Below are 54,189 nucleotides of genomic sequence, written 5' to 3' on the forward strand. Positions count from 1 at the left end.
CAAGGTGGGATCGCCGCAGTACTACGTCTGGCTGTTCGCCCCCGTCGCCCTGGGCCTGATGCTCGATCGTCGGCGTTGGTACTCCTTCGCAGCCATGACGCTGGTGATCGCCGGGCTCACGCAGTGGATGTACCCGATGCTCTACGACGGTCTGATGGCGACGCATCCGAACCCGTTCCCGGTGGTCGTGCTCGAGCTGCGCAATCTTCTCGCCCTCGTGCTGCTGGTCTGGGCGATCGTGCGCGTCGTGAAGGCTCCGACCGGTCGCGTGCGTCCGCCCGCGGGCCTGCGCGAGATCGTGACGGGCCGACGCCCTGTCCCGCCGCGGGTTCCCGCGGGGCGCTGACCTCGCGGGCGTGTCTCGCACACCCCGGTAGACGGGACGTTCCCGCGCCGCCGCGAGATCTCGGCGCGCGGCGGACCGGGTGTTCGCCGTCCGCCATGGGTTCAGGAGATCGCGGAGCGCGGGATCGTGCCCCCATGCTGCTGGCGAGACACGGATACCGACCGCGCTCGGCGCGGCGACGCGCGACACGTAGTCTCGGAACATGCTCATCGCTTTCTCGGTCGCTCCCTCCGGCATCGGTTCCGCCGCGGCGGAGAACCCCGACGGGTCGGTCCATGACGCGGTCGCGGCGGCGGTCGCCGTCGTGCGCGCATCGGGCTTGCCGCACCGGACCACCTCGATGTTCACCGAGATCGAGGGGGAGTGGGACGAGGTGTTCGCCGTCGTCAAGGCGGCGACGGATGCCGTTCTGCCCTACGGATCGCGTGTGTCGCTGGTGCTCAAAGCCGACATCCGTCCGGGCCGCACGGGCGAGATGGACGGCAAAGTCGACCGGCTGGAACAGGCGCTGGAGCGCCGGACCGACTGAGCCCCGTTCAACCTCCGCCTCACGCCGTACGAGGGCGCTTCGCCTGTCGGTTTTCGACGATCGGTCGAGCGGCCCTCCGCCGACGACGTGACCGGCACCGCATCGTCACGTGGCGGGCGGTTCGGTCCAGGCGCGCTTCGCTATGGCCGTGACGTCGGCGTCGATGCGGGCCATATCGCCGCGCAGCCGACTCTCGACGCTCTCCATATCGCCGCGCAGCCGACTCTCGACGCTCTCCATCTGCGCGGTGAGGCGCGCTTCGACGCTGTCGATCTTGGCGTTGAGTCCGGCTTCGACGCTTTCGATCCTGGCGTTGAGCGCCGTTCCGAGGCTATCGATGCGGTACCCCGTCGCCTGGAGCTCCGACATCGTCTCGAAGCGCAGCGCGTCTATCCGCGACTCCAGGCGGTCGGTGTTGGCCGTGATGACCTTCGAGAGCGAGCTCATGATGAGGTTCGTGCTGAACGTCATGCCGCCGAGCACGGCGGCGGCGAAGGTGCCGATCAGCACCCAGACCTGTGGTTCCGTCATCTCCGGCATCCCTTCATTGTGTGACGAGGAGTTCGAGAGTGCCACGCTCGGAGCGGGTGAAATCCGCCGATGTATCGGATCGGGGGAGAAGTCGTCGAGGTTGGTGGTGGGGAGGAACCGCGACACTCGGACGACGCCGACGTCTCCGGGCTGAGCGACGTCGAAACGATTCGGCCTCGACGGGCGTCCCCGCTACGATCGATGTGTGACCTCTTCGACGACCTCGAGAGGTGCGGCGATGCGGGCGCTCCTTTCTCTCGCCATCGGCAGTTTCGGCATCGGCATGACCGAGTTCGTGGTGATGGGCCTGCTGCCCAACATCGCCCGTGAACTCGTTCCGGGAGTCTGGGCCGCGTCTCCCGACGACGCCATCGCCCAGGCGGGCTGGCTCATCTCGCTCTACGCTCTCGGCGTCGTCGTGGGGGCGCCCACGATCGCCGGCTCCGTGGCGCGTTTCCCGCGCCACCGCGTGATGATCGTGCTGGCCGCCGCGCTGGCGTTCTTCACCCTCTTGACGGTCATCGCTCCGACGTTCGAGCTCGTCGCGGCATCCCGCTTCCTCGCCGGGCTCCCGCACGGTGCGTACTTCGGCATCGGTGCGCTCGTCGCCGCCGATGCCCTCGGACCCGGCAACCGCGCGAAGGGCGTCGCGTTCGTGCTCACGGGTCTGACCATCGCCAACGTCGTGGGCGTGCCGCTCGGCACCCTGCTCGGGCAGCAGGTCGGCTGGCGTGCGGCGTTCGCCGTCGTGACCGGCATCTTCGTGCTCGCCACGATCTGCATCGCCCTGTTCGTGGCGAAGCACCCCGGCTCGCCCGGTCGACGGTTGCGCGACGAGCTGCGGGTGTTCCGCATCGCGCAGGTGTGGTTCGCGCTGGGGATCGGCGCCATCGGGTTCGGGGGCTTGTTCGCGATGTACAGCTACATCGCGCCCATGGTCACCGACATCGCCGGGCAGCCGGAATGGGCCGTCTCCGTCGTGCTCGTGATCATGGGCGTCGGAATGACGGTCGGCAACGTCGTGGGCGGCACCCTGGCCGACAAGAACCTGCGTTTCTGGCTGTACGTCGGGCTCATCGCGCTCGCGGCGGCATCGGTCGGCGCCGCCGCGACTTCGGGGTGGATCGTGAGCCTCGTGCTGTTCGCCTTCCTCGTCGCGTTCTGCGGCGCGGCGCTGAGTCCGGCGATCCAGACCCGTCTGATGGACGTCGCCGAAGACAACCAGTCGATCGCCGCGGCGCTGAATCACTCCGCGCTGAACATCGGCAACAGTCTCGGTGCGTTCCTCGGCGGCGTGGGAATCGCGGTGGGACTCGGGCTCGCAGCTCCCGCCTGGGTCGGCGCGGTGCTGGCCCTCGGCGGACTCGTCGTGGCCATCGTGTCGTATCGCAGCGAGTACCGCACCGGTCGGCACCCCGCGCACCGGATGCCGGCGGCCGAGGCCGCGCAGACCGCGATCACCGGCTCGATCCCCACGCAGGGCTGACCGTCCGGTTCGGGGCGCCGGCTCACGCACCGTCGTGAGTCCGTGCCGCTCCGCCCGTCCGGCATGCGCCGCTCGTCGCGAGAGGGATGGGAGGGATGCCGCGGCGCCCGGCATCCCGATCCGTCAGGCCGCGAACAGTCGGCGAAGATGCGCGGCGACGGCGGCGGTCTCGATGAGGAAGCCGTCGTGCCCGAAGTCGCTGGCGAGGACGACCGCCTCGTCGCCGTCGAGAGTCTGCGGGATGCCGCGCGCGATGCGGTGCTGCCCGTCGATCGGGAAGAGCCGGTCGCTGTCGATGCCGAGCACGAGCGTGGTGGCCGTGACGCGGGCGAGCGCGTCGTCGACGCCCTCCCGATCGCGGCCGACGTCGTGCGAGTTCATCGCCTCGACGAGGGTGAGGTAGCTGTTGGCGTCGAAGCGACGGGTGAACTTGTTGCCGTGGAAGTCGAGGTAGCTCTCGACGGCGAACCGCCCGCCGCGGCCCAGGGGGCTCACGCCCGACTGCCAGGACCGCTGGAACCGCTGATTCAGCTCGGTGGGACTGCGGTAGTTGAGCAGCGCCATGCGGCGCGCGAGGGCGAGGCCGCGGTGCGGACCGTCGCCGTCACCGGCGTCGTAGTACTCGCCTCCCGCGAAGCGCGGGTCGACGCGAACGGTGTCGAGCTGCACCGAGTTCAGCGCGATCTGATCGGCGGTCGTGATCGGCGGAGCCGAGAGGGTCGCCGCTCGCGCGACGCGGTCGGGCAGCCCCACGGCCCACTCCAGAGCGTGCATTCCGCCCATCGATCCACCGACGACGGCGTACCACTGCGCGACACCGAGCGCATCGGCCAGCAGCGCCTGCGCCGCGACCTGGTCGCGAATCGTGAGGTACGGGAAACGCGATGCCCACTCGTACCCGTCGGGGGCGATGCTCGCCGGTCCGGTCGAGCCCTGGCATCCGCCGAGCATGTTGGGGGCGACCACGAACCAGCGATCGGTGTCGATGGCTGCCCCCGGACCCACGAGGTCGCTCCACCATCCGGCCGTCGGGTGCCCCGGACCCGCAGCACCGCGCACGTGGCTGTCGCCGGTGAGGGCGTGCAGGATCAGCACCGCATTGTCGCGGGCGGGCGAGAGCTCGCCCCACGTCTCGTACGCGAGACGCACGTGCGGAAGGGACTCGCCGTTCTCGGTCGCGAACGAGCCGAAGGATGCGAACCGCCGGTCGCCCACGGGGTCGCCGTCGCGCCAGGCGCCGGTCGCGGGTGGGCGGCCGAGGAGGGAGCGGGCGTCGGCCTCCGTCACCGGGGCCGAGGGCACCGTGTCTTCGGAGATCTGCCAGTCCATGGCATCCATTCTCCCGGGTGCGGCGGGGGCGCTTCGGACTGTTACGCCGATGTCCAGCCCCCAGGGGCCGATGGGTCGGGCGATCAGAATCGCGGCATGGCGAACTTCCTCCTCATCGCGGCCTCGAGCGACATCGGCGGGGCGACGGCGACACGACTGCGCGACGCGGGGCATCGCGTCATCACCACGGCCCGCGACTCCTCCGTCATCGAGCCGGATTTCACCCTGGATGCCACCGACTTCGACGCCGTGGACCGCGTGGTTGGCGAGGCGGGAGAGCTCGACGGCATCGCGGTGTTCGCGGGCTCGATGCTGCTGAAGCCCGCGCACCTGACCTCGCGCGAGCAGTACGACGGTCTGATCGCTGCGTCGCTGACCACGGCGTTCGCCGCGGTGCGGGCGGCGGGATCGCACATGCGCGGCGGCGGTTCGGTGGTGCTGGTGTCGTCGGCGGCGGCGCTGGCGGGCCTGCCGAACCACGATGGCATCGCCGCGGCGAAGGCCGGTGTGATCGGATTGACGCTGTCGGCCGCGGCGAGCTATGCGGCGCACGGTCTGCGTGTGAACGCGGTGGCGCCCGGTCTCGTGCAGACACGGCTGACCGAGAAGCTGACGTCGACGGACATGTCGCGCAAGGTGTCGGAGGCGATGCATCCGCTCGGCCGGCTCGGAGAGCCCGACGATGTGGCGCGGGCGGTGGAGTTCCTGCTCGCGCCCGAGAATGCCTGGATGACCGGGCAGGTGATCGGCGTCGACGGCGGATTGGGGAGCCTCCGGCCGCGACAGAAGGTGTGACGCGCACGGAACGGGGGCGCACCCCGGGCGGCGGCGCGGGCATGCCTGTGGGGAGGGCGATCAGCGGGGGGAGGATGCTGCAGTGCTGTTCGGTCCTCCCGCGTGAGGATCTCCTCCCGTCCCTGGTCTGCGGCGCGCGGGGCATGCCCGTGGGCACGTCCGCGGGGGAGGACTTTCGCGGAGGGGAGGATGCTGCGGTGCTGTTCGGTCCTCCCGTGTGAAGATCTCCTCCGGTACCAGGTCGGCGCCGGGCACGCCCGGGGGATATGGCCGCGGGGGAGGACTTTCAGGGGAGGGGAGGATGCTGCAGCGCTATTCGGTCCTCCCGCGTGAGGACTTCCTCCCGTCCGCGCGCATGCCTCGCCATGCGAGACGCCCCGATCCGGAAGAACCGGACCGGGGCGTCGCATGTGCGGCTGATCAGACGCGTGAGGCCTCCGACAGACGGCGCGCGGCGGCGAGGGCCTGGTCGAGGTCGGCCTTGAGGTCGTCGATGTTCTCGAGGCCCACCGACAGGCGCACGAGACCCGGGGTCACGCCGGCGGTCAGCTGCTGCTCCGGCGTGAGCTGCGAGTGCGTGGTGGATGCCGGGTGGATGACGAGCGAGCGCACGTCACCGATGTTGGCGAGGTGGCTGAACAGGCTGAGTGCGTTGACGAACTCCCGACCCGCCTCGACACCGCCCTTGAGCTCGAACGACAGCACCGCGCCGACGCCCTTGGGCGCGTAGTTGTTGGCGGCGGCGTACCAGGGCGAGGTCGGCAGACCCGAGTAGTTGACGCTGGCGACGTCGGGGTGCGACTCGAGCCACTCCGCGATCTCCTGCGCGTTCTGCACGTGGCGCTCGATGCGCAGCGAGAGGGTCTCGATGCCCTGGATGAGCTGCCAGGCGCTCTGCGGCGCGATCGAGGCGCCCAGGTCGCGGAGCAGCTGCACGCGGGCCTTGATGATGTAGGCGAGACCGTCGCCGACCGCCTGCGTGTAGACGGCGCCGTGGTACGAGGGGTCGGGCGTGGTCAGGCCCGGGAAGCGGTCGGAGTGCTCCGACCACGGGAAGCGGCCGCCGTCGACGATGACACCGCCGATGGTGGTGCCGTGGCCGCCGAGGAACTTCGTCGCCGAGTGCACGATGATGTCGGCGCCGTGCTCGAAGGGACGGATCAGGTAGGGGGTCGCGATCGTGTTGTCGACGATGAGCGGCACGCCCGCCTCGTGGGCCACGTCGGCGACCGAGCGGATGTCGAGGACGTTGATCTTGGGGTTGCCGATGGTCTCGGCGAAGAACAGCTTGGTGTTCGGACGGACCGCCGCACGCCACTCCGCGGGGTCGTCCTGGTTCTCGACGAAGGTCGTCTCGATGCCGAGCTTGGCCAGGGTGTACTTGAAGAGGTTGTACGTGCCGCCGTAGATCGAGCTCGACGACACGATGTGGTCGCCCGCCTGCGCGATATTCAGCACCGCGAACGTCTCGGCCGCCTGGCCGCTGGCGACGAGGAGGGCGCCGGTGCCGCCCTCGAGGCCCGCGACGCGCTGCTCGACGACGTCTTGCGTGGGGTTCTGGATGCGCGTGTAGATGTTGCCGAACTCGGCCAGCGCGAACAGGTTCGCGGCGTGGTCGGCGTTGTCGAACACGTACGAGGTGGTCTGGTAGATCGGTGTGGCACGAGCCTTGGTCACCGGGTCGGGCTGCGCACCCGTGTGGATCTGCTTGGTCTCGAAACGCCAGTTCTCGGGTGCCGACATGGCTGCTCCTCAGGTCGTGTGGCCGGGCGGTCGCCGTGGCCTGTTGCGAGCGTAGACACCCCCTCTGACAGCGACAAGGGCCGCGGACACGGGCCGTAATACCTCAGGAGGGCTCGGCGGGGCCGTCGCGCACCGCGGCCCGACCGATGTCGGGGGTGCGCAGTACCGTGGATGCCATGACGCGACGCGCAGTGGTGACCGGGGCCAGTTCGGGTATCGGAGAGGCGACGGCGCGCGCGCTGCGCGCCCGCGGGTGGGACGTGGTGGGCGTCGCCCGACGCGCTGACCGCCTCGCCGCGCTGGAGGCGGAGACGGGCGTGGTCGCCCACGCCGCCGACCTGACCGACGGCGACGCCGTCGCCGCCCTCGCCGGCTGGCTCGACGAGACGGGCGGCGTCGACGCGCTCGTGCACGTCGCGGGTGGTGCGCGCGGCAGCGACCGCGTCGAGGCCGGCGACCCCGAAGACTGGCGCTGGATGTTCGAGGCCAATGTGCTCTCGGGTCAGCGGCTGGTGGCATCCCTCCTTCCGGGACTGCGTCGAGCGGCGGATGCCGCGGGACACGCCGATCTGTTGTTCGTCACCTCGACCGCCGCGCAGACGGCGTATCCCGGCGGCGGCGGCTACAACGCGGCCAAGGCGGGCGAGGCCATGCTCGTGCACGCGCTCCGGCAGGAGCTGAACGGTGAGCCCCTGCGGGTGATCGAGATCGCCCCGGGCATGGTGCGCACCGAGGAGTTCACGCTCAACCGACTGGGCGGAGATCAGGATGCCGCCGACAAGCTCTACGAGGGCGTCGAGGCGCCGCTCGTCGCCGACGACGTGGCCGATGTCATCGCCTACGCGCTCGACGCCCCCGGGCACGTCAACCTCGACCTCGTGACGATGCGCCCGGTGGCGCAGTCGGCGCAGCACCTGCTGGCCCGGGGTCCGTTGACGACGCGCTGAATCGCACGGCGGGGGCGGCGGGCGCCGACCCGGTGTGTCGCTCACGGCAGAGGCAGTGGCGGTCATCGGGCCGGCGTGGCGCGCCCAACCGGGGTGCCGCGGTCGCCGGGTCGCCGCGACGCGCACGCACCCGGCGGCGGCGATCGCCGGGTGCTCGTGACGCGCGCCGCGGCGGCTGGGCGCCGAGCTCGCTCTGCCGCCGCGACGCGCACGCATCCGGCGGGGGCGATCGCCGGGTGCTCGTGACCCGCATCGCGGCGGCGGCGTGCCGCGTTCGGGACCGGCACGAAGGCATCCGCCGGACCGCCTAGGGTGAGAGCAGTCGACGAGAGGATCCGGTGTGACGGACGAGCGCGAACGGTTGAGCTGGGACGATTTCGGAGTCGCCACCCGCGACATCTCGCGCGCGATCCTCGCCGACGGGTTCCACCCCGAGGTGGTCGTGGCCATCGCCCGCGGCGGACTGCTGCCGGGCGGGGCCATCGCCTACGGCCTCGGCGTCAAGAACTGCGGCGCGCTGAACGTCGAGTTCTACACAGGTGTCGGCACCGTGCTCGACGCGCCGGAGGTCCTGCCGCCCGCGCTCGATCTGTCGTACCTCGAGGGTCGCCGCGTGCTGCTCGTCGACGATGTCGCCGACAGCGGTCGCACGCTCGACCTGGCCGTGAAGCTGCTCGACCGGCACGGTGCCGAGGCTCGATCCGCGGTGATCTACACGAAGCCGACCACCGTCGTGACGCCCGACTACTCGTGGAAAGACACCACGCTCTGGATCGAGTTCCCGTGGTCGCACCTGGGGTCGGTCGCCGAAGAAGACGCGGCGTGACGGCGAAGTCGCTCGCCGAGCTCGCGGATGCCGGGCTCATCGACCCCACGTGGGTGACGCCGCTGGCGCCCGTCGCCGACGACATCGCCGCGATCGGCGAGCGTCTGCGGCAGGAGGGGAAGCCGTACCTGCCGGCCGGCGACCTGGTGTTGCGCGCGTTCCGCACACCACTCGATGCGGTGCGCGTGCTGATCGTCGGACAGGATCCGTATCCGACCCCCGGTCACCCGATCGGGCTGTCGTTCGCGGTCGATCCGCACGTGCGGCCCGTGCCGCGCAGTCTCGCGAACATCTACCGCGAGCTGTCCGACGATCTCGGGATCCCGCCCACGGCACACGGCGACCTGTCCGCCTGGGCCGCCCAGGGCGTCATGCTGTTGAACAGGGTGCTCACGGTCGCCCCGGGGGCGCCGGCATCCCACCGCGGCTGGGGCTGGGAACGCGTCACCGAGCACGCCATCCGGTGCCTCGTGGCCCGCGATGCGCCGCTGGTGGCCGTGCTCTGGGGACGGGACGCCATGAACCTCGCTGCGTTGCTGGGCGAGACGGCGATCGTCTCGTCGCCGCATCCGTCACCGCTTTCGGCGAGCCGCGGCTTCTTCGGGTCGAAGCCGTTCTCGCGCGTCAACGCCCTGCTCGCGCAGCAGGGTGCGGATGCCGTGGACTGGCGCCTCCCGGCCTGATCCCGCGCGATCCGGCCACGTGTCGACCGCACCGACATACGCCGGAAACCGCCACGCCCGTAGGCTGGCGATGTGCTGGAAGAGGAGTACGAGAAGAGTCGGCGGCGGCTGCCCGCGCATCTGCGTCGCACGCCTGAGCCGGAGCGGCCGTTCTCGTACGACATCCGCCCGGCCACCGCAGCGGACATCCCCGATATTCGGGAGATCTACAACTACTACGTCCGCAACTCGGTCGTGACGTTCGACGAGAAGGCGTGGACGCTCGCCAAATGGCGCGACAAATTCGCCACGCTCGAGAAGCTCAAGCTGCCGTTCCTCGTGGCGCAGTCCCCGAGCGGGCAGATCCTGGGGTACGCCCTCGTGCAGCCGTGGCAGTCGAAGTCGGCGTACCGCTACACCGTCGAGAACTCCATCTACCTCGGCCAGGCCGCCGCGGGGAAAGGCCTCGGGCGCGCGCTGCTCGAGGCCCTCATCGAGGCGTGCCAGGAACTGGGGATCCGCGAGATGGTCGCCGCCATCAGCGACAAGGGCGCCGACGCCTCCATCGCCCTGCACGAGAAGCTCGGCTTCACCGAGGTCGGGCGCATGGGGCGTGTCGGTTTCAAGTTCGGCCGCTGGCTCGGCGTGGTGTACCTGCAGAAGAGCATCCCGTCGAAGAAGAAGCGGCGGAAGCTCTTCGGCTGACGCCCGACGCAAGAAAGAACCCGTCGGTCTCGGGCCGGGCGGTCGCCTCGTGCGTTCACGGCCGGACGGCCGCCCGCGTAGCTCGGCGTGCCGGACTCCGGAGTCCTCCGACCTGGAACGGCGGATACGCGTCTCGCGGGGGATGCCGCCGCGCCGTTCTCCGGAGGCCGGCACGCCGCGCCACGTGCGTCCGTCTCGGCGCCGCCGCCGGGATCACGTCTGCGACGGGCGCCGGTCTCGGCGCGACGTGCGCGAGTGTCAGCGCGCGGCGCGCGCCGGGGGAGCCGCCTGGCGGACCTCGTCGACGAGCGTGCGCCACGGCCCTTGCACCTGCCCGTCGCCCAACCGCGCCTGGTGCACGGGTGCGCCGCCGTGGTGCACCTCGATGCGCCACTGGTAGCGGTCGGCCCCGCTGGGCGGCGCGGACGCGGCATCCCACGGGCAGCTCTCGACGAGTTCCCGCCAGCGCGGGGCATGGTCGGCGTCGGCCTCGGCCCGCCACTGCTTCGACAAGCCGGCGATGCCGCCGGAACGGACCACGATGATGGTGAGACGCTCGGCGCTCTCGGCGTCAGGCTGCGGCATCCTCCACGACGCCGACTCCGGCCCACGCGGCGCGGACGGCGGCGACCTCCTCCGACTCCTCACCGTACTCCGCCGCGGCGGCCGTCAGGGTAGCGGCGGCGAACGCCGTGAAGTCGGCGGTGGGGGAGAGAGTGCCGGCGGTGAGCGTGCGATACCAGACGAGCCCCGCGCGTTCCCACGCCCTTCCGCCGAGCGCGGTGGCGACGAGGTAGAAGGCGCGGTTGGGGATGCCCGAGTTGATGTGGACGCCGCCGTTGTCGTCGTCGGTCTCGACGTAATCGCGCATGTGACCCGGCTGCGGGTCTTTGCCCAGAACGTCGTCGTCGTAGGCCGTACCGGGCGCCTTCATCGACCGGAGGGCCTCGCCCTGCACGTCGGGGGCGAAGATGCCCTCGCCGATGAGCCACGTCGCCTCATCGGCCGTCTGGCCGAGATGGTGCTGCTCGGCGAGCGCCCCGAAGACGTCGGACAGCGACTCGTTGAGCGCGCCGGACTGGCCCTGATACTCCAGGCCGCCGGCGGCCTCGGTCACGCCGTGCCCGAGTTCGTGCGCGATGACGCTCAGCGACCGTGTGAACCCGACGAAGACCTCGCCGTCACCGTCTCCGAACACCATGCGCTCGCCGTTCCAGAACGCGTTGTCGTAGTCGTCGCCGAAGTGCACCGTCGCCAGCAGGGAACCGCCCGCCGCGTCGATACCGTCGCGGGCGAAGGCGTCCCAGAAGAAGTCGTAGGTCGCGCCGAGGCCGTCGTACGCCTCGTCGACCGCGGCGTCGCCGCTGGGGGCGTCGTCTTCGCTGCGCACGCGACGCCCGGGCAGGTTCTCGGTGTTACCGGCGTCGGAGATGATGCGGTCGGGAGCGGGCACCGCCTCGGCCACCAGGGCGTCGCCGTCGATCGACAGCCGGAGGCGGGTGCGCGTCGGGCGCGGCATGGCGAGGGTCTTGCGTGCGGCGGCGGCCGCCCGCGCGAGGCGGGGGTCGTCGGTCTGGGCGAGACGGTCGAGCAGGAACGGGGGAACGATGCCGGCGATCATGCGCCCGAGGCTAGCGCGCACCTCCGACATCGCGGCATCCCTTGCCCTCGTCCTGGGGGCGGATTCCCACCCGGACGGCCGGGGGAGGAGCGGTGCGTCACGCCGGCAGCGTCGGAATGGATGCCAGCAGCTTCCGCGTGTAGGCGGCCTGCGGCTGCAGCAGCACCTTCTCGGTGGGGCCCTGCTCCACGACGCGACCGTCTTTCATCACGACCACCTGATCGCACACGTTCTGCACGACGCCGATGTCGTGCGAGACGAGCACGAGCGTCAGATCCTCTTCGGCGCGCAGGCGTGCCACCAGCCGCAGGATCTGGGCGCGGACGGTCACGTCGAGCGCCGACAGCGGCTCGTCGCCGACGAGGATACGCGGGCGGTGCACGATGGCCCGGGCCAGTGCGATGCGCTGACGCTGACCGCCGGAGAACTCGTGCGGGAACCGCTCCGCCATGTCGGCCGTGAGCCCGACCTGCTCCAGCACCTCCCGCACACGCGCCCGCCGATCGCCCGCGATGTCGAGCGCCCACAGCGGCTCGCCCACGATGCGCCCGATGTTCATGCGGGGATCGAGCGAGGCGTACGGGTCTTGGAACACGATGCCCGTCGCGCGGCGGAGCCAGTGCAGCGAGCGGGCCGATCCGCGAGCGTCCACGGTGCGCCCGGCGACCTCGACCGTTCCCGCGGTGGGGGTGTCGAGCCCGAGCAGCAGGCGGACGAGCGTCGACTTGCCCGAACCGGACTCGCCGATCACGCCGACCGCGGAGCCCGCCAGCACCGACAGATCGACGTCGGCGAGACCGGGCGTGCGCTCAGCGCGTCCGAACGCGCGGGCGCGGGGAGCGGGATAGTCGCGGGTGAGCCCGCGAGCGCGGATGAGCGTCTCGGTCACGGCGTCTGCTTCCCCTCGTCCGCCCGGGCAGGGGAGGAGCTGTCGTCCCGTACGTGACCCGTCGCATCGCGGCCCACGCCCGAGGCCGCGGCATCCGGAGACCGTTCGGGATGCCACAGGGTCGCCGTCGCGTCGCGGAGGAGGGCGCGCGTGACCGGCGACGTCGGCGCACGCAGCAGCTCTGCGACGTCGCCGTGCTCGACCACGCGGCCGTGTTCGAGCACGACCGCGTGGGTGGCCACCTGCGCCAGCACCGCGAGATCGTGCGTGATGAAGACGAGCGACATTCCGGCATCCTGAACGAGGGTGCGGAGCAGCTCGAGAACGCCGGCCTGGATGGTCACGTCGAGCGCGGTGGTCGGCTCGTCGGCGATGAGCAGGCGCGGCCGGCACGCGAGGGCCATCGCGATGGCGACGCGTTGACGCTGTCCCCCGGAGAGCTGGTGTGGATAGCGCGAGACGATGCGCTCGGGCTCGGGCAGAGCGACGCGCTCGGCCTCGACGACGGCTCGCCGGAGGGCCTCGCGCCGCGAGACGCGCTCGTGGATGCGCACCGACTCGCCGATCTGCCGCCCCACGGTGCGGATGGGGTTGAGGGCGGTGCGCGGCTCCTGGAACACCATGCCGATGTCGTCGCCGCGCAGGGCCGCCAGCTCGCGGTCGGGGAGTCCGAGGATCTCGCGGCCGTTCCAGCGGACGCTGCCGGTGGCTCTCGCGCCGTCGGGCAGGAGGCCGAGGATCGCGAGCGCGGTGAGCGACTTGCCCGAGCCGGACTCGCCGATCAGGCCCACGCGCGCGCCGTCGGGCACGTCGAACGAGATGCCGTCGACGACGGGTCGACCGCCGATGTCGATGCGCAGATCGCTGACCTCGAGGCTCACGCGACCACCCCCGGAACGTGCGTGCGGGCGGAGGGAGCCCGCTCCGCCAGTGTGGGATCGGCAGCCTCGCGCAGCGCGTCGCCCAGCAGGTTCAGCCCCAGCACGGTGAGCGTGATGGCCAGACCCGGCCACACCACCGTGAGCGGGTGGACCGCGATGTAGGCCTGCAGGTCGCTCAGCAGCACGCCCCACGAGGGCTGGGTCACCGGGGCGCCGAAGCCGAGATACGACAGTCCGGCCTCGGCGAGCACCGCCACGGCCATGCCCCACGACAGCTGCACGATGAACACCGGCGCGACGTTGGGGAGGAGGTGCCGGGTCAGGTTCTGCCCGGTGGTGAGGCCGCTCGCCCGACCGGCGAGGACGTAGTCGCTGTGCAGGACGCGACGCAGCTCGGGACGTGTGACGCGGGCGATGTTCACCCCGAAGCCGATGCCGACCGCCCAGATCACCACCGCCAGCGAGCCGCCCCACACCGCCGTGATCATCATGGCGATGATGAGCACCGGGAAGGCGATCAGGATGTCGACCAGCACGGCGATGCTCTCGCGGAGCCAACGGGCCGTGAGCGAGCCGAGCGCGGCCAGCGCGATGCCGAGCACCGAGGCGACGACCCCGGCTCCGATGGCGACGACGACCGTCGTACGGGCCCCCGCCATCAGCAGGCTGGCGATGTCACGGCCGCTGTTGTCGGTGCCCAGCACGTGCGGCCACGACGGGTCGCTCCAGCGTGCGCGCGCGTCGACGGCCCCCGGGTCGAAGGGGGTCCAGAACAGCGAGACGACCGCCGTGATCACGACGAGAGCGACGATCAGGATGCCGAACCGCCCGGTGCCCAGACTCCAGAGGCGTTTCACCGTGGTCATGCGGCCTCCCGCTGCCGGGGGTCGACGAGTCGGTGCACGAGGTCGACGAGGAAGCCCACGACGAGCACGAACCCGGTGAGGGCGAGCAGCTCTCCCTGCACCTTGGGCAGGTCGCGGGAGGCCACGTCGCCCACGAGCATCCGCCCGATGCCGGGGAGGGTGAACAACTGCTCGATGATGACGGCCCCCACGATCACACCGGCGATCTGCAGTCCCAGCACGGTGATGACCGACAGGCCCACGTTCGGCAGGCCGTGGCTCAGCAGCGCCCTCGTGCGGGTGAGGCCTTTCGCAGCGGCCGTCCGCACGTAGTCCTGCCCCATCGCCTGCAGCGTCGCGCTGCGCACGAACCGCAGCAGCATCGCACCTTCGACCACGCCGATGGTGAGCGCGGGCAGCACGAGAGCCCGCAGCGCTGCCGCCGGATCGTTCCACCCGGCGCGGGGGAACCCCTGAGGGGGGAGCCAGCCCAGCCACACCGAGAACACGACGACGAGCATCAGACCCGCCCACACGACCGGGACCGCCGCGAGCGCCTGTGCGACGACGCTCACGGCGGTGCCGGCGGCACGTCGACGACCGAGCGCCGACAGCACCCCGAACGGGATGCCGACGACCAGCGCGACCGTGAGCGACAGGGCTGCGAGCGGCACGGTCACGCGCGCCTTGTCGGCCAGCTCGGAGACGACCGACGTCCCCGTCACGAGCGAGGTTCCCAGGTCGCCGCGCAGCAGCCCGCCGATCCACTCGGCGTACTGGGTCCACAGGGGTGCGTCGAGACCGAGGCTCGCGCGCACGGCGGCGACCTGTTGCGGCGTCGCCTCGGCACCCGCGATGAGCTGCGCCACGTCGCCCGGGAGGACGCGCAGCGAGAGGAAGATCAGCACGCTGGCCACGGCCAGGCCCAGAAGGAGCAGGCCCAGCCGTGTCAGCGTGTAGCGGATCACTCCGCCGCGACCGTCACACCCGCCAGCGGCAGGCGCACGTTGAGCGAGTTCTTCGGGAAGTTCGCGACGTTCGTGCCCACCGCCGTGAGCGGGGTCGACAGGAAGAGCCAGTCGGCGGCATCCTGATCGCTCACGATGCGGGCGGCCTCGGCGAGCAGGTCGGAGGACTGCTGCTCATCGGTCGTGGCGAGCGCCTGGGTGTAGAGGGACTGCACCTCGGGGTTGTCGTAACCGAAGTAGTACGACGGGTTCGCCCAGTTGCCGAAGTCCCGCGCCTCCACGTGGCGTACGAAGCTCAGGTCGTAGTCCTTGTTCGTGTACACGTCCTGCAGCCAGGCGGTGAAGTCGACCTGCTCGACCTGGAGCGTCACCCCGATGTCGGCGAACGACGACACCAGGAAGGTCGCGATCGTCCCGGGGTAGACGTTGGGGATCGTGAGCGTCAGGCCGAGGTTCTGAACGCCCGCCTCGGCCAGGAGCTCGCGCGAGCGGTCGGGATCGAAGGCGATCGTGCCCGAGAGGTCCTCGTAGCCCGGGTCGAGCGGCGGGATCGGACCGTACAGGGCCTCGCCGTAGCCCAGCGTCTCGACCAGGGCGTCGTGGTCGATGGCCAGGCGCAGAGCCTCGCGCACGCGCTGGTCGTTGAGGGGTGCCCGCTGGTTGTTGAACGCGAGGGTGCCCTTGTCGGTCGTGAGGCCCGACTCGATGGTGAAGGTGCCGATGCCCTCGACCTGGCTCTGCAGCTCGGGGTCGATCTCGAGGGCCACGTCGACGTCGCCGTTGACGGCCGCGTTCACCGCGGCGCTGTTGTCGGGGATGTAGTCGAGCACGACCTCGGCGACACCCGCCTTCTCGCCCCAGTACCCGTCGTAGCGGGCGAGGGTGAGGCTCTGGCCGGTGTTCCAGCTGTCGACGCGGAACGGGCCGGTGCCGTTCGCGGCGGTCTGCAGGTTGGTGGTGTCACCGCTGTTGAAGACGAGCCCGGCGCGCCCGGTCAGGGTGAAGAGGAAGTCGATGTTCGGCTGCGCGAGCGTCAGCACGATCGTCGACGCGTCGGGAGAGGCGATCGAGGTCACGTCGGCGAGGTCGGCGCTGTCGGCGATGGTGGCATCGTCTTTGGCGGTCTGCAGCGAGGTGACGACGTCATCGGCGGTCAGTTCGCTGCCGTCATGGAAGGTGACGCCGTCGCGCAGGGTGAAGGTGTACGTCAGCCCGTCGGACGAGACGTTCCATTCGGTGGCCAGGGCCGGGACGATCGCGTTGTTCTGGTCGGCGTCGCGGGTGACGAGACCCTGGTAGACGTTGTCGATCAGCGCCTGCTCGAGGGCGGCGCCGGCGGTGCGGCGGATGTCGAGGTTGGACGGCTCCAGCGACAGACGCACGGTGAGGGTGGCATCCGGGTTCGCTTCGCCCGTCGGGTTCGGGGCGGTGTTCGGGCCGGTGCACGAGGTGAGCAGCAGGGCTCCGATGAGAAGCGCACTCGTGGCGAGGGCGGTGCGGCGCAGCATTGCGGGGTTGTCCTTTCGCAGGCCGAAGGCATCCGGGTGTGCTGTGGATGCCGTGCAGGGGTGGCAACAGCCTACTTTCACCCGTATTCCCTCCATGCCGTCTGTGACGGTCCGCGACGATCTGTGACGCGGGGAGGAGGGGTGCGGTCAGTTCGGGGTCACGGATCCGCCGCCCGGCAGCGCGCTGCGGATGAGCGCAGCGAGCCCGGCCGGATCCTCTTCCTGGGCGTTGTGGCCCGTGGCGATCGTGCGCACCGCGGCGGTGGGGAGGCGCTGGGCGAACTCCTCGGCATCCGAGGGCGTGACGAATCCGCGCTCCCCGCGTACGAGGGTGACGGGGCAGGTGATCTGCGCGATGTCGTCCCACCCCGTGCTCGCGAGCACCGCGCGCACGGCGTCGGGGGTCGAGGGGTCGCCGCCGGCGTTCGCCGCGGCCGCGGCGAGGTGGGCGAAGTGGTGTTTCCACTCCACGCGGCCGTCGGCGCGCACGCGGGAGTTCAGGAAGACGCCGCGGGTCGCCGCGTCGCGGGAGCCGCCGAGGCCGAACGCCAGAGCGCGGTCGACGAGCTCGTCGCGAGAGGCCCAGTCGGTGGGGCCGGCGAAGAAGGCGCGGATCTCGGCGGGTCCGGCGCTCGGGTCGACACCGGGGGTGATGTCGAGGACGACCAGTCGGGCCACGAGGTCGGCACGGGATGCCGCGACCGCCGCCGCCGTCAGTCCGCCGAGCGAATGGCCCACCAGGGTCTGCGGGCCGTCGGTCCAGGTCTGGAGGGCGGTGACGACGTCGGGGGCGAGAACCCGCGCCACGTACGCGGCATCGTCGCGCCACGACGAATCCCCGTGGCCGGCGAGATCGAGCGCGAGGGCCGGTTCGCCGAGGTGCAGTAGCGTGGTGTCCCACGTGTGGGCGTTGAGCCCCGCGCCGTGCAGCAGCGTCACGCGCGGCGGCGCGTCGCCCCATCGCAGCCCGCTCAGCGAGCGACCGTCGGCAAGAGTCAGCCGTACGCGCGTCACCGGCGGCACGGGTCGCCCGAGGGCTGCGGCCTGGGCAGGCAGGAAAGAGAACTCGTCGAGCTCGGGCATGCCTCCAGCCTGTCACCGCGCTGCGCCGGTCGTCGGCGACGTGCCGTGGATCGCCGGGGACGGGCGGAAGACCACGAAGACATGACGCAGGACGCTCCACGACGCGGCGGGTTCGCACGCGGGCGTCACGGCGCGGCCGACCCGTGTTTCTGACGCAGTGGGGTCGGGCGCCACGGCCTCGCCGACATCGCCCGAGCTTCCCGCGCCCCGCGGGCGACGCGGCCATAGGCTTTCCCCATGGGCGAAGAGAAGCGCGTGCACCTGTCGAAGAAGGCCCCCGAGGCGTACGCGGCCCTGCGGTCGTTCTCGACCACGGTGGGCCGTCTGGCCGCCGACGCGGGCATCGACGCGCGCCTGCGCGAGATCGTGCAGATCCACGCGTCGCAGCTGAACGGCTGCGCCTACTGCGTCCGCGTCCACGTCGACGCCGCGGTCAAGGCCGGTCTCGACGCCGATGTCATCGCGCAGATCGCCACGTGGCGCGAATCGGGCGTCTTCGACGAACGCGAGCGCGCGGCGCTCGAACTCACCGAGTCGTTCACCTTCATCCACGAGGACGGCATTCCCGACGAGGTCTACGACCAGGCGGGCGGCATCCTCAGCGAACAGGAGTACGTCGCCCTCAGCTGGGTGCTTGTGGCCATCAACGCCTTCAACCGCGTGGCCATCGCCGGTCGCTACCCCGTGCCGCCGCGCGCGGGCGCGGCGGCGGAGATCGCTCCGGATGCCGCACCCCCGGCGACCACGACGCCCCGGTCGCCACACGATCACGGCGGGCGGGACGCGTGACGGCGTCGCTCGTCTCGGGCGCGACGAACTTCCGCGACGTCGGCGGCCTCGCCGCAGGTTCGGCCCGCACGCGCGACGGTGTGCTGTTCCGATCCGGCAACCTCGTCGCCGTCGACGACGCGGGGATGCAGACGCTGCGGGATCTCGGGATCCGCCGCGTCATCGACCTGCGCGACGCCGATGAGGTGGCGCATGCGCCGAGCAGACTCGACGATCTGCCGGTCGAGGTGCAGCACGAGCCGCTCTTCCTCGGCTCCGTCGCGTCGTTCTTCGCGCGCGATGTCGGTCTCGATGAGCTGTACGCCGCGATCGTCGACGACTCGGCGGATCGGGTGGTGGCGGTCGTGCGCGGCATCCTGGCCGCGCAGCCCGTGCTCGTGCACTGCACCGTCGGCAAGGACCGCACCGGCGTGACGGTCGCGATCGCGCTCGCCGCGGCGGGGGTGGACCGCGAGGCGGTCATCGCGGATTACGCTCGCACCGAGGGTCTGCTCTCGCCCGAACGCAACGCCGCCGTGCTGCGGGCCATCCGGTCGCTGCACCCCGCGGCCGTCCACGCCGAGGCGCTCGCGACGCGTTCGCCGGCCCCCGTCATGCGCGCTTTGCTGGAGCGCCTCGACAGCGAGTACGGATCTCCGGCCGACTACCTGCGGGCGCACGGCCTGCGCGACGCCGAGATCGAGCGCCTGCGGGAGGTGCTCGTCGGCTGACGACGCGCTCGTCGGGATCCCGCCGCGCCGTGCGGGGTCGACGCCGAGCGTGCGACCGGTCTCGGCGGTGAGGCGGGCGCCTTCGCGCGGGACAGCCCGCGTCGTGTCCTCGACGTCGAGATACAGGGCGCGAACTCAGGTTAGGCAACCCTTTGCCGGAGGTATAGTGGATGCCATCATGGCCACCTCCTCCGAGCACAACGACGCCGCCTGCCGCGCGTCGCGGCACACGCGCGTGCAGCACCTCGTGACCGCCGACGAGACCTCGCTCGTCGAGCTGGAGACGTTGCTGGCGACACTGCCGATCTGCTCGACGGGGCGCGTGTTCATCGAGGTGCCCGACGAGTCGTGGATCGGCACCGTCGCGGCGCCGGCTCGCATGACCCTGACATGGCTCGACCGTTCGCGTCGCGCGGGAGCACCGGGCACGGGTCGCTCGTGCGCCGCCGGTCAGGCGCTCGCGCGGGCGGTCTCGGGCTGGGCCGGTGAGATGCTCTGCGCCGACGACGACGCCACGCGCGTGGTGCTGCTCGGCGGTTATCTCGGTACGGCCGAGATCGTCGATGAGCTGACGACGCGTCACGGTGTCGACGCGCAGGCCATCCACACGCCCGAGCGCTTCGGGCTCGCCACCGCGCGCTGACCCGGCCCGGCGGGCGGTCTCCGGTCTGGGCCGCAGCGCGTCGACGCTCCGCCGCACGCTGCCGGGGTTTCGCGCGTTCTCGGCGGCACCGCCTCCCACGCGCTGTCGCGGCTCACATCCCGCGCGGGACGTAGTTCCCCTCGATCAATCCCGCCTCGATCTCGAAGCGGTTGCGCAACGGGTCACGGCCCGCAAGTGCATAGAGCACGGGCATGAGGAAGCCGTATCGGCGCCACTGCCGCTGGTGGACGGCCTCGTGCCCGAGGACGGCGTCGGTGGGGCGGTCGTCGCCGGTCAAGAAGCATCCGCCGACGCACACCCCGCCGCGCGGGAACGCCCACGCGGGCAGTCCGCGGAAGACCCACAGGCCCTGCCGCTTCTCGATGCGCCCGGTGCTCCAGAGGGCGCCCCAGGTCCAGCCCAGGGCACATCCGTACCAGTAGCCGACACGGCTGACGGGGGAGTCGAGCAGCACCGCGGGGATGAAGCGGTCGATCCTGCGGCCGCGTGCCACGGCGCGATCCGCGCGTTCCCGCCATCCCGCCGGTGGGCGGGGGATCGGGCTCACGCGAGCGCTCCGATGAGTCGCAGGATGGTGCCCAGGTCGTCGACCGCGGCGTCCGGCGACGAGGGCGAGAACTCCGTCAGTGTCGCGCCGGCGAGCGGGAGACGTTCGCGAAGACGACGAATGGATGCCACCACGTCGGCCGTGCGGGCGCCGAACGGCTCGGGCAGTGCGACACCGATGATCTCCGCCGGGTCGAGCACGTCGAGATCGACGTGCACGTACACGCGGGAGGCTCCGGTCGCGGTGACGGCGTCCGCCAGCACGTCGGGATCCTCGAGGTCTGCGGGCGAGATGACGCGCACACCGTGTTCGTCGATGAAGCGTCGTTCCTCGGCATCCAGTGCTCGCGCGCCCGCCAGGACGATCCGAGACGGCGGGATGCCGGGTTCGAGGCGGTGGAGCGCTTCGCCCTCGCCCGTGATGGCCCGCAGCACCATGCCGTGGAACGCACCGCTGGGGGAGGAGGAAGGGGTGTTGAGGTCGGCGTGCGCGTCGATCCACACGACGGCCAGATCGTCCGCGGCCACCGCGGACACGGAGCCGAGTGCGACGCCGCAGTCCCCGCCCACCACGATCGCGGGTTCGGTGGCGGCGCGGACCGCGTCTTCGATGCGAGCGCGCATGCGCACCAGTGCACTGAGCCGTTGCACGCTCGTTCCCTGGGCGTCACCGGCCTCGGTGGGAACCTCGAGGACGGTGGTCGATGCGCGCGGCAGGTCGCCCGCGATCGCCTCGGCGCCGTCGATGAGCTGCATGGCGCGGGACGAGGATGAGCCCTGCCACTGCGGGGCGACGATGAATCGGGTCATGGATGCTCCTCGCCGGAAGACGTGAGTGCACCGCCCGGCGGAGCGGGCGGTGCACTCACGAGGGGTGTCAGACCTGGTCGGGGCTGGGCGCGTCGATGGCCGCGCGCTGCGGGCCGCCGACCTTCAGGGCGGCCAGGCGCGCTTCGACCTCGGTCAGCTCGCCCACGTCTTCGAGCGCGTTGAACTGCGCGTCGATGCTCGAGGCCGCGAGCTCCTGCTTGCCCGCGGCGATGGCCTCTTCACGGCGGATCTTGTCTTCGAAGCGGCCGAGCTCGCTCGTCGGGTCGAGCACGTCGATCGACTTCACGGCGTCGTGCACCTTGTTCTGAGCCTCGGCGACCTTGGCACGGGCGGTGAGCTCGTTGCGCTTGGCCTTGAGCTGCTCGAGCTTGGTCTTCATGCCGTTCAAGCCGTCTTTGAGCTTGTCGACGACCTCGGTCTGCGCAGCGATCGTCGGAGCGGAGGCCTTGGCCTCGCCCTCTGCCGTGATCTGACGCTGCAGAGCGATCTTGGCCAGGTTGTCGAACTTGTCGGCCTCGGCGACGTTGCCGCCGGCGCGCAGCTCATCGCCCTTGCGGCTGGCGGCGAGGGCCTTGTTGCCCCATTCGGCCGCGGCCTGCACGTCTTCCTGGTGGTCGCGCTCGAGCAGGCGGAGGTTGCCGATGGTCTCGGCGATCGCGGATTCGGCGTCGGCGATGGAGTTGGAGTAGTCGCGGACGAGCTGGTCGAGCATCTTCTGCGGGTCCTCGGCCTGGTCGAGGAGCGCGTTGACGTTCGCGCGGACGAGGGTCTGGATGCGACCGAAGATGGACTGCTTGGCCATGCGGGGTGTTCCTTCCTGAGGGCGACGATGTCGAGTCTGGTGTCGGATGCTACGAATTGTCTGTGATGGGGCGGTGTGCCCGCGCGGGGTGGACTAGCGGCGTCTGCCCCCGCCTCCGCCGGCGCGGCTCCTGCCGCCGCCGGAGAAGCCCCCGCCTCCGCCGGAGCGGCTGCGCCCGCCGCTGCTGAGGCCGCCGAAGCCGCCGCCGCTTCGCGACCGCCCCCCGCCGAAGGCGCCGCCCCCCAGCCCGCCGAGGCCGCCGCCGAGACCCCCGAGCCCGCCGCCGCCGAACCCGCCTCGCCGGCGACCGCCGCCGAGCAGCGCGTCGACCGCGATACCGCCGAGGATGGCGCCCATCATGCCGCCGCCCCCGCCGCCACCCGTCAGCCCTCCGAGGCCACCGGTGCCACCGAACGCGCCGACGTCGTTCTGTGCCAGCGAGGCGGCGTCGTTCGCCAGCTGCGCGGCGCGCTGCGCCGTGGCGAGGGCGGTGACCGGGTCGCTGGCGCGCAGCTGCTGCGCCTGCACGAGCGCGGCCCCTGCTTCGGCGAGACGCGTACGCGCGGTCGGACCGACCGCACCGCGTCGAGCCGAGATGAAGTCTTCTGTCGCGGAGACCTGCGCGCGGGCCTGCGCCAGAACGGCGTCGAGCTGGCTCTCGGCCCGCTGCCGCCGTTCTGCGGCGTCGCGTGCTGCGCCGAGGACCTCGTCGATCGTGGCGTTCGCCTGTTGCAGCACCTCGACGGCGCGCAGCGGGCTGGTGCGGCCGGCACCGAGCGCGCCGCGCACGGTGTCGAGCTGGGTGCGTGCCGATGTCGCGGCGGCCGCGACGCGTCCGTCGGGATCGGTGAGCCGCGACGCGGCGACCAGATCTCCCTCGATCTCGGCGACGAGCGCGGCGGCGCGCTGCTCGGCGTCGGCGAGATCGGAGCCCCGCGTCGTGATCGCGCGCTCGAGCGTCTCGGCCTGCGCGACGGCGGCCTGAGCCGCGCGGATCGCCACGGCCGCCTCGCCGGCGCGGCCCGCGGCGAGAGCGGCGTCGGCCGCTTCCTCCTGCGCGCGGGCGAGTTCGAGACGAGCGCGGGCCTGGTGCGGGTTGTCGGCCACGGGGGCGAGGGCGTCGTCGGTGAAACGCTCGTGCAGGCGGGCGAGGTCGCTCTCCGCGGCGGCCAGCGTCGCGGCGGCTGCGGCGTGACGCTCCCGTGCCGCGGCGAGAGCCGCGGGGGCGTCGGCTTCGAGAGCGCGGAGTTCGTCGAAGGCGGCCGCCTTGGCATCCAGCGCTTCGTCGGCGCTCGTGCACAGGCGGATGATCTCGGCGTAGCCCGCACGCTGCTGCTCCGGCGTCTCGGGCACGTCGTCGTCGAGCTGCTGCTGGATGGTGAAGGCCCGATCGAGGTCGGCCTTCGCCCGCGTGAGCACGTCGGCGAAGGGAGCCGCGGCGTCATCGCCGAACTGGGCGCGGGCGAAGCCGAGCTCCTGTTCGCTCGTCTTGATGGCGTCGTCGGTGGACACCAGCGCGGATCCCGCCCGGCGCGCAAGATCGTCGATCGCCTCCGCCGGCGCACCCTGGGCCGCCGGCCGGCGCCGCCGCAGCCAGAACCAGATCAGCACGCCGGCGATGGCGAGCAGCAGGACGCCGACGAGGATCGCGGGACCGATCGCGGGGCCGGCGGGTGCGGCGGGCGTGGGAGGGGGAGCGGGCTTGCCGCCACCGGCCTGCGCGTAGGCGGCTCGGATGCCGTCGGCCGCCGAGATCGCGGCGCCGGCATCGTCACCGGCCTCGAGAGCGGGCTCGATCCGCGTCTGCTCGATGTCGCCGAGCTGCGCGGCCGAGAGGATGCCGTCGTCGACATCGCCGGACAGGTAATACGCGAAGGTGTTCCCGCTGATCGCGACGGCGAGGACGTACTGGTCGGCCCCGAGCTCGTTCTTGTTCGCGGTCTCGTTCGCCCAGTCCGCGGCGCCGGGGGGATCGGTGAACTCCGAGACGTACACGGCCCACATGTCGAGCCCGGTCTGCTCGCGGAGCGCGACGAGTCGACTCTGCACGGCCGCTTCTTCGGCGTCGGTGAGGGCGTCCACGCTGTCGAGCACATAGCTCGACCCCAGGCTGGGCGGCGGAACGGCGACGGCGTTGAGCGGTGCCGCCAGCACGCCGACGGCCCCGAGCAGCAGCGCGGCGATCACTCGTGCCGCCCTGGGCTTTCGCATGCGTTCCCCTTCGGTCGCTGGACCTCCCACCCTATAAACGACCTCCGACACCCGGGTAGGTCCGGCGCGTCCGCTGTCAGCGCACGGCTCGGCCGCCTAGGCTCGGGCGTTCGGAGGTACAGATGGACGACCGCTACGGCACCGATGTGCTCGCCCGAGGCTGGCGCGACGCCGGACGTGTGAAGCCCGCCCAGGTCGCGGCATCCGCCGATCTGGTCGTCGAGGTCGCCGGCGACGGATTCGTCGGCGCGGTGACCCGCATCGACGGCATGAACGTCGAACTGGAGGACCGCTTCGGCAGACGCCGGCTGTTCCCCCTCGGCGGCGGGTTCCTCGTCGACGGCAAGCCGGTCGTGCTGACCGCCCCGGCAGCCGCCCCGAAGGGCCGCACCCGCACGGCATCCGGATCCTTCGCCGTCGCCGACCAGCGCGCCCGCACCGCGCGTGCGAGCCGCATCTTCGTCGAGGGCAAGCACGACGCCGAGCTCGTGGAGAAGGTGTGGGGCGCCGACCTCCGCGCCGAGGGCGTGGTCGTCGAGTTCCTCGAGGGGGTCGACCTGCTCGAGCAGACCCTGGATGCCGAGCCCCCCACCGCCGAGCGTCGGTACGGGGTGCTCGTGGACCACCTCGTGCCGAACTCGAAGGAGTCGCGCATCGCCGAGAAGATCGCCCGCGGCCGTCACGGCGCCCACGTGCGCATCGTCGGGCATCCGTTCGTCGATGTCTGGCAGTGCGTCACCCCCCGCGCCCTCGGCATCGCCGCGTGGCCCGAGGTGCCCCGCGGTATCGAGTGGAAGGTCGGCGTCTGCCGGGCACTCGGCTGGCCCGCGGAGGAGCAGGCCGACACGGCGCGCGCGTGGCAGCACATCCTGTCGCGCGTCACCACGTTCCGCGACCTCGAACCGGCCCTGCTCGGCCGCGTCGAGGAGCTCATCGATTTCGTGACCGTCCCGTGAGCGGCCGCAAGCGCGCCCTCTCGCGTGAGTCGCCGGAATCTGTCGCTTCCGCGACCGGAAAGCGACAAAATCTGGCGAGTCACGCGGCGGATAACCTGGATGCCATGGATGCCGCGCCCGTCTTCCGCGACAAGCCGGTGTCGTTCGTGCGCCGCAGCGGCCGCATGTCCGAGGCGCAGGACCGCGCCTGGGCCGAGCTCTCGCCGTTCTACCTGCTGCCCGTCGAGCGCGCCGCGGCCGCGACCAGCGTCCGGGCCGGGACCGCCGTCGACCCCGCCGCGGTCTACGGCCGCACGGCCCGACTCGTCGTCGAGATCGGCTCGGGTCAGGGGCATCAGATCGTCTCCGCCGCGGCGGCCGACCCCGACACCGACTTCCTCGCGGTCGAAGTGTTCACGGCCGGCCTCGCGCGCACCATGCTCGACGCCGATCGTGAGGGCGTGAAGAACCTGCGCCTGGTCGAGGCCAACGCCCCCGAGGCGCTCGAGCACCTGCTGCCGGCGGCATCCGTCGACGAGCTGTGGGTGTTCTTCCCCGACCCCTGGCACAAGAACAAGCACACCAAGCGGCGCCTCGTCGCCCCTGACTTCGCCCGCATCGCGGCCCAGGCGCTGCGCCCCGGCGGCACCCTTCGCCTCGCGACCGACTGGCAGGACTACGCCGACCAGATGCGCGACGTGCTCGATTCGGCCCCCGACTTCGAGCGGGCGTTCGCGGGGGAGTGGGCCGAGCGCTTCGACGGTCGCGTGCTCACCGCCTTCGAGCGCAAGGGGCTGCGCGTGGGGCGCGACATCCGCGATCTGACCTATACGCGGGTCTCGCCGTGACCGCGCACACCGCGGTGCCGGTCCGCGAGCGTTCCACGTGGACGCCGAAGCTCGTCCCGGCGCTGTTGGTGTGCCTCGCCGCCCCGGTGCTGTTCGTCGTTCAGATCGTGTGGCTGGGTTGGATCCTGCTCGCGCTCGCCGTGGCATCCGGGGTCCTCGTCGACCGCCGCGCCGGCGTGGCCCTCGCCCGGAGCGAGGAGCCGAGCATCACCCGCGACATCTCGCTCGTCGCGATCGGGCAGTTCATCGTCAGCCTCATCCCGCTGCACGCCGAGCTCGACAACGCGGCTTTCGTGCGCTTCACCCTCGCTCTCGGCGGCGCGGTCGTCGTGCCCTACGTCATCTCGCGCTTCGTCTACCGCGACCGCGCGATCTCGTTCCCCTGGCGAGGGGGCGGCCGGTGGACGCGGTGGCAGTGGGCGTGGCTCGGCGGCGTGATCGTGCTCGGTTACCTGATCCTGCCGTTCTACTTCATCACCTCCGGCGTCTACCAGAACTGGCCCGAGGTGACCACGCCCGACCTCATCGCCCGCCTGTTCGTCGGTGTCGGCGCCGTGGGCATCTGGGATGAGCTGTTCTTCATCTGCACGGTCTTCGTGCTGCTGCGCCGGCACTTCCCCGACCTCACCGCGAACCTCTTGCAGGCGATCGTGTTCGTGTCGTTCCTGTGGGAACTCGGCTACCAGGCGTGGGGCCCGCTTCTCACCGTCCCCTTCGCCATCGTGCAGGGGTTCCTCTTCCTCAAGACCCGGTCGCTCTGGTACGTCGTCACGGTGCACCTGCTCTTCGACGCCGTGGTCTTCGGCGTGCTCGTGCACGCGCACAATCCCGGTGCGGCATTCATCTTCTTGATCTGATCCCGGATGCCGTTGCGCGGCGTCTCGCTCCCGCCCTCGACGCTCGGGTGCTCCGCGGCGTCCGCGATCAACGCTCATCCTCGCGAGACACGCTGCGCGACGCCGTGTCTCGGACGAATCGGCGTTCATCGCGGGAGCGGGAGCGGGAGCGGAAGCGGGGGCGGGGCGCGCCCGATCGGATTGCACGGGCGGTGCCCAGGCGGGCTCGCTATCGTGGACACCGGACGCCCGCCGCGTCCCCGGACGAGGGATCAGTACCCGGACTGCGACAAGACTGGCCAAGGAGCAGTGTCATGTCGTGGATCGTCCTCATCCTGTCCGGCGTCCTCGAGGCCGTGTGGGCCACGGCCCTCGGCCGGTCGGAGGGTTTGTCCAAGCTCTGGCCCAGCGTGATCTTCGGGGTGGCGCTGGTGGCATCCATGGGCGGGCTCGCCTTCGCGATGCGCGAGATCCCGACCGGTACCGCTTACGCCGTCTGGGTCGGAATCGGGGCGGCGCTGACCGTGGTGGTGGCGATGATCAGCGGCACGGAGGCGATCTCGGTGGTGAAAGTGCTGCTGGTTCTCGGCCTCGTGGGCTGCGTCATCGGCCTGAAGCTCGTCGGAGACAGCCACTGATCAGGGTGTTTTCCTGAAAGTCAACGGTGTGGAGCGCTCATCTTCATCCGGTAGCATCTGGCTTCCTGCACTTATCCGGGCCCGACACCGTCGTCACTCGCCCACATCTTCCCTTGTGAAAGGTTCCGAGTGAGCGCACCGCCGAGCGAGCTTGCCTCCCCGACACGTCCGTCGCGCGTCGTCACGCGACCGAGTCGCCTCGACCGGTTGCGCGGCTCGCGCGTCGGTCGCGCCCTCCGCCAGTACGGTCACGACGTCTTCCGCGCACCCGAGGGCATCGTCCCGATCGAGCGCGGCGCGTTCACGCGCGTGCTGCTGCTGTGGGCCATCGCCCGCGTCGTCAACTTCGGCATGCTGTGGGGGTACTACTCCATCGCGAAGGCGGCACGGTGGGGCTTCGGACCCGACAGCGAGCGCCTCGGCACCTTCTTCGACTACCTGACCGGGTGGGATGCAGACCGTTACGGCCAGATCGCGGCCGACGGCTACCCCATGTCGCTGCCGATGAACGTCTCCGGCGACATCCTGCCCAACAACTGGGCGTTCCTGCCGGTCTTTCCCGCTCTGGTCCGCGGCATCTCGGGTGTGACCGGCCTCGGATGGCAGCCGGTCGCGGTGCTGTTGAGTCTGGGTGCGAGCCTCGGAGCCACCTGGTTGCTGTTCGTGCTCATGCGCACGGTGACGAAGCCGCAGCCCGCGTGGTGGGCGGTGGTCTTCTTCTCCTTCGCGCCGATGTCGTTCCTCTTCGTGATCGGCTACAGCGAGGGTCTGTTCATGCTGCTGATGTTCGCCGGCATGCTGCTGGCGGTCAAACGTCGTTACCTGTGGATCCTGCCGATCGGTGTGATCACGGCGTACACGCGTCCCGGTGTCCTCGCGCTCGGACTCGCCCTCGGCATCGTCTTCCTCGTGCGCTTCTTCCGTCGCAAGGTGGATCCGTTCCCGATGAAGGAATGGGCGCCGCTCATGGCATCCGGTCTCGCCATCGCCGTGACCGGACTGTCGTGGAACCACATCGCGCAGTACGTCACGGGTACGCACAACGCTTACATCCGCACGGAGCTGGGCTGGTGGCTCGACTACGTCGGCAATGACGAGTTCACGCCGTTCACCCCCTGGTTCCGCCAAGCCTCCACGCACCTCGGCGTCGTGGGCGTCATCCTCGTGATCGCGCTGATCGTGGGCTTTCTCGCCCTGATGTGGTCGCGCCCGGTGCGCAAGCTCGGCCTCATGGTCGTCGCCTACGGCTTCAGCTACGGCGTCTACATCCTCGCCGTCTTCCTGCCGCAGCAGAGCACGTTCCGCCTGCTCATGCCCATGGCACCCCTGCTCGGCGACGAGCGCTGGTCGTCGACGCCGCGTCGGCGGACGGCGATCCTCGTCGGATGCCTCGTGCTCCAGGCCGTGGCGATCCTGCTGCTGTGGACGCGCGGCAACCCGTGATCGCTCATCGATGAACGAGAGGGCGGAGCCGAACGGCTCCGCCCTCTCGTCGTCTCCGGGTCGGTCAGTCGGGACGGCCACCGGGGTCGATGGCGTCGATGGTGTCCTGCTCGACCGGGTTGTCGGCATCCATCTCGGCCGATCCGACGGCGTCGTCGTCGTCCTGCGCGAAGGCGCCCGCCGCATCACCCGATCCACTTGCGTCGTCTGACACGTCGGCGGCCGACGCGGGAGCCGGCTGCGTTTCGGGGGAGAGGGGGATCGTGGGTTCGGCCGGCGTCGGCGCCGTGGGCTCGGTGGGCTGCGGGACCGTCGGTTCCGCGGGTGCGGGGGCGCCGGGGTCGGAGGGCGTCTGGGGGAACGGTGTCGGGGTGCTCATGGCTCCGACTCTGCGCGAAGCGGCCAGGGCGCGCGAGCCCCTTCCCGATCCGTCCCCGACGGTGTAGCCGCGGGTGGATAAGCTCGGGGGAAGGACGGACGACCACCCCGGGGGATGACGTGTCGACGGCACACGATGTGACGCGGCGGGAAGCCATCGCGCAATACCGCTTGATCGGAGAACCGCCCGAGCCCGACCTGCAGGGGCTCGTCGAATTGGCGGCCACGGTGTGTCGGGTGCCGACCGCGGTGATCAACATCATCGACGACCGGATGCAGCATCAGGTCGCGGCCGTCGGCGTGCAGGCCGCGTCCTGTGCGCGCGATGACTCCATGTGCGCCGCGGTGATCTCCGACCCGCGGCGTGTCGTCGTTCCCGATGCGCGGCAGGACATCCGATTCGCGCAGAACCCTTTCGTCACGGGCGAGATCGCGAACACCCGCTTCTATGCGTCGAGCCCCCTGGTGACACCCGCGGGCGTCGCCATCGGTACCCTCTGCGTCTTCGATTCGGAGGTGGGAGAGCTCTCGCCCGAGGCTGCTCACGGCCTCGACCTCCTCGCCCGGCAGGTGATCGACGTGCTCGAACTGCGCCGGGTGCAGAGGAACCTGCTGCAGTCCAACGCCATGCTCGAGAATTTCGCGGCGCAGGTGAGCCACGATCTGCGCAACCCCCTCACCGCGCTCTCCGGTTTCCTCGAGCTCGCTGCGGACAGCCCCGAGATGGCCGGCGCACCTCGGGCCGCCCAGTCCCTCGCCCGCGCGGAGGCCGCGGCGACGCGCATGTCGACGATGGTGGCCGATCTGCTGGACTTCGCGCGCATCGGAGGCACACGACCGCACATCACCGACATCGACGTCGCCGACGCGGTGGATGCCGTGCTCGAAGACCTCGATGGCGCGATCGTGCGCGCGGGCGCTGAGGTGCGGGTCGACGCCTCCGTCCTGGTGCGCGCGGATGACACGCTGTTCCGCGTCCTGCTGCAGAATCTGATCGCCAATGCGGTGAAATTCACGGTGGCCGCCGAGCGCGTTCCGCGGGTCGACGTGCTCGTGGAGACGCTCCCCGACGGGTGGCGCATCAGCGTCGACGACAACGGTGACGCCGTCGACCCGGAGCTGCGTGATCGCGTGTTCGAGCCCATGGAACGCGGACACGGCGCCGAGGTGCAGGGCATCGGCATCGGTCTGGCCACCTGCCGGCGCATCGTCGAGGCCCACGGCGGGTCGATCGGCCTCGACGAGTCTCCCGCCGGCGGCACGCGCGCCTGGTTCGTCCTGCCCGCGGCGGCTTAGCCCCTGGTGCCCGGGCGGCACGGCCATTCCGGCGCTACCCGGCGACGCGCCCGGACGCAACCTCCACGACCACCGTCCCCGACGCGCCGTAGCGTGGGCACCGTCGCGGCGTGAGGCCGTGGCATCCATCCGTGTCGCGAAGGAGGAGCGATCCATGGCCCGCAACGTCAGACTGATGCACTGCACTCCCGCCGACGTGTTCCGCGTGCTCGCGAACGGGTGGCTGTACCCGCTGTGGGTGGTGGGGACGTCGCGCATGCGCGACGTCGACGAGACGTGGCCGGCGGAAGGGGCGACGCTGCACCATTCGTTCGGCTCGTGGCCCGCGCTGGTGAACGACACCACGGTCATGCGCGTGTGGGATCCGCCGTACCGTGCGGTGCTCGAACCGCACGGGGGCCCGATCGGGATCGCCCGTGTCGCCATCGACGTGAAGCCCCGCGGCGATGCGTGTGTCGTGCGCATCCAGGAGGAGCCGGTCACCGGCCCCACCAAGATCCTCCCCGACACGGTCTTCGATGCGATCACGCGGTGGCGCAACGCCGAGACGCTGCACCGTCTGGCCTACCTCGCCGAGGGCGGGGCACCGGGCACCACGGGAGGTGCCGACGCCATCGGTCACGCCTCCACCGCCGAGAAGGAGCCGATCGACCGATGACCGAGAGCTATGACGCGATCATCGTCGGGTCGGGACCCAACGGTCTGGCGGCGGCCGTCACGCTCGCGCGGGCGGGGTTGTCGGTGGCCGTGTACGAGAGGTCGGCGTCGTTCGGGGGAGCGTCGTCCACCGCCGAGCTCACCCTCCCCGGCTTCCGTCACGACGTCGGGTCGGCGATCCATCCGCTGGCGCTCGAGTCGTGGTTCTTCCGGGAGTTCGGCCTCGACCGTCGGATCCGCCTCCTCGTCCCCGAGCTGTCGTATGCGCACCCGCTCGACGGCGGCCGGGCGGGACTGGCCTACCGCGACCTCGAGCGCGCCGCCGACGGCCTCGGCGTCGACGGCCCCGCCTACGCGCGCCTCATGCGCCCGCTCGTCGAGCACCTCCGCGGCGTGGCCGACTTCACCGGCAATGCGCTGCTCCGTGTTCCCGGCGATCCCCTCGCCGCCCTCTTCTTCGGCATCCGGGCCCTCGAGCAGGGCGGGCCGTGGTGGAACGCGCGCTTCCGTGAGGACGTCGCCCCCAGCCTGATCACGGGCGTGTCGGCTCACACGATCCTGCATCAGCCGAGCCTCGCGGCCGGGGGAGCGGGCCTCGTTCTGGCGACGTACGGGCACGGCCGCGGCTGGCCCGTGCCGGTCGGGGGCAGCCAGTCGATCGCCGATGCGATGATCGCCGACATCCGCGCGCACGGGGGCGTGCTGCGCGCCGGTGTCGAGGTGACATCGCTCGACGAACTGCCGCCCGCCCGCGCGGTGCTGCTCGACACCACACCGCGAGCGTTGATCCGCCTGGCGGGACGGCGGATGCCGGCGGGCTACCGTCGCGCCCTGGAGCGCTTCCGCTACGGCGGCGGCGTCGCCAAGGTCGACTTCGCCCTGTCGGAGCCCGTGCCCTGGGCCCACCCCGACATCGCACGGGCGGGGACGGTGCACGTGGGCGGGACGCGCGCCGAGATCGCCGAGGCCGAGAACGCCGTCGCCCGGGGACGTCTGCCCGAGGCGCCCTACGTGCTGGCGGCGCAGCCGTCGCTCTTCGACGACACCCGCGCACCCCGGGGGGCGCACACCCTGTGGGCCTACACGCACGTGCCCTCCGGAAGCCCCGCCGACCGCGAAGCCGCCATCGTGTCGCAGATCGAGCGGTTCGCGCCGGGCTTCCGCGACACGATCCTCGCCTCGTCGGCGCGCACCGCCCTGGACGTCGAGGCGTGGAACCCGAACTTCCCCGGCGGAGACATCTCCGCGGGGGCGCCGACCCTCCTGCAGCTCCTCGGTCGGCCGGTCTACAGCCCCGACCCCTGGCGCACCCCGATGAAGGGCGTTTACCTGTGCTCGTCGTCGACGAGCCCGGGTCCGGGCGTGCACGGGCTCGGGGGCTGGCAGGCGGCGCTCAGCGCGCTGCGCCATGAGTTCGGTACGCGTGTGCGTCCGGACCTGGCCCCGCGCGAGGACCAGCTCGTCACCGCGGCATCCTGACTGTGCCCGAGGGTGACAGCGTCTACCGCCTGCGGCAACGGCTGGATGCCGCCACCCGAGGCGCGCGCGTGAGCGACGGCGAGCTGCGTTCCGGTCACGCGGCCGGGACGTCGCTCGCGGGGCGGACCATCGAGTCGTACGCGACGCACGGCAAGCACCTGCTGACGCGCTTCGACGACGGCTCGACCCTTCACACGCACCTGCGGATGCAGGGAAGCTGGACGATCACCCGCGCGGGGAGGTCCCTGCCCTCGACCGCGCGTGAGAAGGCGCGCGTACGCCTCCGCCTCGGCGACGGACGCGAGGTGTGGGGTCTCGACCTCCCCGTGGTCGCGCTCGTGCCGACCCCGCGCGAGCGCGATGTCGTCGGCCACCTGGGGCCGGATCCGCTGCGGGAGGACTGGGATGCCGCGGAGGCGGTGCGCCGGCTGTCCACGCGGGGCGACCGGCCGTTCGTGGCGGCCCTTCTCGACCAGACGCGCATCGCCGGTCTCGGCAACCTGTGGGTGAACGAGCTGGCCTTCCTGCGCGGCATCCATCCGTTCGCGCCGATCGGGACGACGGATATCGATGCCCTCGTCGCGCTGGCGGCGCGGTGCCTGCGGATCTCGGCGACGGTGCCGGGCATGTACCAGGTGACGACGGGGGACCGGCGCAAGGGCTCCTCGCACTGGGTCGCGGGGCGGGCGGGTCGTCCGTGCCTGCGGTGCGGCACCCGGGTGAGCGTGCGCGACGAGGTGGCGAACGATCCCGAGCAGCGGCGCACCTGGTGGTGCCCGCGCTGTCAGCCCCTCCCCGGCGGCGCCGATGTCGGAACCCCGGAGTAGAACGGAACGATGGCCGTCGAACGAGAGAACCTGCTGCGTGTCACCCGCATCTATGCCGAAGACGCCGCACTCGAGCTCGAGCGCGGCCGTGAGATCGTCGCACGGTGGCCCGACGCCGAGATCGTGCCGATCGCCTCGCACTGGCAGATCCCCGAGGTGCACGGTGACGAGACGAACGTGGCCCGCTGGGTGCGCATCAAGACCGAGGCGCTCGTATTGGGAGTCAAGAAGAGCGTCACCACCCGCGTGAACGGCCGCTCGGCCGACTTCATCGCGCCCTCGCTGTCGAACGGCTGCGCGATGGCCTGCAGCTACTGCTACGTGCCGCGCCGCAAGGGGTACAGCAACCCGATCACGGTGTTCGCCAACATCGAGCAGATCAGCCGTCACCTCGCGCGGCATGTGGCGGCGAGGGGACCGAAGAGCGAGCCGAACCAGTGCGATCCCGAGGCGTGGGTGTACGACATCGGCGAGAACGGCGATTGCTCCGTCGACGCGATGATCAGCGAGAACGTGCGCGACGTGTGCGACCTGTTCCGCATGTCGCCGACGGCCAAAGCGTCCTTCGCCACGAAGTTCGTCAATCGCGACCTGCTCGAGTGGGATCCGGCGGGGCGCACGCGCATCCGCTTCTCCCTCATGCCCGCCGCGACGGCGCGGGTGACCGATCTGCGCACGTCACCCATGGCCGACCGGATCGCTGCCATCAACGACTTCGTCGACGCGGGCTACGAGGTCCACGTCAACTTCTCGCCCGTCATCCTCACTCCGACGTGGCTCGCCGACTGGGCCGAGCTCTTCGATCAGCTCGACGCGGCGCTGCACGCTCGCGCCAAGGCGCAACTCGCGTGCGAGGTGATCTTCCTCACGCACAATGAAGGCCTCCACGACGTCAACCTCGGGTGGCATCCGAAGGGCGAAGAGCTATTGTGGACGCCGTCCGTGCAAGAAGAGAAACGCTCGCAGAACGGCGCCGTCAACGTGCGCTATCGGCATCCGCTCAAGGCCCAGGCCGTCGCCGCGGTCACCGACCTCATTGCGCAGCGGCTCCCGTACTGCCGGGTGCGCTACGCGTTCTGAGCGATCAGCCGATGTCGCCGGTGGGCGAGGCGTCGGTGGTGGCGGCGTCGTCGGCGTCCTTCTGGGCCGCGGCACCCTCTTCGGTGGACTCGCTGCCGGCGCCGTTCGATGCGTCGTCGGGCGCGGCGGAGTGGTCGTCGTCCGAACGGCCGTCGTGGTGCGTCATGGGGTCTCCGTTCATCAGGTGCGGAAGAGACACGGTGGCATGCCGTCCGTTCGGTGTCCAGGGGGTCGACGGCACGCGCTGGTCACCGGTCACAGCAGAGGGGCGAGTGCTCCCGCGGTCAGGCCGAGTGCCAGGGCGGTCCCGCCCACCGTGGTCGCCGCGACCAGCGACGCACGGTCGATGAGACGTCGGCGCGATTCGTTGGCCGGGTGCGTGGTCGAGCGCAGAGAGGACTTCGCGGTCTCGAGGGCGTCGTAACGTCCGATGGGCACTCCGTGCGCGTCGCGGGCGACGAATCCGCCAGCCACGGCATCCACGCATCCGAAGTACTCGCCGCCGCGATGGGCCACCCAGAAGCCCGTGTCGACCTTCGCCCACAGGACGCGCACGGAGGCGATCGGCGTGGGGGATGCCAGTGAGGTGTCCGACATCGTCACGCCGCCACGGAGAAGGGGCGGCGGCGGCCGGCAGGTGCCGCCGTGCGAGCGGGTATGGCGCGCGGAGCCGTCTCGGTCGTGGGGATCTCGGCCGTGAGGTCGACGGTCAGGCCGGCGGAGGAGTTGGCCATGTCAGCCATGTTCTTCAGCGTCGAGGAACTGAGGGCTTCGGGCTCTGCCGAGTCGAAGACGAAACGGAGGGGGATGGCCGGCTGCAGCCACAGGGTGGAACGACCGGGGGTGCCGTCGACGTGGGTCCAGCTGAGGGTGAAGCTCTCGCTGCGACGGAGCTTGGTCGTGACGACGACCTTGATGTGCGCGAGGAGGCGGTCGGGGATCTGGATCGACTCGGTCGACGTCCCGTAGAACAGGTGGCCCATGGGGTGCTCCCTTCAAAGCGATTAGCTGTAATGAGAACATACTCGCTTAGTAACTAGTTTGTCTAACTATTTGTTTCGATGTATAGTCACGGTACGAGCGGGAGGAGTGTGCCATGACAGACGTCGAAACCACGTCCCGCGCCCGTCCGACCGCGCAGCGTGCAGACGAGGTCACCTATTGGTACGGTGACGAGCCCGCGGACCGTCGCCAGCGCAGCAAGGCCGTCCTCGAGGCCCTGCGCATCTACCGCGCAGCCGAGGTCGCCATGCGCCGTCGCACGCGCGATTCCATGTCGATGGGCGAGAACGAACTGCTCGTGTTGCGCTACCTCCTCCGTGATTCATCGCGACAGGTGCGACCGGGTGAGCTGACGAAGTACCTGGGCTTGTCGACGGCATCGACCACCGCGATCCTCGACCGTCTCGAACGCTCCGGCCACATCACCCGGGCCGCCAACCCCGACGACCGACGGAGTATCTTCGTGCAGGTCACCCCGAGAGCCGACGCCGAGGTGCGTCACACGCTGGGCAACATGCACGACCGCATGCTCGCGGCCGTCATCGACATGACCCCCGACGAGTCCGCGGCCGTGGTCGCGTTCCTTCGGCGCATGAGCGACGCGGTCGACGGCGTCGCCGTCGAAACGCCGGCGGTCGATTCCCCGTGATCTACGTGCTCGTCGGCGGCCCGCGCGACGGACAGCACGTGGATGACCTGCCTCGCGGCTACCGCCTGTCGCTGGGCGATCCACAGCCTGAACCGTTCGCCGAGTTCGACACCGTGCGCGCCGTATGGTTCGAGCTCGATGAGGCGATGTTCCGTTCCGCCCAGCGCCGAGACTGAGGCGTATCCCACTCACGTCGTCCGGGCAACCCACCCCCGGTCCGCGAAGAGGGGCCGCAGGGTGGGCTCATGCGATGCGTGACGTATGCCGGCGAGACCGTGACCACCACCGACGACGTCGCCGCGTCACTCGTCGAGCTGACGGCGGCCGTGGCGAAGGAAGGTCAGGCCGAGGCCGTCAGCATCCCCATCGTCACCGACGCCAGGAAGGTCGCGCAGGCCGAACTCGTCGTCGGCGTCGGCAATGACGTGCTGTCGTCGCCGGTGGAGTGGGACGACGAGGAGCCCGACTTCACGGCCGCCGCCGAGGAGCTGCGCAAGCACCGCTACTTCCCTCGCCCGCATCTGCGCGCCGTCGAGTCGGCACCCGACGACGATGACGAGCCGATCGACTGGGACTTCGACCAGCCGACGCAGGCCTGACGTCGCGATCCGCGCCTCGGTCGTGTCGGTCTCGTCGTGCGACACGAAAACGACGACGAGATGATCGCGAGGGTGAAAAGAGGGACGTAGGTCCTTCCCGCCATCGGGCATCGTGTCCGCCGGAACCCGGTGTCGTGTACGACAGTCTCGACGGTCCGCGCGTGCGACCCGAGAGAGGGGAACAATGACACGGGGAGATGCGCTCGACGCCGACGACAAGCGAGGGGAGCGTTCGATCACCTGGTCTCGGCGGGCGATGGTCGGCGGTGCCGCCGTCGCCGTGCCCGCCATCGTGCTGACGGCGACCAGCCCGGCGCTTGCCGAGTCAGTCCCTTCTGCACCGGTCACGGTAACCGTTTCGGCGAACCCGTCGTCAGTTGCCACGGGGCGCTCGACCACGATCTCGGGCAATGTGTCGGGCGGTGCCGCCAACGGAGCCGGTCAATCCGTGGTGTTGTCGTCGTCCGACGCGAACGTCACTCTGGCCCGGACCACATTGACGACAGACGCCTCCGGCAATTTCTCCACCACCGCGACAGTGTCGGAATCGGCGGAGTCTGGGACCGCCTCGATCACGGCGACATCTGGCGGCGTGTCGGCCGCGACCGCTGTGTCCTATGCGGCTGAGGCCGTGACGAGCGTGTCGATCAGCGTCAACCCCTCGATGGTGCCGCCGGACTCGGCGACGTCGGTGTCCGGGACCGTATCCGGAGCGTCGGGCGCTCTGCCCGGACGAAAGGTGAATCTCTCATCGTCAGACGGCTCGGTGATCTTCTCGGATGAGTCGCCGGTCACCGACGGGTCCGGGAACTACTCCACAGACGCCATCATCCTGGCCTCCTCGCCGGCGCAGTTTGTGACGTTCACGGCGTCGTCCGGGGGGCGGAGCGCGTCGACCACGCTCGAGGTCACCAGCCCCGGTTGATCGATCGCCAGCAGGAATTCGATCCGGGGCAGCGTTCACGAGGTGAGCTCCTCGCCCCCCGCAGCCGACGGCCGCGAGCGTCAGCGACGGAGCATCCGTCACGCGCAAGCGCAACTCGCCGCCTTCGTGCGCAGCTCGGCCGACGACGTCGCTGAAGCCGCCCACACCGCGGAGGCGGCGCTGCGCAGCGCGCTGTCGTCGGGGGCGGGAGTGGAACGCGTCTCGGCGGAGTTGGAGGTCAGCCCCCGAGCGCTGCGGGCCATCGCCGACGGGTCGGTGCCGCTGCGCAGTCTTCACCCCGACGACCGCCTCCGGTTCGCCTGACGGCCTGGCCCGGCGGATCAGGCGAGGCGCTCCGGGCGGTACCTGTCGTCGCTGAAGCCGATGACGAGGTACCCGATGATGTACAGGAACACGAGCAGGAAGAGCGAGAACACCCAGCCGTGGCCGAAGGCGCGCCCGATGCGCAGCTGCACGATGATGTGGAAGACGAAGCCGACGATGGGGATCAGATACAGCAGCGCGAACCACCCCGAGAACCCGGCGACCTTGGTGAGGAAGACGACATTGACGATCGGGATGATCGACAGCCAACCGGGGTACCCGGCCTTGGTGAACACCTTCCACAACGCCACGACGGTGAGGACGTAGACGGCGACAGCGATGAGCGACGAGGTGCCGCCCAGCGCGAAGATCGAGGTCTGCTCGGTGATGGACGACGGCGACGAGGTCAGCATCCGCTCATCGTAGGGCCCGGGCGGTTCGGTCCGGACGGCGCCGGCCGGCAGAGCCGGGGTTACCCTCTGGGGAGGATGAGTCCAGGGACGGTGGCCGAATGAGCGAGCGCAGGTTCGAGTGGGGCGGGCTCGGTGCCGATCGCGGCGACTACGTCACCGCGGCGGAGGCCCTCGCCATGCTCGAGGTGCTGTGCGTCGCCCAGGCCGACCTCTCGGTCTCGACCGCCGTCCGCGACGGTGCGGCGTGGGCGCGGTTCACGCGCGGGCAGCGGTGGGCGCTCGTGTCGACGCCCGGGTCGCGCTGGTTCTCCGTCGAGACCGACACGGGGCACCGGCTGCAACTCGTGGACGCGAACTCGTCGAAGGACCAGAGCGCTCAGCTCCTCGCCGCGTACGTCGACATCGCCGAGGCGTACGTTCGCGGCGACGCCCGGCCCGCGCCGGGGCGCGGCCTCGGCGGGTCCACCCTCACCGTCGAGGTCGACGGGCGTCAGGTGATCCTGACGCAGCCTCTCGCCCGACGCGTGCGTTCCCTGTTCGGCCGATAGGCCCGCGAGCGCCCGCGGTCAAGCCGCTGCGTCTCGACGACCGGCATTGCCAGGCTGGGGGTTCACGCGACGAAGGGACACCCCATGAGCGACCCCCAGAACTCCGCCCCCGCAGAGGAGCCGGCCGACGACGCCGCCGACCTCGGGGACGACCCCACGGTCAAGCCGAGCCAGGAGAACGACCCCGACGAGGGATCGAAGGCACCCGCGAAAGACGACCCGAACGCCGACCATCAGGCCACGGGGATCGGCGTCATCGGCGAAGAATGACCCGGATGCCGCAGGGCAGCATTCGGCGTCCGCGGTACCGCCGCACGCCGTCGGGTCGAGCCGTCCCGCGGTGATAACCTGAAGCTGTCCGCCTCCGTAGCTCAGGGGATAGAGCGTTGGTTTCCGGTACCAAAGGTCGCAGGTTCGATTCCTGTCGGGGGCACAACGAACAGAAGGCCGCGATCACCGATCGCGGCCTTCGTCGTCTTCGCCGTCTTCACTCCTCGTCGGTGACCGCGCCGGTCGGCTCGGCATCCTTCACGAAGTGCTGCGAGCCGAGCTCGTCGGCGGTGGCGCGTCCCTGATCGACCGCCTCCTCCTTGCTCGAGAAGCTGGCCGACAGCTCGGGGCGGCCCTCGACCGCGTTCTCCCACTGGCCGCGGTTGGATCGGGTTGTCACGTCGTTCTGGCTCATGGCATCCATGTCACACCTCCGACGCGAAGCTCGCCCCCGTCTTGACACGCGTTGTCAAGAGCATCGGCCGGATGGGGGCCGTGTTGGCATGCTGGGTCGCACCTTCGAAAGGGGTTCGACATGAGTATCGGAGCCGGCATCGCCCTCTTCGTCATCGGGGCGATCCTCGCCTTCGCGGTGAACCTTCCCAACGAATACGTCAGCCTCAGCATGATCGGCTACATCATGATGGGCGCCGGCGTGGTCGTCTTCCTGATCGGCATCGTGCTGTTGGCGCGCCGCCGGCAGACCGACACGGTCACCCGCACCGAGAGCGCGGGCGGCGCCCAGGTCACCCGGTCGTCGACGCGTTCTTCGAACGACGACCTCGTCTGATGCGCGGGGGGACGACCCCCGGGGCGCCCTCGTGAGCGAGAGCAACCCGGCTGTCGCCGCGCGCGCCGAGGGAGAGCTGCTCGACGGGCGCTATCGGCTGGGCCGCCTCCTGGGCCGCGGCGGGTACGCGCGTGTATACGAAGCGGTCGACACGGCACTCGAGCGCACCGTGGCCCTCAAGATCATCGACGGCGACGGAGCCGATCCGGCCGACGTCGCTCGCGTGCGCTCCGAGATCCGCCTCCTTGCATCGCTGTCGCATCCCTCCCTGGTGACGCTGTACGACGCCAAGCTGGCCGGGAGCCCTGCGTATCTGGTCATGGAGCTGATCGCGGGCCCGACCCTGACCGACCGCATCGCTCGCGGCCCGCTCCCCGCACCCGAGGTGGCGCGCATCGGTCGGGAGATCGCCGAGGCGTTCGCCGTCATCCACGCGCGCGGCATCGTGCACCGCGACGTGAAGCCGTCGAACATCCTCATCCGCCCCGCCTCGCACACGGGCGAAACGCCTCGGGCCACCCTCGCCGACTTCGGCATCGCGGCGCTGGTGGGCGCCACGCGGGTCACGCAGGCCGACACCGTCATCGGCACCGCCGCCTACCTCAGCCCCGAACAGGCGAAGGGCACGCCCGCGGCCCCCTCCAGCGACGTATACGCGCTCGGGCTCGTCCTGCTCGAGGCGTTGACCGGAACCCGGCCGTTCGGGTCGCGGACGCCGCACGAAGCGCTCGCCGCCCGCCTCATCTCGCCGCCCGACATCCCCGCGGACGTGCCGCCGCCGTGGCGAGACGTCTTGCACCGCATGACCGCCCTCGAACCGGGCGAGAGACCGGATGCCGCGGGCGTCATCATGGCGCTGCGCACGCTCGCGGGCGGGTCGGCGGGCGCTTCATCGGTCGACGCGGCCACCGCGATCCTGCCGTCAGCGACCGCACCGACGCGCGCGTTCGGCGACGGCGACCGCACCGTCGCCCTGGCGCAGCCCGACGGCATCCGTTCGCCCGCGGCCGACGAACGCACGCGCGTGCTCTCCTCCGCTCCCGCCTCGTCCACGCCCGGTCGGCCTGCCTCGTCCCCGCCGGATCGCGATCCACGCCGCCGGTCGCGCACGGGTGTCATCGTGGCATCCGTCATCGCCGTCCTCCTCGCCGCGGGCGTGGCGGTGAGCGCGGTGGCGCTGGCGAACTCCGGCGCCAGCGCCGACCCGAACCTGCCGACGCTCCCGCAGCCGCTGGACCAGCACATGGACGACCTGTGGAAGGAAGTCGGACCGTGATCCGTCGCGCCGCCCCCGCTGCCGCGCTCGTGCTCGCCGCGGCCGTCGCGCTCGCCGCCTGCACGCCGCCGGCCGCCGAGCCCACCGCGTGGCAGCAATCCGTCCGGACCGTCGCCGAGCAGGCGTCCGCGGGCGATTACGCGTCGGCGCTCGCGAGCCTCGGCGCGCTCGAGGCCGACGTCATCGCCCGTCGCGACGCGGGCGAGATCACCACGGCGGAGGCCGACGCCATCCTGGCGCGCATCGCGACCGTCCGCGCCGACCTGACCACCCCCGCGCCCACGCCGTCGGCATCACCGACTCCCGAGCAGACGAGCGAACCGGAGGAGACGGTCGAGCCGGAGGAGACCGCCGAGCCCACGCCTTCCGAGACGGTCGAGCCGACCCCGTCCGAGCCGTCGGAGGTCGAGGAGACCACACCCGCGAACGGCAACGGGAACAAGGGCCCGGGAAGCGGTGGCCCCGGCGGGAAAGACGACAAGAAGCCCGGCGACGAAGGCTCACCGGGACCGGGCAAGAAAGACGGCTGAGCGGATTCCCGCCCGGTGGTCCCCGGGTGCTCGACAGCGTGCGAGGATTGCCCGGTGCCGCGCCGCGTGACCGCTGAACTCGACCTCGATCTGGGGTCGTCCGTCGACCTGATCCTCCAGATCACCGCGGCCCAGGGGGTGCCCGTCGCCGACGAGAAGCTCACCTTCTCGCAGGGCGAGCGCATCTACACGCCGACCGAGATCGTCGACCAGTCCGGCAGCCGTCTGCACCGCCTGACGGGGGAGCAGGGGCCGCTCTCGGTGCGCTACGAAGCGGTCGTGTCCGGGCCCTCGCAGAGCCCCCGTGCGAGCGATCTCGAGACCATCACGTACCTCCGCCCGAGCCGCTACTGCCAGTCCGACGAGGTCTTCGCCCAGGCGCGCCGCCAGTTCCGCGGGCTCGCCGGCGTCGAGCTGCTCGCCGCCGTGTCGAACTTCGTGGCATCCACCGTCACCTACACGCCCGGACTCAGCCTCGGCACCGACAGCGCCGTCACGACGCTGATGACCGGTCAGGGCGTCTGCCGCGACTACGCCCACGTCGTGATCGCGCTGCTGCGGGCCATGGACATGCCCGCTCGCTACGCCGCCTGCTACGCGCCCGGGCTCGAGCCGATGGACTTCCACGCCGTCGCCGAGGCCTACATCGACGGCATCTGGTACGTCGTCGACGCCACCCGTCTCGCCGACCGTCGCTCTCTCGTGCGCATCGCCACCGGGCGCGACGCCGCCGACTGCGCCTTCCTCAGCTACCACGGCGGGTATGTCGGACTCGAGCGCATGCACGTCGACGCCGTGCTCGAAGACGAGAACCCGGATGCCACGACCCCCGACGACCACGAAGCGCTCGTGCAGATCGGCTGACGCGTTCCGCCACCGCCCCCGTCGGCGTGTGCCGCGAAGGCCCCGGTCCCGCCGCGCGTGCACGACCCAGGAGTTTCGGACCTCGCCGACACACCGTCGCGTCTCACCGCCGCTCGCAACGGCGATTCTCCTGCGTCGTGTTCGCAGGCGGGAGGCGAGCCCGCTCCGCCTAGACTTGCAGGGCTATGGATCCCGCTGCCCTCTCCGCTGCCCTGCTCGCCGTCATCGCCCCGCTCGCGGAGGCGCGACGAGAGGGGTCCTCCGCCGGGATCACGGCCGCAGACCTGCCGCTCGAGCGCCCTAAGAACCGCGACCACGGCGACTGGGCGTCGAACGCCGCGCTGAAGCTGTCGAAGGTCGTCGGGGCGAACCCGCGCGAGTTCGCCGCGGAGGTCGCGGCGGGCCTCGAGGCCGTCGACGGCATCGCGAGCGTCGAGGTCGCCGGTCCCGGTTTCATCAACATCCGCCTCGACGCGGCCGCCGCGGGCGCGCTGGCGAAGACGATCGTCGACCAGGGTGCGTCCTTCGGCACCAACGACTCCCGTGCCGACGAGATCATCAACCTCGAGTTCGTCAGCGCCAACCCGACCGGTCCGATCCACCTCGGCGGCACGCGCTGGGCCGCCGCCGGCGACGCGCTCGCGCGCATCCTCTCGTCGCAGGGCGCCAAGGTCACCCGCGAGTACTACTTCAACGACCACGGCGCGCAGATCGACCGCTTCGCGCGCAGCCTCGTCGCCGCCCACCAGGGCGACCCGACCCCCGAAGACGGCTACGGCGGCGCGTACATCGGCGACATCGCCGCGCGCGTGGTCGAGGCGTATGACGGCGACATCGACGCCCTCGACGCGGATGCCAAGCAGGAGGCCTTCCGCGAGCTCGGCGTGACCCTCATGTTCGGCGAGATCAAGCAGTCGCTGCACGAGTTCGGCGTCGACTTCGACGTGTACTTCCACGAGAACGATCTGCACGACTCCGGCGCCGTCGACCGCGCCGTCGCGCGGCTGCGCGAGCTCGGCCACATCTTCGAGGCCGACGGCGCGACGTGGCTGCGCTCCACGGAGTTCGGCGATGACAAGGACCGCGTCATCATCAAGTCCGACGGGCAGCCCGCCTACATCTCGGGTGACCTGGCTTACTACCTCGACAAGCGCGAGCGCGGATTCAACCGCTGCATCATCATGCTCGGCGCCGACCACCACGGCTACGTCCAGCGCCTCATGGCGATGTGCGCCGCCTTCGGCGACGAGCCGCACGTCAACCTGCAGGTCTTGATCGGGCAGATGGTCAACCTCGTTCGCGACGGCCAGCCTCTGCGCATGTCGAAGCGCGCCGGCACCGTGGTCACCCTCGAAGACCTCGTCGAGATCGTCGGAGTGGATGCCGCCCGCTACGCCCTCACGCGCAGCTCGGCCGACTCGAACCTCGACATCGACCTCGACGTGCTGCAGAAGCGCACCAACGACAACCCGGTGTTCTACGTGCAGTACGCCCACGCGCGTACGCACAACGTGGCGCGCAACGCCGCCGCATCCGGGGTCGACCGGTCGGAGTTCGCGCCCGAACTGCTCGACCACGAGACCGAGTCGGCGCTGCTGGGCGCGCTCCAGGAGTTCCCCCGCATCGTCGCGTACGCCGCCGAGGTGCGCGAGCCGCACCGCGTCGCGCGGTACCTCGAGGAGCTCGCCGGTCTGTACCACCGCTGGTACGACAACTGCCGTGTCATCCCGCTGGGCGACGCCCCCGTCGAGCCGGTGCACCGCACCCGCCTGTGGCTCAACGACGCGACCGGTCAGGTGCTGCGCAACGGTCTGACCCTGCTCGGCGTCAGCGCTCCGGAGCGGATGTGACGATGACGGACGCCGCGGCGCCCCGCCGCAGGACGGGCCGCTGGATCGCGGTGATCGTCGTCGTGGTCGTGCTGCTCATCGGTGCGGTCGTGGCCGCGGAGTTCATCGCGCGCTCGGTCGTCACGAGCACCGTGCGCTCGCTCGTCGTGCAGAACCTCGGGATCCCCGACGATCAGGACGTGAACGTGCAGGTGGCGGGGCTCGTCCTGCCGCAGGTGATCACCGGCCGGCTCGACGAGGTCGCCGTCTCTTCCGACGACGTCACGCTGGGCCCGATCACGGGCGACGTGCGCGTCGACCTGCGCGGTGTGCCGGTGTCGGCGGGAGCCGCCGCCGACGGGGGAGTCGCCTCCGTGCGGCTCGATCAGGACCAGCTGCGGGCGCTCCTCGGCCAGCTGCCCGACCTGCCCGCCGGCACGTTGAGCGTCGCCGCGCCCGACGTGACCTTCGAGACGTCGCTGTCGCTGTTCGGTATCGCCATCCCCGTGGGCGTCGCCGTGACGCCCGGCGCGGCAGACGGCGATCTGACCCTGACCCCCGCGTCGTTCCAGGTCGCGGGCAACGAGCTCGACGCCGACACCCTCCGTGGTCAGTTCGGCGGTGTCGCCGACCCGATCCTGCAGACGCGGAGCCTGTGCATCGCCGATCGGCTCCCGGCCGGCTTGACCCTGACCTCGGCCACTGTGCAGGGGCAGGACCTCGTCGCCACCTTCGACGTCGCCGGGGGCATCGTCAACGACCCCGCCCTGCAGGCCGACGGCACCTGCGGCTGACGGCGTCGCTGCCGCTCACACCCCGACGGTGAGCAGGCCCGTCTCGATGAGCTGGGCCAGGATGCCGTCGACGCAGCGCTCGGCCTCGTCGTTGGCCTCACCGCCGGTGACGGCGCGCAGCAGGTCGTCGCGGGTGGCACCGTTCGCGGCGTCCCAGAGGAGGGGCGCGGCGCCCGCGAGAACGCGGAGAACCCCGCGTCCGTCCGCTTCCGCCGTGAGCACCGCGAGCCGGTCGTCGGGCAGCGGGAGGGCATCGACGACGGCGCTCCGGTGATAGCGGCGCGCAGCGACCGACGGCGGGGATGCCGTCTCGGCCGGCGGTGCGGGGTCGAGGGTGGCGGTGTCGGGCGAAGGCTGAGTCGCCGCGATGCCGACGTCGGCATCGCGGTGCGCCACCTTCGCAAGGAGGGCGACCAGCTCCTCCGCCTCGGTGTACTCCGCCCGCATCACTCCGCCGGTTCGCGACAGCACGTCCATGACCGTCCGCAGCGGGCGGGGCATCGAGGCCAGGGCACTCGAGTGCGGGGCGAGGAGGACGAGCGCGTCGGAAGCGGGTACGGGGGTGAGGCGCGCCCGTTCGCGGGTGTCGGAGCGATCGAGCAGAATGACGCGTCGGACGCGCAGGGGAGCATCGGGGAGAGGCCGGAGCCCCAGGTCGCGGGGCGCGTGCTGAACCTTGTACCCCTGGCCTTCGGTGATGACGGAAAGAGGCTTGCGGTAGGCGTGCACGCGTCCGTCGGCGGCGATGCCGACGGTCTCGTCGGAGACGTAGCCCCATGTCCGCGCGAGCAGTCGCGTGGCGGTCGTCTTCCCCGCGCCGGAGGGCCCCACGAGCACGGTGACACCGCCGTCGTCGGCGGCGAGACCCGCCGCATGCAGCATCCACAGCTCGCCCCGCCGTGCCCGGATCGCCGCCTGCGTCACCGCGCTCGACAGGTCCGACAGCGTCTGCCCCTCGCGGTCGCTGGAAACCGGGGCGATCGTCACGTCCGCCTCCGTGCCGTCGACGCGGGCATCGTGCCAGGCGCGGGTGACGGTGTCGCGGTCGGGGGGAGTCAGACCGGACAGGTCGATGCCGACACGAACGCCGACGGCGTCGACGACGAGCACGGGGGGAGCGGATGCCACGGCGAAACCATATTCCGCGTCGTACCGCACGGCGGGCGTCGTCTCCGCACCGACCGCTGTGACGAAACTGCATCGCCCGAAAGGTCGCCCGAGGAGGCCTGCAAGCTCACCCCACCTCCCGTGCGTCCGCGGCATCGTCCGCCGACGGGAAGGGAGCGGCATACGCCGTGCCCTAGACTGCAAGCACCACCTCCTCGCGTGACTCTCCGCGGAGGTGGGAGCCGTGATCCGCGGCCGTCGCGTCGCCGCAAACCCGATTGGTCCCCCTGTGTCCGCCTCGCACTCCGCGCTCGTGCCCGAGTGGCTCACCGCCCCGGCTCACGCGAACGAGCTCGTCGCCCCTGTCTGGCCCGCATCCGCCCGTCGCGTCGACGACGGCTCGGTCGAGATCGGCGGGGTGTCGGTCTTCGACCTGCGCGACCGCTTCGGCACACCGCTCTACGTGCTCGACGAAATCGAGGTGCGCGCGCACGCGAGCCGTGCACGCGCCGCTTTCGACTCCGCCGCCGAACGACACGGCATCCGGGCCCGCGTCTACTACGCCGGCAAGGCGTTCCTCTCGACCGAGGTCGTGCGCTGGGTCGTCGACGAGGGGCTCGCCGTCGATGTCTGCACCCGCGGCGAACTCGAGGTCGCCCTCGCGGCGGGAGCCGAGCCCGGGCGTCTGGGCTTCCACGGCAACAACAAGAGCGTCGGCGAGCTCGAGCGCGCGGTCGAGGTCGGCATCGGCTCGGTCGTCGTCGACAGCCCCATCGAGATCGAGCGCCTGGCCGCCATCGCCGATCGTCGCGGAGCGGTGCAGTCGGTCCTCGTGCGCGTGCGCACGGGTGTCCACGCCGAAACCCACGCGTTCCTCGCCACCGCACACGAAGACCAGAAGTTCGGCTTCTCGCTCGAGGGCGCGGTCGAGGCCGTCGCGCGCATCCGCGAGCTCCCGAGCCTGCGGTTCGTCGGGCTCCACGCGCACATCGGTTCGCAGATCTTCGACTCCTCCGGCTTCCGTAAGTCGGCGGCGCGACTGGTCGACCTGCACGCCGATCTGCTGGCCGGAGGAGAGATCCCGCTGCTCAACGTCGGCGGCGGATTCGGCATCTCGTACACCTCCGTCGACGACCCCAAGCCCATCGAAGAGATCGCCGACGGCATTCTGGATGCCATCGCCGACGAGTGCGCGGTGCGCGGCATCCCGATGCCCGACGTCGCCACCGAACCCGGCCGCGTCATCGTCGGCCAGGCCGGGGTCACCCTCTACGAGGTGGGAACGGTCAAGACCGTCGCAGCATCCGAGGACCTCGAGCGCACCTACGTCAGCGTCGACGGCGGCATGAGCGACAACGCCCGCCCCGCCCTGTACGGCGCCGACTTCTCGGCACGTCTGGTGTCGCGGGTGAGCCACGAGGAGCCGGCGCTCGCGCGCGTCGTCGGCCGGCACTGCGAGTCGGGCGACATCGTCGTCGATGCCGAATACCTCCCGCGCGATGTGACCCCGGGCGACCTGCTCGGCGTCCCCGCGACCGGCGCCTACTGCTTCTCGCTCGCGAACAACTACAACTACACCCCCCGTCCGCCGGTCGTCGCCGTCCGAGACGGACACGCGCGCGTCATCGTCCGCGGCGAGACCGTCGACGACCTGCTCTCGCGCGACGCCGGCCTCACGGCATCCGACACGACCGCCACACCCCACGGAGACACCGAATGACCGACTACCGCACGCTCCGCGTGGCGCTCCTCGGCGCCGGCGCCGTCGGCTCGCAGGTCGCCGATCTGCTGCTCAAGCACGGCGACGAACTCGCCGATCGCGCCGGAGCGAAGCTCGAGCTCGCCGGCATCGCGGTGCGCAACCTCGACTCCAAGCGCGACGCCGACCTGCCCCGCGAGCTCTTCACGACGGATGCCGAGACCCTCATCGTCGGCAGCGACATCGTCATCGAGCTGATGGGCGGCATCGAGCCGGCCCGCACGCAGGTGCTGCACGCGATCGCCTCGGGCGCCGATGTCGTCACGGCGAACAAGGCGCTGCTGGCCACCCACGGGTCCGAGGTCTTCGAGGCCGCCGACCAGGTCGGCGCCGAGGTGTACTACGAGGCCGCCGCCGCCGGTGCCATCCCGATCATCCGGCCGCTGCGCGACTCGCTCGCCGGCGACCGCGTCGTGCGCATCATGGGCATCGTCAACGGCACGACGAACTACATCCTCGACCGCATGGACACCGAGGGCGCCGACTTCGCCGACGTGCTCGCGCAGGCGCAGGCCCTCGGGTACGCGGAGGCCGACCCCACCGCCGACGTCGAGGGCTACGACGCCGCGCAGAAGGCCGCGATCCTCGCCAGCCTCGCGTTCCACACCACCGTCCCCCTGGATGCCGTGCACCGCGAGGGCATCACCTCGGTCGACGCCGCGATGATCGAGTCGGCGCGTCACGCCGGCTACGTGATCAAGCTCCTCGCCGTCTGCGAGCGCCTCACGGCCGAGGACGGCTCGGAATCGATCTCCGTGCGCGTCTACCCCGCGCTCGTCGAGCGCACCCACCCGCTCGCGAGCGTCCACGGCGCGAACAACGCCGTGTTCGTCCAGGCCGAAGCCGCGGGCGACCTCATGTTCTACGGCGCCGGTGCCGGCGGCGTGCAGACCGCCTCCGCCGTGCTCGGCGACGTCGTCTCGGCCGCGCGCCGCCACATCGCCGGCGGCGTGGGCGTGGGGGAGTCGACCCGTGCGAACCTCCCCGCCGTGCCGATCGGACACGTCATCACGCGTTACCAGATCACCCTCGAGGTCGACGACAAGCCGGGCGTGCTCGCCACCGTCGCCGGCATCCTCAGCGAAGGACGCGTGTCGATCGCGACCGTCGAGCAGACCGTCATCGAGGCGGACCAGACCACTCAGACCGGCGGCTCCGCCCGCCTGGTCATCGGAACACACAAGGCCCGCGAGCAGGACCTGAGCGAGACCGTCGAGCGTCTCGCCGCGAGCGGCGTCGTCGAGCGCGTGGTGTCCGTGCTGCGCGTGGAAGGGAACTGATCATGGCTCACCTCTGGCGCGGAGTCCTCCGCGAATACGCCGACCGCCTGGGCGTCACCGACGCCTCCACCGTCGTCACGCTCGGCGAGGGCGGTACGCCCCTCATCCCCGCTCCCGCCCTGTCGCGTCGCACCGGCGCCGATGTCTGGGTGAAGTTCGAGGGTATGAACCCCACCGGTTCGTTCAAGGACCGCGGCATGACCGTCGCGCTCTCGCGCGCCGTCGAGCACGGCGCCAAGGCGGTCATCTGCGCCTCCACGGGCAACACCTCGGCCTCGGCCGCCGCATACGCCGCGCACGCCGGCATCACCGCCGCCGTCCTCGTGCCCGAGGGCAAGATCGCCATGGGCAAGCTCAGCCAGGCCGTGGCCCACAACGGTCGGCTCATCCAGATCCGCGGCAACTTCGACGACTGCCTCGAGATCGCTCGCGAGCTCGCCGATCACTACCCGGTGCACCTGGTCAACTCGGTCAACCCGGATCGCATCGAGGGCCAGAAGACCGCGGCGTACGAGGTCGTCGAGCAGCTCGGCGACGCCCCCGACTTCCACTTCATCCCGGTGGGCAACGCCGGCAACTACACCGCTTACTCGCGCGGCTACCGCGAGGAGGCCGCGCGCGGCGTCGCGACGCGCGTGCCCCGCATGTTCGGCTTCCAGGCCGCAGGCTCCGCCCCGCTCGTGCGCGGCGAGGTCGTGAAGAACCCCGAGACGATCGCCAGCGCGATCCGCATCGGCAACCCCGCCTCGTGGGAGCTGGCGCTCGAAGCGCGCGACGCCACCGACGGCTACTTCGGCGCGATCGACGACGCCGGCATCCTCGAGGCGCAGAAGATCCTCGCCGGCGAGGTGGGCGTCTTCGTCGAGCCCGCCTCGGCGATCAGCGTCGCGGGTCTGCTCGAGCGCGCCGAGGCGGGCCTCGTCCCCGCCGGGGCGAAGGTCGTGCTGACCGTCACCGGCCACGGTCTGAAGGACCCCCAGTGGGCTCTGCGCCAGGCCGACGGCTCCGACGTCACGCCCACCGTCGTCGACGCGACCACCTCGGAGGTCGCCTCCGTGCTCGACCTGCAGCCGGTGACCGCGTGAGCTCAGGCCCCGGTCGCCGGGTCGCGGTCCGCGTTCCCGCCACGAGCGCGAACCTCGGCCCCGGCTTCGACACCCTCGGTCTGGCGCTGAGCGTCTACGACGACCTCGTCGTCGAGCAGATCGACGACAACCGCCTCGAGATCGAGGTCTCGGGCGAGGGCACGGCCGACGTGCCGCGCGACGCGTCGCACCTCGTCGTGCGCGCGATGGCGCACACGTACGCATCGGTCGGCCGTACCCTGCCCGGGCTTCGGCTGACCGCCCACAACGTCATCCCGCACGGGCGCGGCATGGGGTCGTCGGGGGCGGCGGTGGTCGCCGGCATCCTGGCGGCCAAGGGCCTGCTCGAGGGCGAGGCGCACTTCAGCGATGTGGATCTGCTGCGCTTGGCCACCGAGATGGAGGGGCACCCCGACAACGTCGCGCCCGGCCTCTTCGGCGGTCTCACGATCGCGTGGATGGATGCCGAGGGCCCGCAGCACAAGCAGCTCATCGTGCACCGCGGTGTGTCGCCGCTGGTGTTCGTGCCGAGCTTCACGATGTCGACCGCCGTCGCCCGCAGCCTGCAGCCGCTGCAGGTGCCGCGAGAAGACGCCGTGTTCAACGTCTCGCGTTCGGCGCTGCTGATCGCCGCGATGACGCAGAGCCCCGAGCTGCTGATGGCCGCCACCGAAGACAAGCTGCACCAGAACTATCGCGCGCAGGCGATGCCCGAGACCGACCGCCTCGTGCGCGCGCTCCGCGCCGAGGGATACGCGGCCGTCGTCTCGGGCGCCGGCCCCAGCGTGCTGGTGCTCGCCGACGGGCCGGGGCAGCGCCTCGCGGCGGCGGATCTTATGGCATCCGTGGTCGACACCCCGTGGCAGGCGCTCATGCTCGCCGTCGACGTCAAGGGTGGTACAGTGAAAAACGCAGAGGGTTCCGCGTAACTTCGCGAATCTGAGCCTCTGCACCACTGCGAAATCCGCAACACATCGCGAACCCGGTATCGGCTGCAATCTCCCGAACCGCTGGTGTCTCTTCGTCTGCGATCTGCACGCCGAAGCGCGATCTGACACGTTTCATTCTGAGGAGCACTCGTGGAGTCCATCTCCGAGACCCAGTCCGTCGACGCGCCCGAGGGCGCTGAGAACCCCGCCGACGAGCAGCCCACGGCTGACGCGCAGGGCACCGACAACCCGGGCACCGACACCGATCAGGCCGCCGTCGACACCGAGCAGACCGAGGGCACGGACGCCCCGGATGCCGCTGCGGCCGACGCCGACGCGCAGCCCGAGGCGCTGTTCACCGACGAGGCGCTCGCCGCCGACGGTGCGGCCGCCGCCGCCGACGCCGACGCGGCGCCGGCCGCCTCCGACGCCGACGCGGCGCCCTCGGCGGACGCAGCGGCTGAGGGATCGACCGCAACGGACGGCGAGGCCGCCGTCGAGCCGGCCGAGGCTGCCGCCGAGCCGGCTGATGCCGCTGCTGCCGAGCCGGCCGAGGCCCCCGCCGCCGAGCCGGCCGAGGCCGCTGACGCCCAGCCGGCCGAGGCCGCTGCCGAGCCGGCCGAGGCCGCTGCCCCGGCCGAGGAGCCCGCGCCGGCCGAGAAGCCCGCCCGCGCCCCGCGCAAGCGCGCCCCCCGTCGTGCGACCACCGCCACCGCAAAGGAGAAGGCCGCTGCCGCCGAGGCTGCCGCTGCCGAGCCGGCAGCCGCCCCCGAGGAGCCCGCCGCTGAGGGCGCCGATGCGCCCGCCGCCGACGTGGCCGCTCCCGAGGCCGCGTCCGACGAGACGCCGACCACCCCGGTCACGACGGCCGCCGACGTGGCCGACGACGTCGCGGTCGCGACCGAGACCCCGGTCGTCGACACCGAGACGCCCGCTGCAGACGCCGCCGCGCCGCAGGCCGACACGGCCGACGCAGAGGCCGGCGAGACCGACGCCGCGGCATCCGAGACCGCCGAGCAGACCGACGAGGCCCCGGCCCGCGGCCGTGGCCGCAGCCGTTCGCGCTCGCGCAACCGCAACCGGTCGGACGCGACGGCGGACAAGGCCGAGGTGCCCGCCGACGAGGCCGACGCCGCGCAGCAGGGTGCGCAGCGCGACAACGCGCAGCAGAACGCCCCGCGCGAGAACACCGCCCGCGAGAACGCCGCCCGTGAGAACGCGCAGCAGGGCGGCGCGCAGCGCGACAACGCGCAGCAGAACGGCCAGCAGGCCCAGCAGCAGCAGGGAGCGGCGAACAGCCGCAACCGTCAGCGCAACAAGCGCCGCGGCCAGAACACCACGGGCGACGAATTCGAAACCGAGATCGGCGAGGACGACGTCCTCATCCCCATCGCCGGTGTCCTCGATGTGCTCGACAACTACGCGTTCGTGCGCACCACCGGCTACCTGCCCGGCCCGAGCGATGTCTACGTCTCGCTCGGCCAGGTGAAGAAGTACAACCTGCGCAAGGGCGACGCGGTCGTCGGCGCCATCAAGCAGCCCCGCGACGGCGACCAGCAGGGACGCCAGAAGTACAACGCGCTCGTGCAGGTCGACTCGATCAACGGTCTGTCGGTCGACGATGCGGCCGCGCGCGTCGAGTTCACCAACCTCACGCCGCTGTACCCCCAGGAGCGCCTGCGCCTGGAGACCGGACCCGAGAAGCTCACGCAGCGCATCATCGACCTGGTCGCACCGGTCGGCAAGGGCCAGCGCGGGCTGATCGTGGCGCCCCCGAAGGCCGGCAAGACGATCGTGCTGCAGCAGATCGCGAACGCGATCGCGACGAACAACCCCGAGGTCCACCTCATGGTCGTGCTCGTCGACGAGCGTCCCGAAGAGGTCACCGACATGCAGCGCACGGTCCGTGGCGAGGTCATCGCCTCGACCTTCGACCGCCCGGCCGAAGACCACACCACGGTCGCCGAGCTCGCCATCGAGCGCGCGAAGCGCCTGGTGGAGCTCGGCCGCGACGTCGTCGTGCTGCTCGACTCGATCACCCGCCTCGGTCGCGCCTACAACCTCGCCGCCCCCACCTCGGGACGCGTGCTGAGCGGTGGCGTCGACGCCTCGGCGCTGTACCCGCCCAAGCGCTTCTTCGGCGCGGCGCGCAACATCGAGAACGGCGGCTCGCTCACGATCCTCGCCACCGCGCTGGTCGAGACCGGCTCGAAGATGGACGACGTGATCTTCGAGGAGTTCAAGGGCACCGGCAACAGCGAGCTGCGTCTGAACCGACAGCTCGCCGACAAGCGCATCTTCCCGGCGGTCGACGTCAACGCCTCCAGCACGCGCCGCGAGGAGATGCTGCTGTCGAACGACGAGGTCAAGATCACCTGGAAGCTGCGTCGCGCGCTGGCCGGCCTCGAGCCGCAGCAGGCGCTCGAGGTCGTGCTCGGCAAGCTCAAAGAGACCCAGTCGAACGTCGAGTTCCTCGTGCAGATGCAGAAGTCGATCCCGGCGCCCGCGCGCGGCGGTGACGACAACAGCATCCGCTGACCCGTGTCCGCTGA

Annotated in this window: 61 protein-coding genes, 1 tRNA gene and 1 riboswitch (1 of these 63 running past the window's edge); of the genes, 40 read left to right on the top strand and 22 right to left on the bottom strand. The window is 71.2% G+C overall.

Features of this window, described 5'->3' with window-relative positions; translation table 11 throughout:
• Window positions 1-346, top strand: partial view of a glycosyltransferase family 87 protein gene (locus tag AS029_RS08395; protein WP_058232146.1) — the 3' portion only. 962 nt of this gene lie to the left of the window's left edge; the window shows 346 of its 1,308 coding nt (coding positions 963-1,308); its start codon lies off the left edge, out of view; the stop codon is at window positions 344-346.
• Window positions 347-548: 202 nt separating this feature from the next.
• Window positions 549-875, top strand: coding sequence for a thiamine-binding protein (locus AS029_RS08400; RefSeq protein ID WP_058232147.1), 327 nt, complete (start codon window positions 549-551; stop codon window positions 873-875).
• A 105-nt stretch (window positions 876-980) separates the two neighbouring features.
• Here the strand turns inward: AS029_RS08400 and AS029_RS08405 are convergent, their stop codons facing one another.
• Window positions 981-1,406, bottom strand: coding sequence for a hypothetical protein (locus AS029_RS08405; protein ID WP_139168070.1), 426 nt, complete (start codon window positions 1,404-1,406; stop codon window positions 981-983).
• A 238-nt stretch (window positions 1,407-1,644) separates the two neighbouring features.
• Between AS029_RS08405 and AS029_RS08410 the strand changes: the two genes are divergently transcribed.
• Window positions 1,645-2,892, top strand: a complete 1,248-nt coding sequence (locus AS029_RS08410) for an MFS transporter (protein ID WP_058232149.1) — start codon at window positions 1,645-1,647, stop codon at window positions 2,890-2,892.
• Window positions 2,893-3,015: 123 nt separating this feature from the next.
• Here AS029_RS08410 and metX read toward each other — a convergent pair whose 3' ends face one another.
• Window positions 3,016-4,221, bottom strand: coding sequence for a homoserine O-acetyltransferase MetX (metX, locus tag AS029_RS08415; protein WP_058232150.1), 1,206 nt, complete (start codon window positions 4,219-4,221; stop codon window positions 3,016-3,018).
• 96 nt (window positions 4,222-4,317) lie between these two features.
• Here metX and AS029_RS08420 point away from each other — a divergent pair, with 96 nt between their 5' ends.
• Window positions 4,318-5,016, top strand: coding sequence for an SDR family NAD(P)-dependent oxidoreductase (locus tag AS029_RS08420; protein WP_058232151.1), 699 nt, complete (start codon window positions 4,318-4,320; stop codon window positions 5,014-5,016).
• A 420-nt stretch (window positions 5,017-5,436) separates the two neighbouring features.
• Here the strand turns inward: AS029_RS08420 and AS029_RS08430 are convergent, their stop codons facing one another.
• A complete protein-coding gene (locus tag AS029_RS08430) occupies window positions 5,437-6,759 on the bottom strand; it encodes a bifunctional o-acetylhomoserine/o-acetylserine sulfhydrylase (RefSeq protein ID WP_058232153.1) in 1,323 nt (440 codons plus the stop codon).
• 176 nt (window positions 6,760-6,935) lie between these two features.
• Between AS029_RS08430 and AS029_RS08435 the strand changes: the two genes are divergently transcribed.
• From AS029_RS08435 to AS029_RS08450, 4 genes are all read left to right on the top strand, one after another.
• Window positions 6,936-7,706, top strand: a complete 771-nt coding sequence (locus AS029_RS08435) for an SDR family oxidoreductase (RefSeq protein ID WP_175456643.1) — start codon at window positions 6,936-6,938, stop codon at window positions 7,704-7,706.
• A 340-nt stretch (window positions 7,707-8,046) separates the two neighbouring features.
• Window positions 8,047-8,532, top strand: coding sequence for a phosphoribosyltransferase (locus tag AS029_RS08440; protein ID WP_058232155.1), 486 nt, complete (start codon window positions 8,047-8,049; stop codon window positions 8,530-8,532).
• Window positions 8,529-9,215 (top strand): uracil-DNA glycosylase, encoded by a 687-nt coding sequence (locus AS029_RS08445; RefSeq protein ID WP_058232156.1) that lies wholly within the window; start codon window positions 8,529-8,531, stop codon window positions 9,213-9,215. The genes AS029_RS08440 and AS029_RS08445 overlap by 4 nt, the downstream gene beginning before the upstream one ends.
• Before the next feature lie 72 nt (window positions 9,216-9,287).
• On the top strand, window positions 9,288-9,899 hold the full coding sequence (locus AS029_RS08450; RefSeq protein ID WP_058232157.1) for a GNAT family N-acetyltransferase: 612 nt from the start codon (window positions 9,288-9,290) through the stop codon (window positions 9,897-9,899).
• 258 nt (window positions 9,900-10,157) lie between these two features.
• Here AS029_RS08450 and AS029_RS08455 read toward each other — a convergent pair whose 3' ends face one another.
• The 8 genes from AS029_RS08455 to AS029_RS08490 all read right to left on the bottom strand — a co-directional run bounded on the left by AS029_RS08455 (window position 10,158) and on the right by AS029_RS08490 (window position 17,694).
• Entirely contained in the window at window positions 10,158-10,484 is a 327-nt protein-coding gene (locus tag AS029_RS08455; protein WP_058232158.1) for a protealysin inhibitor emfourin, read from the bottom strand.
• Entirely contained in the window at window positions 10,471-11,520 is a 1,050-nt protein-coding gene (locus tag AS029_RS08460) for a M4 family metallopeptidase (RefSeq protein ID WP_058232159.1), read from the bottom strand. Before AS029_RS08460 ends, AS029_RS08455 begins: the two co-directional genes overlap by 14 nt.
• Before the next feature lie 97 nt (window positions 11,521-11,617).
• Window positions 11,618-12,409, bottom strand: a complete 792-nt coding sequence (locus AS029_RS08465; RefSeq protein WP_058232160.1) for an ABC transporter ATP-binding protein — start codon at window positions 12,407-12,409, stop codon at window positions 11,618-11,620.
• The gene (locus tag AS029_RS08470; protein WP_082642233.1) at window positions 12,406-13,290 is read right to left on the bottom strand and encodes an ATP-binding cassette domain-containing protein; all 885 of its coding nucleotides are present in this window, start codon (window positions 13,288-13,290) and stop codon (window positions 12,406-12,408) included. Before AS029_RS08470 ends, AS029_RS08465 begins: the two co-directional genes overlap by 4 nt.
• Window positions 13,287-14,156 (bottom strand): ABC transporter permease, encoded by an 870-nt coding sequence (locus AS029_RS08475; RefSeq protein ID WP_058232161.1) that lies wholly within the window; start codon window positions 14,154-14,156, stop codon window positions 13,287-13,289. The genes AS029_RS08470 and AS029_RS08475 overlap by 4 nt, the downstream gene beginning before the upstream one ends.
• Window positions 14,153-15,103, bottom strand: a complete 951-nt coding sequence (locus AS029_RS08480) for an ABC transporter permease (RefSeq protein WP_058232162.1) — start codon at window positions 15,101-15,103, stop codon at window positions 14,153-14,155. The genes AS029_RS08475 and AS029_RS08480 overlap by 4 nt, the downstream gene beginning before the upstream one ends.
• Window positions 15,100-16,611, bottom strand: a complete 1,512-nt coding sequence (locus AS029_RS08485) for an ABC transporter substrate-binding protein (protein ID WP_058232163.1) — start codon at window positions 16,609-16,611, stop codon at window positions 15,100-15,102. The genes AS029_RS08480 and AS029_RS08485 overlap by 4 nt, the downstream gene beginning before the upstream one ends.
• 147 nt (window positions 16,612-16,758) lie before the next feature.
• Complete coding sequence (locus AS029_RS08490) at window positions 16,759-17,694, bottom strand: alpha/beta fold hydrolase (protein WP_058232164.1); 936 nt, start codon at window positions 17,692-17,694, stop codon at window positions 16,759-16,761.
• A 237-nt stretch (window positions 17,695-17,931) separates the two neighbouring features.
• Between AS029_RS08490 and AS029_RS08495 the strand changes: the two genes are divergently transcribed.
• From AS029_RS08495 to AS029_RS08505, 3 genes are all read left to right on the top strand, one after another.
• Window positions 17,932-18,483 (top strand): carboxymuconolactone decarboxylase family protein, encoded by a 552-nt coding sequence (locus AS029_RS08495; RefSeq protein ID WP_228375914.1) that lies wholly within the window; start codon window positions 17,932-17,934, stop codon window positions 18,481-18,483.
• A complete protein-coding gene (locus AS029_RS08500) occupies window positions 18,480-19,193 on the top strand; it encodes a tyrosine-protein phosphatase (RefSeq protein WP_058232165.1) in 714 nt (237 codons plus the stop codon). The genes AS029_RS08495 and AS029_RS08500 overlap by 4 nt, the downstream gene beginning before the upstream one ends.
• A gap of 178 nt (window positions 19,194-19,371) precedes the next feature.
• Entirely contained in the window at window positions 19,372-19,836 is a 465-nt protein-coding gene (locus AS029_RS08505) for an SIP domain-containing protein (RefSeq protein ID WP_058232469.1), read from the top strand.
• Window positions 19,837-19,948: 112 nt separating this feature from the next.
• Here AS029_RS08505 and AS029_RS08510 read toward each other — a convergent pair whose 3' ends face one another.
• The 4 genes from AS029_RS08510 to AS029_RS08525 form a co-directional block, all read right to left on the bottom strand.
• Window positions 19,949-20,404 carry a hypothetical protein gene (locus tag AS029_RS08510; protein ID WP_058232166.1) on the bottom strand — a complete coding sequence of 152 codons (456 nt, stop codon included), beginning with the start codon at window positions 20,402-20,404 and terminating at the stop codon, window positions 19,949-19,951.
• Window positions 20,401-21,213 (bottom strand): arginase family protein, encoded by an 813-nt coding sequence (locus AS029_RS08515; RefSeq protein ID WP_058232167.1) that lies wholly within the window; start codon window positions 21,211-21,213, stop codon window positions 20,401-20,403. The genes AS029_RS08510 and AS029_RS08515 overlap by 4 nt, the downstream gene beginning before the upstream one ends.
• 67 nt (window positions 21,214-21,280) lie before the next feature.
• Window positions 21,281-22,036 (bottom strand): PspA/IM30 family protein, encoded by a 756-nt coding sequence (locus tag AS029_RS08520; protein ID WP_058232168.1) that lies wholly within the window; start codon window positions 22,034-22,036, stop codon window positions 21,281-21,283.
• 93 nt (window positions 22,037-22,129) lie between these two features.
• Entirely contained in the window at window positions 22,130-24,247 is a 2,118-nt protein-coding gene (locus tag AS029_RS08525; protein WP_058232169.1) for a TPM domain-containing protein, read from the bottom strand.
• A 122-nt stretch (window positions 24,248-24,369) separates the two neighbouring features.
• Here AS029_RS08525 and AS029_RS08530 point away from each other — a divergent pair, with 122 nt between their 5' ends.
• The 5 genes from AS029_RS08530 (at window position 24,370) to AS029_RS08550 (ending at window position 28,947) form a co-directional block, all read left to right on the top strand.
• Window positions 24,370-25,203 carry a DUF3097 domain-containing protein gene (locus tag AS029_RS08530; protein WP_058232170.1) on the top strand — a complete coding sequence of 278 codons (834 nt, stop codon included), beginning with the start codon at window positions 24,370-24,372 and terminating at the stop codon, window positions 25,201-25,203.
• Window positions 25,204-25,307: 104 nt separating this feature from the next.
• The gene (gene trmB, locus AS029_RS08535) at window positions 25,308-26,030 is read left to right on the top strand and encodes a tRNA (guanosine(46)-N7)-methyltransferase TrmB (protein ID WP_058232171.1); all 723 of its coding nucleotides are present in this window, start codon (window positions 25,308-25,310) and stop codon (window positions 26,028-26,030) included.
• Window positions 26,027-26,887, top strand: a complete 861-nt coding sequence (locus tag AS029_RS08540) for a CPBP family intramembrane glutamic endopeptidase (protein ID WP_228375915.1) — start codon at window positions 26,027-26,029, stop codon at window positions 26,885-26,887. The genes trmB and AS029_RS08540 overlap by 4 nt, the downstream gene beginning before the upstream one ends.
• Window positions 26,888-27,105: 218 nt before the next feature.
• Window positions 27,106-27,170: riboswitch (guanidine-III (ykkC-III) riboswitch) on the top strand.
• Between the two features lie 10 nt (window positions 27,171-27,180).
• Window positions 27,181-27,504, top strand: a complete 324-nt coding sequence (locus AS029_RS08545; RefSeq protein WP_058232172.1) for a DMT family transporter — start codon at window positions 27,181-27,183, stop codon at window positions 27,502-27,504.
• A gap of 129 nt (window positions 27,505-27,633) precedes the next feature.
• Window positions 27,634-28,947 carry a hypothetical protein gene (locus tag AS029_RS08550; protein WP_058232173.1) on the top strand — a complete coding sequence of 438 codons (1,314 nt, stop codon included), beginning with the start codon at window positions 27,634-27,636 and terminating at the stop codon, window positions 28,945-28,947.
• Between the two features lie 64 nt (window positions 28,948-29,011).
• On the opposite strand, the gene AS029_RS16905 is transcribed toward AS029_RS08550, so the two are convergent.
• Window positions 29,012-29,326 carry a hypothetical protein gene (locus AS029_RS16905; RefSeq protein WP_082642234.1) on the bottom strand — a complete coding sequence of 105 codons (315 nt, stop codon included), beginning with the start codon at window positions 29,324-29,326 and terminating at the stop codon, window positions 29,012-29,014.
• 119 nt (window positions 29,327-29,445) lie between these two features.
• On the opposite strand from AS029_RS16905, the gene AS029_RS08555 reads away from it, so the two are divergent.
• From AS029_RS08555 to AS029_RS08575, 5 genes are all read left to right on the top strand, one after another.
• The gene (locus AS029_RS08555) at window positions 29,446-30,621 is read left to right on the top strand and encodes a GAF domain-containing sensor histidine kinase (protein ID WP_082642235.1); all 1,176 of its coding nucleotides are present in this window, start codon (window positions 29,446-29,448) and stop codon (window positions 30,619-30,621) included.
• A 154-nt stretch (window positions 30,622-30,775) separates the two neighbouring features.
• Window positions 30,776-31,279, top strand: coding sequence for an SRPBCC family protein (locus tag AS029_RS08560; protein WP_058232174.1), 504 nt, complete (start codon window positions 30,776-30,778; stop codon window positions 31,277-31,279).
• A complete protein-coding gene (locus AS029_RS08565) occupies window positions 31,276-32,757 on the top strand; it encodes a phytoene desaturase family protein (RefSeq protein WP_058232175.1) in 1,482 nt (493 codons plus the stop codon). Before AS029_RS08560 ends, AS029_RS08565 begins: the two co-directional genes overlap by 4 nt.
• 2 nt (window positions 32,758-32,759) lie before the next feature.
• Window positions 32,760-33,584: a DNA-formamidopyrimidine glycosylase family protein gene (locus AS029_RS08570; protein WP_058232176.1), complete on the top strand. Its 825-nt coding sequence runs from the start codon at window positions 32,760-32,762 to the stop codon at window positions 33,582-33,584.
• 9 nt (window positions 33,585-33,593) lie between these two features.
• Window positions 33,594-34,664 carry a spore photoproduct lyase family protein gene (locus AS029_RS08575; protein WP_058232177.1) on the top strand — a complete coding sequence of 357 codons (1,071 nt, stop codon included), beginning with the start codon at window positions 33,594-33,596 and terminating at the stop codon, window positions 34,662-34,664.
• Between the two features lie 4 nt (window positions 34,665-34,668).
• Here AS029_RS08575 and AS029_RS17590 read toward each other — a convergent pair whose 3' ends face one another.
• The 3 genes from AS029_RS17590 to AS029_RS08585 form a co-directional block, all read right to left on the bottom strand.
• Window positions 34,669-34,830, bottom strand: a complete 162-nt coding sequence (locus AS029_RS17590; RefSeq protein ID WP_167345251.1) for a hypothetical protein — start codon at window positions 34,828-34,830, stop codon at window positions 34,669-34,671.
• Window positions 34,831-34,919: 89 nt separating this feature from the next.
• Entirely contained in the window at window positions 34,920-35,261 is a 342-nt protein-coding gene (locus AS029_RS08580; RefSeq protein ID WP_058232178.1) for a hypothetical protein, read from the bottom strand.
• A 2-nt stretch (window positions 35,262-35,263) separates the two neighbouring features.
• Window positions 35,264-35,647: a DUF7882 family protein gene (locus AS029_RS08585; RefSeq protein WP_058232179.1), complete on the bottom strand. Its 384-nt coding sequence runs from the start codon at window positions 35,645-35,647 to the stop codon at window positions 35,264-35,266.
• A gap of 113 nt (window positions 35,648-35,760) precedes the next feature.
• On the opposite strand from AS029_RS08585, the gene AS029_RS08590 reads away from it, so the two are divergent.
• The 5 genes from AS029_RS08590 to AS029_RS08610 all read left to right on the top strand — a co-directional run bounded on the left by AS029_RS08590 (window position 35,761) and on the right by AS029_RS08610 (window position 38,163).
• Window positions 35,761-36,315, top strand: coding sequence for a MarR family winged helix-turn-helix transcriptional regulator (locus tag AS029_RS08590; RefSeq protein ID WP_058232180.1), 555 nt, complete (start codon window positions 35,761-35,763; stop codon window positions 36,313-36,315).
• The gene (locus AS029_RS08595; protein WP_058232181.1) at window positions 36,312-36,491 is read left to right on the top strand and encodes a hypothetical protein; all 180 of its coding nucleotides are present in this window, start codon (window positions 36,312-36,314) and stop codon (window positions 36,489-36,491) included. The genes AS029_RS08590 and AS029_RS08595 overlap by 4 nt, the downstream gene beginning before the upstream one ends.
• A 69-nt stretch (window positions 36,492-36,560) precedes the next feature.
• The gene (locus AS029_RS08600) at window positions 36,561-36,914 is read left to right on the top strand and encodes a hypothetical protein (RefSeq protein WP_058232182.1); all 354 of its coding nucleotides are present in this window, start codon (window positions 36,561-36,563) and stop codon (window positions 36,912-36,914) included.
• A gap of 256 nt (window positions 36,915-37,170) precedes the next feature.
• The gene (locus tag AS029_RS08605) at window positions 37,171-37,839 is read left to right on the top strand and encodes a hypothetical protein (RefSeq protein ID WP_167345252.1); all 669 of its coding nucleotides are present in this window, start codon (window positions 37,171-37,173) and stop codon (window positions 37,837-37,839) included.
• A 42-nt stretch (window positions 37,840-37,881) separates the two neighbouring features.
• Window positions 37,882-38,163, top strand: coding sequence for a hypothetical protein (locus AS029_RS08610; RefSeq protein ID WP_058232184.1), 282 nt, complete (start codon window positions 37,882-37,884; stop codon window positions 38,161-38,163).
• A 17-nt stretch (window positions 38,164-38,180) separates the two neighbouring features.
• Here the strand turns inward: AS029_RS08610 and AS029_RS08615 are convergent, their stop codons facing one another.
• Entirely contained in the window at window positions 38,181-38,576 is a 396-nt protein-coding gene (locus tag AS029_RS08615) for a DUF5684 domain-containing protein (RefSeq protein WP_058232185.1), read from the bottom strand.
• Between the two features lie 98 nt (window positions 38,577-38,674).
• Here AS029_RS08615 and AS029_RS08620 point away from each other — a divergent pair, with 98 nt between their 5' ends.
• The 3 genes from AS029_RS08620 to AS029_RS08630 all read left to right on the top strand — a co-directional run bounded on the left by AS029_RS08620 (window position 38,675) and on the right by AS029_RS08630 (window position 39,557).
• Complete coding sequence (locus tag AS029_RS08620) at window positions 38,675-39,124, top strand: hypothetical protein (RefSeq protein WP_058232186.1); 450 nt, start codon at window positions 38,675-38,677, stop codon at window positions 39,122-39,124.
• A gap of 84 nt (window positions 39,125-39,208) precedes the next feature.
• The gene (locus AS029_RS08625) at window positions 39,209-39,394 is read left to right on the top strand and encodes a hypothetical protein (protein WP_058232187.1); all 186 of its coding nucleotides are present in this window, start codon (window positions 39,209-39,211) and stop codon (window positions 39,392-39,394) included.
• Between the two features lie 90 nt (window positions 39,395-39,484).
• A tRNA-Arg gene (locus AS029_RS08630) sits at window positions 39,485-39,557 on the top strand.
• Window positions 39,558-39,611: 54 nt separating this feature from the next.
• On the opposite strand, the gene AS029_RS08635 is transcribed toward AS029_RS08630, so the two are convergent.
• Window positions 39,612-39,809, bottom strand: a complete 198-nt coding sequence (locus tag AS029_RS08635; protein ID WP_139168081.1) for a DUF2188 domain-containing protein — start codon at window positions 39,807-39,809, stop codon at window positions 39,612-39,614.
• Between the two features lie 120 nt (window positions 39,810-39,929).
• Here AS029_RS08635 and AS029_RS08640 point away from each other — a divergent pair, with 120 nt between their 5' ends.
• From AS029_RS08640 to AS029_RS08665, 6 genes are all read left to right on the top strand, one after another.
• Window positions 39,930-40,184 carry a DUF6458 family protein gene (locus tag AS029_RS08640; RefSeq protein WP_058232189.1) on the top strand — a complete coding sequence of 85 codons (255 nt, stop codon included), beginning with the start codon at window positions 39,930-39,932 and terminating at the stop codon, window positions 40,182-40,184.
• Window positions 40,185-40,215: 31 nt separating this feature from the next.
• On the top strand, window positions 40,216-41,460 hold the full coding sequence (locus AS029_RS08645; RefSeq protein WP_058232190.1) for a serine/threonine-protein kinase: 1,245 nt from the start codon (window positions 40,216-40,218) through the stop codon (window positions 41,458-41,460).
• Complete coding sequence (locus AS029_RS08650; RefSeq protein ID WP_058232191.1) at window positions 41,457-41,990, top strand: hypothetical protein; 534 nt, start codon at window positions 41,457-41,459, stop codon at window positions 41,988-41,990. The genes AS029_RS08645 and AS029_RS08650 overlap by 4 nt, the downstream gene beginning before the upstream one ends.
• 54 nt (window positions 41,991-42,044) lie before the next feature.
• On the top strand, window positions 42,045-42,854 hold the full coding sequence (locus AS029_RS08655) for a transglutaminase-like domain-containing protein (RefSeq protein ID WP_058232192.1): 810 nt from the start codon (window positions 42,045-42,047) through the stop codon (window positions 42,852-42,854).
• A gap of 185 nt (window positions 42,855-43,039) precedes the next feature.
• A complete protein-coding gene (gene argS / locus AS029_RS08660; protein ID WP_058232193.1) occupies window positions 43,040-44,704 on the top strand; it encodes an arginine--tRNA ligase in 1,665 nt (554 codons plus the stop codon).
• A 2-nt stretch (window positions 44,705-44,706) separates the two neighbouring features.
• A complete protein-coding gene (locus AS029_RS08665) occupies window positions 44,707-45,477 on the top strand; it encodes an LmeA family phospholipid-binding protein (protein ID WP_058232194.1) in 771 nt (256 codons plus the stop codon).
• Between the two features lie 15 nt (window positions 45,478-45,492).
• Here the strand turns inward: AS029_RS08665 and AS029_RS08670 are convergent, their stop codons facing one another.
• Complete coding sequence (locus AS029_RS08670) at window positions 45,493-46,605, bottom strand: hypothetical protein (RefSeq protein ID WP_139168072.1); 1,113 nt, start codon at window positions 46,603-46,605, stop codon at window positions 45,493-45,495.
• A gap of 268 nt (window positions 46,606-46,873) precedes the next feature.
• Here AS029_RS08670 and lysA point away from each other — a divergent pair, with 268 nt between their 5' ends.
• The 5 genes from lysA (at window position 46,874) to rho (ending at window position 54,175) form a co-directional block, all read left to right on the top strand.
• Window positions 46,874-48,304 (top strand): diaminopimelate decarboxylase, encoded by a 1,431-nt coding sequence (gene lysA / locus AS029_RS08675; protein WP_082642236.1) that lies wholly within the window; start codon window positions 46,874-46,876, stop codon window positions 48,302-48,304.
• A complete protein-coding gene (locus AS029_RS08680; RefSeq protein ID WP_058232196.1) occupies window positions 48,301-49,623 on the top strand; it encodes a homoserine dehydrogenase in 1,323 nt (440 codons plus the stop codon). Before lysA ends, AS029_RS08680 begins: the two co-directional genes overlap by 4 nt.
• A gap of 2 nt (window positions 49,624-49,625) precedes the next feature.
• Entirely contained in the window at window positions 49,626-50,708 is a 1,083-nt protein-coding gene (gene thrC, locus AS029_RS08685; protein ID WP_058232197.1) for a threonine synthase, read from the top strand.
• On the top strand, window positions 50,705-51,637 hold the full coding sequence (gene thrB, locus AS029_RS08690; protein WP_058232198.1) for a homoserine kinase: 933 nt from the start codon (window positions 50,705-50,707) through the stop codon (window positions 51,635-51,637). The genes thrC and thrB overlap by 4 nt, the downstream gene beginning before the upstream one ends.
• A gap of 150 nt (window positions 51,638-51,787) precedes the next feature.
• A complete protein-coding gene (rho, locus tag AS029_RS08695; RefSeq protein WP_058232199.1) occupies window positions 51,788-54,175 on the top strand; it encodes a transcription termination factor Rho in 2,388 nt (795 codons plus the stop codon).
• The last annotated feature ends 14 nt before the right edge of the window (window positions 54,176-54,189 follow it).

Source organism: Microbacterium enclense, assembly GCF_001456955.1.
Lineage (GTDB): Bacteria > Actinomycetota > Actinomycetes > Actinomycetales > Microbacteriaceae > Microbacterium > Microbacterium enclense.

What these genes read in the sequence shown, in the direction of transcription:
- AS029_RS08560 (WP_058232174.1), top strand. Translation starts at nt 30,776, where the DNA reads ATGGCCCGCAACGTCAGACTGATGCACTGCACTCCCGCCGACGTGTTC.
- AS029_RS08590 (WP_058232180.1), top strand. Translation starts at nt 35,761, where the DNA reads ATGACAGACGTCGAAACCACGTCCCGCGCCCGTCCGACCGCGCAGCGT.
- AS029_RS08515 (WP_058232167.1), bottom strand. Translation starts at nt 21,213, where the DNA reads ATGACCCGATTCATCGTCGCCCCGCAGTGGCAGGGCTCATCCTCGTCC.
- AS029_RS08620 (WP_058232186.1), top strand. Translation starts at nt 38,675, where the DNA reads ATGAGCGAGCGCAGGTTCGAGTGGGGCGGGCTCGGTGCCGATCGCGGC.
- AS029_RS08495 (WP_228375914.1), top strand. Translation starts at nt 17,932, where the DNA reads ATGGGCGAAGAGAAGCGCGTGCACCTGTCGAAGAAGGCCCCCGAGGCG.
- AS029_RS08605 (WP_167345252.1), top strand. Translation starts at nt 37,171, where the DNA reads ATGGTCGGCGGTGCCGCCGTCGCCGTGCCCGCCATCGTGCTGACGGCG.
- AS029_RS08475 (WP_058232161.1), bottom strand. Translation starts at nt 14,156, where the DNA reads ATGACCACGGTGAAACGCCTCTGGAGTCTGGGCACCGGGCGGTTCGGC.
- AS029_RS08410 (WP_058232149.1), top strand. Translation starts at nt 1,645, where the DNA reads ATGCGGGCGCTCCTTTCTCTCGCCATCGGCAGTTTCGGCATCGGCATG.
- AS029_RS17590 (WP_167345251.1), bottom strand. Translation starts at nt 34,830, where the DNA reads ATGACGCACCACGACGGCCGTTCGGACGACGACCACTCCGCCGCGCCC.
- AS029_RS08420 (WP_058232151.1), top strand. Translation starts at nt 4,318, where the DNA reads ATGGCGAACTTCCTCCTCATCGCGGCCTCGAGCGACATCGGCGGGGCG.
- AS029_RS08405 (WP_139168070.1), bottom strand. Translation starts at nt 1,406, where the DNA reads ATGACGGAACCACAGGTCTGGGTGCTGATCGGCACCTTCGCCGCCGCC.
- AS029_RS08635 (WP_139168081.1), bottom strand. Translation starts at nt 39,809, where the DNA reads ATGAGCCAGAACGACGTGACAACCCGATCCAACCGCGGCCAGTGGGAG.
- AS029_RS08680 (WP_058232196.1), top strand. Translation starts at nt 48,301, where the DNA reads ATGACCGACTACCGCACGCTCCGCGTGGCGCTCCTCGGCGCCGGCGCC.
- argS (WP_058232193.1), top strand. Translation starts at nt 43,040, where the DNA reads ATGGATCCCGCTGCCCTCTCCGCTGCCCTGCTCGCCGTCATCGCCCCG.
- AS029_RS08485 (WP_058232163.1), bottom strand. Translation starts at nt 16,611, where the DNA reads ATGCTGCGCCGCACCGCCCTCGCCACGAGTGCGCTTCTCATCGGAGCC.
- trmB (WP_058232171.1), top strand. Translation starts at nt 25,308, where the DNA reads ATGGATGCCGCGCCCGTCTTCCGCGACAAGCCGGTGTCGTTCGTGCGC.
- AS029_RS08585 (WP_058232179.1), bottom strand. Translation starts at nt 35,647, where the DNA reads ATGGGCCACCTGTTCTACGGGACGTCGACCGAGTCGATCCAGATCCCC.
- AS029_RS08625 (WP_058232187.1), top strand. Translation starts at nt 39,209, where the DNA reads ATGAGCGACCCCCAGAACTCCGCCCCCGCAGAGGAGCCGGCCGACGAC.
- AS029_RS08545 (WP_058232172.1), top strand. Translation starts at nt 27,181, where the DNA reads ATGTCGTGGATCGTCCTCATCCTGTCCGGCGTCCTCGAGGCCGTGTGG.
- AS029_RS16905 (WP_082642234.1), bottom strand. Translation starts at nt 29,326, where the DNA reads ATGAGCACCCCGACACCGTTCCCCCAGACGCCCTCCGACCCCGGCGCC.
- AS029_RS08600 (WP_058232182.1), top strand. Translation starts at nt 36,561, where the DNA reads ATGCGATGCGTGACGTATGCCGGCGAGACCGTGACCACCACCGACGAC.
- AS029_RS08455 (WP_058232158.1), bottom strand. Translation starts at nt 10,484, where the DNA reads ATGCCGCAGCCTGACGCCGAGAGCGCCGAGCGTCTCACCATCATCGTG.
- thrC (WP_058232197.1), top strand. Translation starts at nt 49,626, where the DNA reads ATGGCTCACCTCTGGCGCGGAGTCCTCCGCGAATACGCCGACCGCCTG.
- AS029_RS08435 (WP_175456643.1), top strand. Translation starts at nt 6,936, where the DNA reads ATGACGCGACGCGCAGTGGTGACCGGGGCCAGTTCGGGTATCGGAGAG.
- AS029_RS08640 (WP_058232189.1), top strand. Translation starts at nt 39,930, where the DNA reads ATGAGTATCGGAGCCGGCATCGCCCTCTTCGTCATCGGGGCGATCCTC.
- AS029_RS08400 (WP_058232147.1), top strand. Translation starts at nt 549, where the DNA reads ATGCTCATCGCTTTCTCGGTCGCTCCCTCCGGCATCGGTTCCGCCGCG.
- AS029_RS08575 (WP_058232177.1), top strand. Translation starts at nt 33,594, where the DNA reads ATGGCCGTCGAACGAGAGAACCTGCTGCGTGTCACCCGCATCTATGCC.
- AS029_RS08565 (WP_058232175.1), top strand. Translation starts at nt 31,276, where the DNA reads ATGACCGAGAGCTATGACGCGATCATCGTCGGGTCGGGACCCAACGGT.
- AS029_RS08520 (WP_058232168.1), bottom strand. Translation starts at nt 22,036, where the DNA reads ATGGCCAAGCAGTCCATCTTCGGTCGCATCCAGACCCTCGTCCGCGCG.
- AS029_RS08490 (WP_058232164.1), bottom strand. Translation starts at nt 17,694, where the DNA reads ATGCCCGAGCTCGACGAGTTCTCTTTCCTGCCTGCCCAGGCCGCAGCC.
- AS029_RS08530 (WP_058232170.1), top strand. Translation starts at nt 24,370, where the DNA reads ATGGACGACCGCTACGGCACCGATGTGCTCGCCCGAGGCTGGCGCGAC.
- metX (WP_058232150.1), bottom strand. Translation starts at nt 4,221, where the DNA reads ATGGACTGGCAGATCTCCGAAGACACGGTGCCCTCGGCCCCGGTGACG.
- AS029_RS08430 (WP_058232153.1), bottom strand. Translation starts at nt 6,759, where the DNA reads ATGTCGGCACCCGAGAACTGGCGTTTCGAGACCAAGCAGATCCACACG.
- AS029_RS08505 (WP_058232469.1), top strand. Translation starts at nt 19,372, where the DNA reads ATGGCCACCTCCTCCGAGCACAACGACGCCGCCTGCCGCGCGTCGCGG.
- AS029_RS08460 (WP_058232159.1), bottom strand. Translation starts at nt 11,520, where the DNA reads ATGATCGCCGGCATCGTTCCCCCGTTCCTGCTCGACCGTCTCGCCCAG.
- AS029_RS08525 (WP_058232169.1), bottom strand. Translation starts at nt 24,247, where the DNA reads ATGCGAAAGCCCAGGGCGGCACGAGTGATCGCCGCGCTGCTGCTCGGG.
- AS029_RS08580 (WP_058232178.1), bottom strand. Translation starts at nt 35,261, where the DNA reads ATGTCGGACACCTCACTGGCATCCCCCACGCCGATCGCCTCCGTGCGC.
- AS029_RS08615 (WP_058232185.1), bottom strand. Translation starts at nt 38,576, where the DNA reads ATGCTGACCTCGTCGCCGTCGTCCATCACCGAGCAGACCTCGATCTTC.
- AS029_RS08665 (WP_058232194.1), top strand. Translation starts at nt 44,707, where the DNA reads ATGACGGACGCCGCGGCGCCCCGCCGCAGGACGGGCCGCTGGATCGCG.